Here is a 57671-nt window from a genome sequence, read left to right on the forward strand (position 1 = left end):
GCGCGGGCGGCGCTCGGTCGCACCAGCAACACAAAAATCACGTCGTACTCTAGCGTTCCCTCAGGGCCTCCCTGGCCCGGTTCAGTGGCTTGATCAGGTAATCCAGAATTGTCTTCTCCCCGGTGCGGATATCCACCGTGGCCACCATCCCCGGTACAATTGCAAAGTGCTTGCCGGCCTTGTTCTGCAAGCTGTCCTGCTCGGTACGGATGAACACCCGGTAGTAGTAGATCTCGGGCTTCACTTCATCCTGCAAGGTGTCCGGCGAAATGCCCACCACCTTGCCATCCAGCCCGCCGTACACCGAATAGTCATAGGCACTGATCTTGACCTTGGCCGCCTGGTCCGGGTGAATGAAGGCAATGTCACGCGGGGCAATGCGGGTTTCGATCAGCAGGCGTTCGTCCATCGGCACGATCTTCATCACCTGGCCCCCGGGCTGCACCACGCCACCCAGGGTGTTGACCTCGATGTCCTTGACGATGCCGCGTACTGGCGAACGCAAGGTCAGGCGGGTAAGCGAGTCGCTGCGCCCGCGCACCACTTCCGACAGGCTGTCGGCCTCGGCGCTGGCCTTGGCCAGTTCTTCCCGGGCCCGCACCAAGTAGTCGGAGCGGGCTTCGTTGGCTTTCAGTTCAAGCTCTGAACGCTGACGGTTAAGGCGGATCACTTCGACCCGGCTGGAAGCGCCCATCTTGGCCAGGTTTTCGGTGATCTTCAGTTCGCTGCGCACCAGTTGCAGTGAGTCCTGGATGCCTGCCAGGGTTTGCTCCAGGCCGCGACGGCGGGTCTGGTACAGCGCGGTTTCCGCGTCGATCAGCTCGGGCGAGTCGCGCAGGCTGTCGGGGAAGGTCAGCGGCTTGCCGGTCACCTCCGCCTGCAGGCGGGCCTGGCTAGCCTTGGCGGCGCGGTACTTGGCTTCACTTTCGCCAACGCTGGAGGCGGTCTTGGTCGGGTCGAGCTGGGCCAGTACCTGGCCGCGCTCGACCAAGTCGCCCTCGGCCACGCTCATCTGCGCCACGATGCCACCCTCGAACGACTGGATCACCTGCTCCCGCGAACTGGGGATCACTTTGCCAGTGCCGGTGGATACCTCGGTTACCTCGAACCAGGCGGCCCAGGCCAGGAACGCGGCCAGCATCAATGCACAAATCGTGATGATACGTCCGGCGCGGAATACCGCCTGGTCGTCCTGCCCATCCAGGTAGGAGGCCGGGAGTTCATGGTTGCTCATGCCTGGGCTCCTTGCAGTTTGGCCAGCGCGGCATCGCGCGTGTCGTCGATGACAATGCGTCCGCCGTCGAGCACGAGGATGCGGTCGACCCGTTGCAGCACGCTCAGGCGGTGCGTGGCGATCACCAGGGTGCGGCCCTGGCAGAAGCGTTCGAGGTTATCCAGCAGCTTGCGCTCGGTCATGTCGTCCAGCGAGGCGGTGGGTTCGTCCAGCAGCAAAACCTGTGGCTGGCGCACCAGCAGGCGCGACAGCACCAGGGCCTGGCGCTGGCCGCCCGACAAACCCAGGCCACCTTCCAGAATCAGGTGGTCCATGCCCTTGGGCAGGCGGCGCACGAAGTCCAGTGCGCCGGTGGCCGCCAGCGCGGCCACCAGTTCCTGGTCGCTGGCCTGGCCGGCACCGAGGGTGAGGTTTTCCCGCAGCGTGCCGTGGAACAGGCGCGCGTATTGCGGCAGTAGACCCACGTCACGGCGCAGGTCGGCGGGGTCGAGGTGGGCCAGCGCGATGCCGTCCAGGCTGACGTCGCCTTGCACCAGGTCCATGGCCCCGCCCAGGGCTTGCAGCAGGGTCGACTTGCCGGCGCCATTGCGCCCTAGCACGGCAATGCGCTCGCCCGGTTGAATGTCCAGTTGGCCGATATTCAGTACCGGCGGCGATTCTTCGCTGTAGCGGAAGTTGGCCTGGCGCAGGCGATACTCGCCACGAATGGCTGGCAAGTGTACGCGGGCCTCACCTTCGGGGTGGTCGACCGGCGACTGCATCAGCTTGTCCAGCCCTTGCAGGGCCACCTTGGCCTGCTGCCAGCGGGTCAGTACATGGGTCAGTTGCGCCAGCGGTGCCATCATCCGCGACGACAGCATCGACGCTGCCACCAGGCTACTGGTGGTGAGGTCGCCGGCGATCACCATGGGCGCGCCGATCACGATGACCACGGCAAACACGGCGCCCTGAACGTTCTGCGTCCAGGTCACCAGGCCATTGGTGAGGGTGCGCAGGCGCAGGTTGGTGTGGGCACAGGCCGCGTTGTACTGGTTCCATTGCCGCTCGAAGCGCGCTTCGGCTTGCAGTGCCTTGATTTCGTCCAGGCCCTGGATGCTTTCCACCAGCATGGCGTTGCGCAGCGCTGACTCGCGCATGGAGGCGTTGGCCAGCCGCGCCAGGCGCCGCTGTGCCAGCACCCCGGGCACTACCATGGCCAGCAGTGCGACCAGCGGGATGAACACCAGCACGCCGCCGATCAGCCAGAACACCAGCAGGAACAGCAGGAAGAATGGCAGGTCGGCCAATACCGTGGCCGTGCTGGAGGTGATGAGGTCGCGGATCGATTCCAGCTCGCGCAGTTGCGAGATGAACGACCCGGTGGACTTCGGCCTCACCGAGTTGCGCAGGCGCAAGGCATGCCCGTAGACCAGGTCGCTCACCCGCAGGTCGGCGCGCTTGCCGAGCAGGTCGGTTACCTTTAGCCGCAGCAGGCGCATGCTGAAGTCGAACACCAGCGCCAGCACCACGCCGCCAAACAGCACGTACAGGGTGGGCAGCGATTCGGCCGGGATTACCCGGTCATACACCTGCATCGAGAACAGCACCCCCGCAAGGGCCAGGATGTTAGCCACCAGTGAGGCGACCATCACTTGCCCATACGGGCGCAGGTCGCGCAGCACGATGCGGGCGAACCAGTGGCGGTCGTAGGGCGCGGTGTAGTCGTCGGTGCGCACGTCGCGCAGCGGCCGTGCCGGGCGCAGCAGGGCGACGCGGTTGATGCGGCCTTTGAGGCTGTCACGCGGCAGGCGTGAGGTCAGGCCCTGGTCGCCGGCAAATACCACCGCCAGGTCGTCTTCTTCAGTGACTGACTCGACCACGGCCAACTGGCCGTCATCCAGCTCCAGCACCAACGGGGTGCGCCACTGCCGCAAGCCCTTGGCATCGAAGCGCACGAAGCGCAGGGCCAGCCCAGCCTGGCGCGCCATGTGGCGGAGGATTTCGTCCAGCGGGCGGGCGTCCTCGACGGCGGCCAGGCGGATGCGTTGTGGCGACACGTCCAGGCGGTAGTGATGCGCTACTTGCAGCATCACCTCCAGCCATGGCCCAAGGTCTGGTCGGTGAGCCGCTTCGGGCGCAGCAGCGGGCGCCTGGTTGGGCAGGGTTACATTGATGGAATCGGTCATGGCTGGATCTCCACCCCTTGCAGGTTGCGCCCCTCAAGGCCAAAGGCCGTGCGCAGGGCGCCGGTGTTGTACAGGCAGTCGACATCCAGGCGCAGCAGGTCGGAGCGGGTGCCGGCGAGTTCGAAGCGTGACTGGTAGATCTCCTGCTCGGCGTTGAGCAGGTCGAGCAGGGGCCGCGTGCCCAGGTCCAGGTACTGTCGGCCGTACAGCATGCGCGCTTCCTGGATGCTCGCCTGGCGCGCCTCCAGCGACGTCAGCCGCCGGCCCAGCCCGGAGGTTTGCGCCATGGCCTCGGCCAGGCCGCGACGGGCCTGCAGGCGTGCCGCATCCTCGGCGGAGTCGGCGGCGGTCAGCGCGTGGCCGGCAGCGCGGGTGCGGGCGCTGATGGCGCCGCCCTGGTAGATGGGCACCTCGACGTTCAGGTAGATGCCGGCCTGGGTGCGGTCCAGGCGCGCGTTGTCGCGGTTGTAGTCGTCGTCCAGGTAGTGGTTGACCTGGGGTTGCAACGACAGGGTCGGGTAGGCCTCGGCCTTGGCCTGGGCGAGTTCGGCCTGGCCTTGGGCGCGCTGTGCCAGGGCCATCAGCACGGCGGGCAGGCGGTCATCGCCCTGCGAGGGCCGCTTGCAGGCCTGGTTCAGCTCGGGCGGTGCCTGCTCGGTCAGCGCTGGTGGGGTAACGCGCCCCATCAGCGCCGCCAGGGTGGAACGCCAGCGTTCATACTGCGACTGGTATTCCTCCAGCGTGGCGCGTGCGCTTTCCACGCGGGACTCGGCTTGCACCACGTCGGAGCGGGTGCTGGCGCCCATGTCGCTGCGCTGACGGGCCATGCCGGCAATGTCGCCGACCCCGCGAATCTGGTCGCGGGCGATGGTCATCAGTTGTTCGTAGCGGCGGGTTTCGATCCAGGCGTAGGCCGTGTCGCGGGCCAGCTCGTCGACCACCAGCAGGATGTTGGCCTGGGCGCGGGCGGCGGCGGCCTGGGCCGCGCTGACGGCACTGTCGACCTTGCCGAAGTCGTAGAGCATCTGCTTGAGCGACAGGTTCAGTGCCTGGCTGTTGCGGTCACCGCCGTAACCGGTGTCATAACCGGTGCGGATACCGCCGGAAATCTGCGGGTAATACCCCGCACGGGCGACGTTGATGCCTTCACCCTGCTTGTACAGGTTGCCGATGGCCTCGGCGATGCTGGGGTGCCATTGCGCGGCTTGCAGCACTGCGTCGGTCAGCCCCAGGCGCTCGCCACTGGCCACCGGGGCCATGCCGATAGCGGGGCGGGCGGGCACCGCTTCGGGCGCATCGCGTAGCAGCGATGGCCCGATCTGGCGCAGTTGTGGGTCGATGTCGTCGGCTGCCTGGGCGGCCGGGTGGAAGTTCAGCACCAGGAGCCCGAAGGCGCCCAGCAACAGCGGTGACAGCGGACTGCTTCGCTTCACATAGTTCCCTTACTGCTGGTCGTCCATGCCGCCGGGCGCGTGCCCGGCGGGTTTGCAGCGGCCTCAGACCACATGGATACCGTTCTGCACCCACAGGTGATGGCTCGGATCCTCCTGGGCCGTATATTGGTTATAGTCGATGCCGTCGGCAGTCTGGGTGCCAGCCAGCGTCCAGTTGTCTGTCATGTGAACCGTGTCTTTGTCGTCCCCCTTGATGATCAGTGTGTCGTTGCCGATTTCGGTGATGGCCACCACGTCTGCCAGGTTGAGGGTAAGAGCCACCGCGCTGGTGTCGTTGAGGTCGATGACTTCGATGTCATGCACCCGATCGGCCAGGTTGCCCAGGTCGATGCTGGCATCGCCGCCGCCCCACAGCAGGGTGTCGGTCCCTGTGCCGCCCTCGACGCTGGCGAAGTTCTGGTCAACCACCACCAGGGTGTCGTCCCCTGCGCCACCCTGCAGGGTGATATGGCCACCCTGGCTGCCATCGAGGTGGTCATTGCCGTCGGTGCCGGCGATCACCTCTGTGGAAGCCGATGCGGCCACACTGGCCAGTGCTACCCCTTCGTCACCGGTATCGGAGAGCAGCGACATCGTGCTGGTGAGACCAGCGGCGTTGTCCAGGTTGATGGTGAGCGTTGCGGTGTCGGTGGTGCCGTTGGGGTGGGTCAGCTCGTAGGTGAAGGTGTCTTGCTGGCCGACGGCTGTCGACGTGAGCCCTGAGTTGAGGGTGTAGGTGTAGCTGCCGTCGGCATGCACCAGCAGCGTGCCGTAGGTGCCCGCCACGCTCACCCCGTTATAGCCCGGGATGGTGTAGGTGTTGGCCGCCGTCAGCACGCTCAGCACGGTCAAGGCCGAACCCACGGTGTCATCCGCGAGCAGGTTGCCGGTTGCCGTGGTCGCGCTGCTGACCACGAACTCGGTGAGGTGCGTGGTGGTGGCGTTCACGCTGGTGGTGATGGAACTGAGCAAGCCGATGCCGCCCGCTGTAACGCGTATGTGGTAGGTACCCGTCCCCTGGTTCTGGAAGGTATAAGCCGCACCGCCCCCCAGCAGGCTGACCAATGAGCTGCCAGGCACCGACTGCACCAGCACATACTGGCCGGTGGCCGGATTGAGCTTGAGCAACTCGATGGTGGTGCCGTTGAGCAGGCTCAACAGGTTGGTGGAGTTGACCACCACTTGCAGGTTGGCCGTGGTATCGGCGGCAACCGCGGTGGTGTAGGTGGCCTGGCGCGTGCCAATTACCGGCAGGCTCAGCGTGCCCAGCGAGCTGCTGCTGGTGTCTACACGGTTGACCAGGGTCAAGTGGCTGAAGCCGACGTCGTTGACGGCATCCACCACCGTGGCCGGCGCACCGTAGTTGATGTCGCTCCACACCTCCGTGGCCTGCGGGCTGTCGATACGCACATACAGGTTGGCGGAATCGGACAGACCGTTCGCATGCACCAGCTGGTAGCTGAACACATCGACCTTGCCGACACTGCTCGGGCTGCCGTTTGGCGTGTAGGTGTAGCTGCCGTCCGCGCGGATCACCAGGGTGCCGTACAGGCCTTGTACCGTGGTGGCGCTGCCGGCCGCGACATAACTGCCGTCCTTGAACACCTGGAGCACGGCGGCGCTGTCCGGGCCATGTGCATCGACAGTGCCATCGGTGCCCACATCGGTGATGACGTTGCCGGTGGTGGCGGTGCCTGTCCCGGTGAACTCGGTCAGGCTGGTGGCTGTGATGTCCAGCGAAGTGGTCACGTTGGTGATCAGGCCAATACCGCCACTGCCCACGGTCAGGCGGTAGTCACCGGCTTGCAGGGTACCGATATCGACCTGCAGGCCGAGTGGTAGCACGATCAGGTCGAGCAGGCCCTGGGTGTTGCCGGTGGCAAGCGTCACCCAGGCGCCCGTAGCGTCTTTCACTTGCAGGGTGAACGTGGAGTTGTTGAGCAGCGCCAGTACGCTGTTGGTAGTCAGTGTGAGGATCGGGTCGGCCGTGGTGCCGGCCGCTACGGTCCAGGTGTAGGTCTTGGTGAAGCCCGACAGCAGGGTGGTGAAGCTGTCGGTGTAGGTCTTGGTTGCAGTGACCGGTACCAGGCTGACCGTTGCCGTTGCCAGGTTGTCGCTGGCGATGACCGGGGCGTTGGCATCCACATCGGGCGCGGTGATGGTGACGTTGCCCGACACGTTGCCACGCGGGTCGGTGAGGCCGACCGAAAGGACCTGGCCGTTGTCCTGAGGTGGGCTCAGGGTCACGGTGAAGCTGCCGTTCGGTTGTACGGTCGCGGTTTGCAGCACGGTACCGCTGGCGCTGCGCACAGTGACGGTGGCGCCTGCTTCGCCGGTGCCGGTGAGGGTACTGCCGTCGGCACTGATCTGCAGGTTTCCGGCCACTGCAGGCGGGGTCAGGTCCGGTGCAGTCAGGGCGGTGCCGGTAGACACGTTGCCGGCACTGTCGGTGAGGGTGACGCTGAGCGCCTGGTTGTCGATTTGAGCGGCAGCCAAGCTGACTACGAACAGGCCGTTGGTGCCCACCGTTGCGGTGCCCAGGACGGTGCCAGCATTGTTGCGCACGGTGACGGTGCTGCCGACCTGGCCAGAGCCGCTGACCAAGGTGCCGTTGGCGTTGATGACCGCCACCGGGGCTGCGGGCGGCGTCGTGTCCGGTGCGGTCAAACTGGTGCTGGCGGACAGGTTGCCGGCTGCATCGGTCTGGCGCACTACCAGCAATTGCCCGTCGTTCTGTGGCGAGGTCAGGGTGATGCTGAAGGTGCCGTTGGCTTGCACCACGCCGGTACCCACCTGGCCATTCGGGCCTTGCACGGTGACGGTAGCGCCTGCTTCGCCGTTACCGGTCAGTACCGTGCCTGTGCCGTTGATGGCCACGTTGGTCGGCACGGCTGGCGGCTGGACATCGACTGCCGTGTAGCTGGTGCTGCCAGACGCGTTGCCTGCGGCGTCGGTCTGGCTCACACCCAGTACCTGGCCGTTGAGCTGCGCCGCGTTGAGGTTGACGGTGAACACGCCACCGCCATTCACCAACGCCGTTCCAAGCACGTTGTTGCTGGCATCACGCACGGTCACCGTGGCACCGGCCTCACCGGTACCGGTAAGCACCAGGCCATTGGCCGACAGGCTGGTAACCACCGGGTTGGCCGGTGGGGTGATGTCGGCCGCTTGCAGGAAGACCGGCTGCGATTCGCCGCCCAGCAGGGAGACTGCCGTCACCGAGATGTGCTGGCCGTTGAGTTGAGCCGCGTTCAGCGTGATGCTGAAGCTACCCGTTCCGATGTTGGCGGAGCCTGAACCGATCAGGTTGCCGGCAGCATCGTAGACGCGAATGCTTGCACCGGCTGCGGCCGTACCGGTCAAGGTCAGGCCGTCGCTGCCCAGTATCGCATTGGTTGGTGGTTCGGGTGGCGGCACCAGAGGGGTGGTGTACGTCACGGCGCCAGAGGTATTGGTACCGTCGGACTGGCTCACGGAGAGGAGTGCGGCTGAGCCCGGCGTCGGCGAAAGGTTTATCTGGAAGTTGCCAGCGGCGTCCACCAGACCGGTCCCTATCACGGTGCCGGTGGGGCCACCGATTCTGACGGTGACCGTGGCATTGGCTTCGCCCCTGCCGGTCAACGAGCTATAGGTATTGTCGATCGCCAGGTTGGTCACCACGGCGGGTGGCGAGGTGTCGTTGGTCTGGTAGCTGGCGGGTATCGAGGCATTGCCGGCAGCATCCGTGGACACCACGGTCAGCAGTTGGCCGTTGTTCTGAGCCGGGTTGATGGCAACGGTGAACTCGCCATTGCCACCCACCACCACCGTACCCACGAGGCTGTTGTCAGGGCCACGAACAGTGATGGTGGAGCCGGCTTCCGCCGTACCGGTCATCGACGTGCCTGCCGGGTTGAGCAGCAGGTTGCCTGGCTGCACCGGCGCTGTCAGGTCTGGCGCGGTTACCTGCAAGGGCGCCGACGGGTTGCCGGTGGCGTCCTGGGCGATCACCGTCAGTACCTGGCCATTGATTTGCGGGTTGTTCAGGTCGAGCACAAAGGTGCCGTCCGGGTCGACTGTCACCTGGCCCAGCAGGTCGCCGTTGTTGTTGACCACGGTGACGCGGGTGCCGGCTTCGGCGGTACCGATCAGTTGGGTGCCGCTGTCGTTGAGGCTGGCGATCACGGTGGCCGGCGGGGTGATGTCCAGCGCCGTGACCGTGCTGACCGTCGATACGTTGCCGCTGCTGTCGGTCAGGGTGACCTGCAGCAGTTGGCCATTCAGTTGCGGGGTATCCAGCTCGACCACGAAGGTGCCATTGGCAGCCACCACGGCAGTGCCGATCTGTGTGGTGCCGACATACACGCGCACGGTAGCGTCCGCTTCGCCGACACCGCCCAGTTCATCGCCTGCCACACTGAGCTGCAGCCCGGTTGCGGCGGCGGGGGGCGTATAGTCCGGTGCTTGAACGGTGACCGGCAAGCTGATGTTGCCGGGTGGGTCGGCCTGCTGCACCGACAGCACCTGGTGATTGATTTGCGCGGGCGACAGCTCGACGCGGAAGGTGCCGTCTGCCAGTACTGTGCCGGTACCCAGCACGGTGCCGGCGGCATTGCTGACAGTGACCGTCGCGCCTGCTTCGCCCAGGCCGCTGACCACACTGCCGTCGGCGTTGATCACCACGGCGGTAAGGGGAGCTGGCGGTGTGAAGTCCGGGGTTTGCAGGGTGGCCACGGCCGACACGTTGCCGGTGGCATCGGCCTGGGTGAAGCTGAGCAGTTCGGCGTTGCCCAACGCCGGGCTGAGGGTGATGGTGAAGTAGCCGCTGGCATCGACGGTGGCGCTGCCGATTGGCTGGCCTGCCGGGTTGGTGACGGTGACCAGCGCGCCCACTTCGCCGCGGCCGGTGATGGTCACGCCATCGCTGGATATTGCCAGCGCGGTGGGTGCTGCGGGTGCCGTGGTGTCCGGTGCAGTGATGGCACTGGCGGCGGACTGGTTGCCGGCGGCATCGGTCAGCACCACCTGCACCTGTTGGCCGTTGGCCTGAGGCGAGGCGAGGTTGACCTGGAAGGTGCCGTCGGCGCGTACCGTTGCGTTGCCCAGCACCGTGCCGTCGGCGGCCAGCACGCGAACAGCAGCCCCCGTTTCACCGGTACCGTTGAGCAGGCTGCCACCGCCATCGAAGGCCAGGTTGCCAGCCGCATCCGGCGCCACGCGGTCCGGGGCGGTCAGGCTGACGCTGTTGGACTCGTTGCCGGCCACATCGGACTGGCTGGCGCTGAGCTGTTCACCGTTGATCTGCGCGGCGCTGAGGTTGACGCTGAAGTTGCCGCTGGCATCGACCACGGCGGTGCCCAGGTCGATCCCCCCTTCGCCGATCACGGTGACGGTGGCACCTGGCTCACCGCGCCCAGTGAGTATCAGGCCGTCGTTGGACAGCACCAGGTTGGTCAGTGGTTGCGGTGCCGTGGTGTCCGGTGCCTGCAGGGTCGCCGGCAGCGAGACTGCGCCGTCGCTGCCGGTGGCGCTTACCTCCAACCGTTCGCCGTTGGCCTGGGCGCTGCTGAGGTTGACGGTGAAGGTACCGTCGTTGGCTACCGGGCTGCTGCCCAGCAATACGCCGTTGGGGCCATACACCTTGACCGTGCTGCCCACCGTCGCGGTACCGGTCACCGACAGGCCGTCGGCGGCCAGTACCAGGTTGTCCGGTGTCGCCGGTGCCAGAAGGCCCGGCGCGGTGACGTTTTGTGCAGGGGAGACGTTCTGTGCGGCGTCGGCCTGGACCACGCTCAGGCTTTCACCGGTGATCGCGGCTGGCGACAGGGTGACGCTGAAGTGGCCGTCGGCGCCGACCGTGGCGGTGCCCAGCACGGTGTTGTCGGGTGCCCGTACGGTGACGGTCGCACCGGCTTCGCCATTGCCTGTCAGGGTGGTGCCACTGGCAGACACCGCCAGGTTGGTAACGGCCGCTGGCGGTGTGGTATCGGCTGCGGTGTAAGGCGCGGCCGGTGAAACGTTGCCGGCCGCGTCGGTAGCCGTTACCTGCAGGGTCTGCCCGTTGGTCTGGGCGCTGTTCAGGGTGAGCTGGAAGGTGCCGTTGCTGCCGGTTGTCGCCGTGCCCAGCACGTTGCCGCTGGCATCGCGCACGGTCACGGTGCTGCCGGCTTCGGCGTTACCGGACAGTTGCAGCCCGGTGGCGGCGAGGGCCAGTGCAGTCGGTGCAGCGGGTGGGGTGAAGTCCGGCGCGGTAACGGCCACGGCGGCAGAGGTGTTGTTGCCTGCGTCGGTCTGCGTAACGCTCAGGTGCTGGGCGTTGAGCTGGGCGCTGTTCAGGGTGAGGGTGAAGCTGCCGTTGGCGGCCACCAGTCCAGTGCCGATGATGGTACCGTCCGGGCCGCGCACGGTGACTGTGGCACCCGCTTCGCCCAAGCCGGTCAGGGTCAGACCGTTGTTGTTCAGCACCACGTTGGTGAGTGGGGCCGGTGGGGTCAGGTCCGGGGTGGCCACATTGACGGCTGGCGAGGTGTTGCCGGCGGCATCCACTTGCGTCACGCCGATGGCCTGGCCGGTGGCTTGCGGGGTGTCGAAGGTCACGGTGAAGCGACCGTCGGCGCCCACCGTGGCCGTGCCCAGCAACGCACCGGCGGCGTTGCGCACCTGCACGGTAGCCCCCACTTCGCCACTGCCGGACAGCTGCCGGCCGTCCTGGCTCAGCTCCGGATTGGTGATGGCGGCAGGCGGCATGCGGTCTGGCGTCGTCAGGCTGGCCGGGCCGGAAATGTTACCGGCGGCATCGCTGAGGGTGACTTGCAACGCGCTGCCGCTGGTTTGCGCGCTGGGCAGTGTGATCTGGAACTGCCCACTCTGGTTGACGGTGCCGGTGGCCAGGATGGCACCACTGGCATCGCGTACGGTCACGGTGGCGCCGGCTTCGCCCTGGCCGCTGAGCACGGTGGCCGCGCTGTTGAGGCTGAGGTTGCTGGCGGCCAGCGGTGCCTGCAGGTCAGGGGCTTGCAGGGTGGCCGCGAGCGAGACGTTACCCGCCGCGTCGGCCTGGGTCACGATCAGGTTCTGGCCGTTGGCGACAGCGGGTGAGAAATCGATGCTGAACAGGCCGTTGCTGCCGACGGGCGCGGTTCCCAGGAGATTGCCCTGCGCATCGGTCACGCGCACGGTAGCACCCACTTCGCCTTGGCCTGTCAGCGTGCTGCCGGTGGCGTTGAGGACGACTTGGGTCGGTGCGTTTGGCGCCGTGGTGTCGTTGGCCACGACAATGGCTGGCACCGAAGGCTGGCCATCGACGGTAGCCTTGGCGCTGACCTGCAAGATCTGGGCGTTGAGCTGGGCGTTCTGGAAGAACACCCGGAAGGTGCCATCGCTGCCGACCGTGGCGGTGCCCAGGGTGGTGCCACCGGAGGTCACGGTAATCAGCGAGCCGACCGTACCTAGGCCGGTCAGCAGGAAGCCGTCGGCACTGATGGACAGGGCCGAAGGTGTGGCCACCTCGGTGCCGGTCGGGCCGGCAAGTGGCACTTCGGAGGATTCATTGCCGGCAGGGTCGATCACCACCACATCGACGGTTTCGCCGGTGGCCAGTGGCGGGGCGACGTCAACCACGAAGGTGCCGTCTGGCCCGACGGTTATCGTGCCGCGCACGCCGCTACCATCCTGATTGCGGATTTCCACTGTGCTGCCAGGTTCCGCGCTACCCCCTACCGTGCTGCCATCCGGGCTCACGGTCAGGCCGGTGGCCGCATCCGGGTCGGTTGTATCCGGGGCGTTGACGGAGACCGGAGCAGAGTCGTTACCGGCTGCATCGGTCACCACCACGGTCACCGTCTGGCCATTGGTCAGCGGGGTATCCAGCGGTACGCTGAAACTGCCATCCGGATTGACGGCCACCACGACCACATTGCCATTCCCGTCGTCCACGGACACTGAGTTGGCGCCAGGCGCATTGCCGGTGACGGTGCTGCCGTCCGGACTGACCAGCACGCCCGTGGGCACTGCCGGTGGCGTGATGTCCGGCGCATTGATCTGGCCGGGAAGGGACACATTGCCGGCAGTATCGGTCAGGGTCACGTTGAGTGACTGGCCGTCCAGTTGGGCGGGCGAGAGTGGCACGGTGAAGCTGCCACCTGCCGGCACGACGATGGTACCCACCAGGGTGCCGTCGGTAAGCCGCACTTCCACCGTGGACCCTGTTTCACCAGTACCCTGGATGGCGTTGCCGCCTGGGGTGATGGTGAGGCTGCCCGGCGCTGTTGGCGCGCTGCTGTCATCGGCGGTGAAGCTGGCAGACGGTGAGGCATTGCCATCGCCATCGATCAACACCACCGACAATACTTCGCCGTTGGTCTGGGCGGGGGCGAGTGGTACTTCGAACGTGCCGTCGGGCTCCACCTGAATGGTACCCAGCAGGTCGCCTGCCGCGTTGCGAACTTCTACGGTGGTGCCTGCCTCGCCCTGGCCGCTGAGCAGTGTGCCGGTCGGATCCAGGCCCAGGCCTTGCGCTGGCAGCGGGGCCTCCAAGTCAGGCGCGGTCACGGTGCCGGCGGGCGAGTCGTTGCCGGCACTGTCCGCCTGGGTCACAGACAGCGTCTGGCCATTGAGCTGGGGCGGGTCGATGCTCACCAGGAAGCTGCCGTCTGGCTGAACCGTGGCGGTGCCCAGCACGGTACCTGCTGTATTGGTAACACTCACCTGCGCACCTGGCTCGCCACTGCCGGTGATGGTCCTGCCATCGCCAGACAGGGTCAGGCCGGTCGGGGTCGCCGGCAACTCGGTGTCCGGTGCCGGCAGGTCGGCCGCCGCCGACAGGTTGCCGGTTGGGTCACGCTGCTCCACGGTCAGCGCCTGGCCGTTGGTCTGTGGTGGAGTGAGGATGATTTCGAATGCACCGTTCGGGCCTGCCACGGCACTGCCCAGCACGCTGCCATCCGGCCCACGCACGGTCACGGTGGCGCCAGGTTCGCCGCTGCCGGTGACCGTGGTGCCTGTGCCATCGATGGTCGGGTTGGTGACCGCCTGCGGCGGCGTGGAGTCGGGTGCGGTGAAACTCACCGGGCCGGCGCTGTTGCCCAGGTTGTCGGTGGCCTCGACGCTCAGGCTCTCACCATTGCGCTGTGGCGCATTGAGGGTGACGTCGAACTTCCCGTCTGCACCCACTATGGCGGTGCCCAGCACGTTGCCGTTGGCATCGCGCACGGTGACGATGGAGCCGCTTTGGCCCTGGCCGGTCAGGTGAATGCCTGCGGTATCGATGGCCATCCCCGAGGGTTGCAGCGGGCCATCCAGATCGGGGGCAATGACGGTGGCGGTCGAGGTATTGCCGGCCGCGTCGCGCAGCACCACGTCCAGTTCCTGGCCGTCGGTTTGCGGCGGGTTGAGCACCACGCTGATCACGCCGTCGGCGCCGACCTGGGCGTTGCCCAGCACGACACCCTGGGCGCTGATGACCTGCACGGTGGTGCCCGGCTCGCCGCGGCCAGTGAGCAGGCTGCCATCGGCGCTCAGTTGCAGCTGGCTGGCTTCATTGGGTGGAGTGATGTCAGGGGCGGTGACCTGGGTCGGCAGTGACGCGTTGCCGGCACCATCCACAGCCACCACATCCAGGGTTTCGCCGTTGGCTTGTGCTGGGGTCAGGCCGATGGTGAAGCTGCCGTCCGGGCCTGCCTGTGCGCTGCCCAGCACATTGCCCTGCGCGTCACGCACCTGCACCTGCGTGCCCGTCGGTGCGGTACCGGAAACGCTGGCGCCATCTGCGCTCACCACGACACCGCTGGGGCTCTCGGGCAGCGGTGCATCGGCAACCGTCACGCTAAGCCCTACCGAGGTATTGCCGGCGGCATCGGTCTGCACCAGCACCAGGGTTTCGCCCGCCGCCAACGGCGTTTCGAGGTCGACCACGAAGGTGCCATTTGGCGCGACGGTGCCGGTGCCGAGCACCGTACCCTGCGCATCACGCACTTCCACCGTGGCACCGGGTTCGCCACGGCCAGACACGGCCAGGCTGCCATCGGCGGCCACCACGTCAGTGACGAGTGTCGGTGCCGTGATGTCCGGGGCCACATAGCTCAGCGGTACAGAGGTGTTACCTGTCGCATCGGTCACGGTAATGGACAGTGTTTCGCCATTGGCCTGTGGCGGGTTCAGGGTCAGGCTGAAGCTGCCATCCGGCTGGGCGATGGCGCTGCCGATCAGGTTGCCCAAGCCGTCTTTCACCTCTACCCGGGCACCGCCTTCGGCAGTACCGGTCAGGGTGTCGCCATTGGTCAACACCAAGCCCGTTGGTTGCAGGGGGGCCACAAGGTCTGGCGCGGTCAGTGGGCCAGGTGTGGAGACGTTGCCGGCGGCATCGGTCAGGGTCACCTGCAGGGAGGAGCCATCCACCACTGGGGTTGGCAACTGCACGTTGAAGCTGCCATCGGGTTGAACGGTGCCGCTCACCAGCACTTGGCCCTGGTCGTCGAGCACTTTGACGGTGGCACCCACTTCGCCGCGGCCTGAAACCGTACGGCCGTCGGCGCTGATCACCAGGTTGGTGGCTGGCGCCGGCGGCGTGGTATCGCCGCCGTTATCGATGACCGGCGCGGTAACGGTACCGGCTGTGGAGGCATTACCTGCGGCATCGGTGGCGGTTACCTGCAACTGTTCGCCTGCCACTTGCGGCGGGGTGAGGCCAATGCTGAAGGCCCCGCTGGCGCCCACCACGACACTGCCCAGCAGGGTAGTGCCGTCGGCGGCCAGCACGCGTACGGTGCTGCCGGCTTCGGCGCGCCCGGTCACTGCGCTGCCATCGGCGCTGACGGCTAGTTCACTTGGCGCGGCTGGGGCGGTGATGTCCGGCGCAGTCACTTGTGTCGGCAGTGACGAGGCCCCGTTGGTGTCGATGGCGATCACATCCAGCAGCTGGCCGTTGGCCTGGGCTGGGGTGAGCACAACGGTGAAGGTGCCCCCGGCACCCACTACGATGCTGCCAACCAGGTTCCCATTGGCATCGTGCACTTCCACACGGCTGCCGACTGGCGCCGAACCGCTGATGCTGGTGCCGTCCGCCGCGAACACCAGGTCGCTCGGGCTGGCCGGCGTGGTCACCAACGGTACGTCGAAGGTCAAAGCTTGGGAAGCGTTGCCGCTGGGGTCGGTCTGCACCAGGCTCAGGCGTTCGCCCGGCAGCGCGGCCGGGTCGAGGTCGAGCACGAAGGTGCCGTTAACGGTCACCGTACCTGTGCCGATCAGTGTGCCATTGGTGTCCCGCACCTCAACGGTGGCACCGGCCTCACCGCGACCGCTCAGGGTCAGGCCATCGGCACCGACCACGATATTGCTGACCTGCGCAGGTGGGGTGATGTCCGGGGCGTTGAATTGCAGCGGCGTCGAGGTATTGCCGGCGGCGTCCACCAGGCGGATGTCGAGGACTTCGCCATTGGCCTGGGCGGGGGACAGGGTAACGCTGAAACTGCCGTTCGGGTTGACCACACCGGTACCGATCACGGTGCCTGAGGTGTCGCGTACTTGCACAGTGGCGCCAGGTTCACCGCTACCGGTCAAGGTAACGCCGCTGGCCAGGTCGAGGCCGGTGGGCTGAGCAGGGGACTGCAGGTCTGGGGAGGCCACCGTGCCTGGAGTGGAGGCATTGCCGGCGGCATCGGTCAGCACCACTTGCAGGGTGCTGCCATCGTTGACGGGTGGTGTCAGGGCGATCTGGAAGGTGCCGTCCGGGTTGACCGTGCCGCTGGCCAGCACGTTGCCTTGGGCATCGCGCACCAGCACGGTGGCACCCGTCTCGCCACGGCCGCTCAGCTGGCCACCGGCCAGGCCAATGACCAGGTTGGTCGGCGCCAGGGGTGGCGTTGTATCGACACCGTCGATGTCGGGGGCTGTGACGCCAGCGGCGCCGGAGGCATTGCCGGCGGCGTCGGTGGCGGTGACTTGCAGCACTTCACCGTCCACTTGTGCCGGGGTGAGGGTGATGCTGAAACTACCGGTCGCACCCACCACCGCCGTGCCCAGCACCGTAGTGCCGTCGGCAGCCAGAACGCGCACGGTGCTGCCCACTTCGGCACGGCCGGTGACAACGGTACCGTTGGCATTGATCGCGAGTTCGCTTGGCGCGGCTGGCGCGGTGATGTCTGGCGCGCTGACCTGCACCGGCAGCGACGATGCCCCTGTGCCGTCGATGGCCACTACATCCAGCAGTTCGCCGTTGGCCTGGGCCGGGTTGAGGATGACGGTGAAGGTGCCATCGCCGCCCACCACCACGCTGCCGACCAGGATGCCGTTGCCATCACGCACTTCCACACGGCTGCCCACCGGGGCAGAACCGGTGAGGCTGGTGCCATCGGCGGCAACCACCAGGCCGCTTGGGCTATCGGGGGCAGTGGTCAGTGGTACTTCATACTGCAAGGCTTCGGACGCGTTGCCGCTCGGGTCGGTCTGTACCAGGCTCAGCACGGCGCCTGGCTGGGCTGCCGGGTCGAGATTGACCGTGAAGGTGCCGTTGGCTCCGACCGTGGCGGTGCCGATGACGGTACCGCCCGCATCACGCACTTCGACGGTTGCACCCGCTTCGCCGCGACCGCTGAGCACCAGGCCACTGGCACCGACCACGACATTGCTGACGACAGCAGGCGGGGTGATGTCGGGGGCGTCGAACTGCAGTGGCGCCGAGCTGTTGCCGGCGGCATCCACCACCCGCACATCCAGCGCCTCGCCATTGGCCTGGGCGGGGAACAAGGTGACGCTGAAGGTGCCGTCTGCGTTGACCAGGCCGGTGCCGATCACAGTGCCGGCGCTATTGCGCACCTGCACGGTGGCACCGGGTTCGCCGCGGCCGGTGAAGGTGACACCCTCGGCCAGGGCCAGGTCAGTAGGTTGCGCAGGGGCCTGCAAGTCCGGCGAAGTGACTGAACCGGGTTGCGAGACGTTGCCAGCGGCATCGGTGAGGGTGACTTGCAAGGTGCTGCCGTTGTTCACGGCAGGAGCCAAGGTCACCGCAAATGTGCCGTCGGGGCTGACCGTACCGGTTGCCAGCACAGTACCTGCGGCGTCACGCACCTGCACGGTGGTGCCGGCTTCGCCACGCCCGCTCAGCTGGCTGCCGGCCAGGCCGACCACCAGATTGGTTGGTGCGTCGGGTGGCGTGATGTCGCCACCGTCGATGTCTGGCGCGGTGACTGAACCTGCCGTCGAGGTGTTGCCTGCCGCATCGGTGGCGGTGACTTGCAGCACTTCGCCGTCCACTTGTGGCGGGCTGAGGGTGATGCTGAAGCTGCCGGTAGCGCCAACCACGACGCTACCCAGCACGGTAGTGCCATCGGCGGCCAGTACCCGCACGGTGCTGCCCGGTTCGGCACGGCCGGTGAGCACGGTGCCGTCGGCGCTGACAGCCAGTTCGCTCGGGGCGACCGGCGCGGTAATGTCTGGCGCGGTGATTTGCGTTGGTAGTGACGATACACCCGCATCATCGACGGCCACGACGTCCAGCAGTTCGCCATTAGCCTGGGCGGGGGCCAGAACGACAGTGAAGCTGCCATCAGGGCCGGCCACGATACTGCCGATCAGCGTGCCGTTGGCATCGTGCACTTCCACGCGGGTGCCGGCCGGCGCCGTGCCGCTGATGCTGGTGCCGTCCTCGGCGAACACCAGATCGCTGGGGCTGGCCGGGGCGGTGGTTACCGGAACTTCGAACTGCAGCGCTTCGGAGGCGTTTCCGCTGGGGTCGGTCTGCACCAGGCTCAGTTGTTCGCCGGGCTGCGCGGCCGGGTCAAGGTCGATCAGGAAGGTGCCGTTGGCACCCACTACGCCTGTGCCGATTACCGTGCCGTTGGCATCACGCACTTCGACGGTGGCGCCGGCTTCGCCACGCCCGCTCAGGGCCTGGCCGCCGTTGCCGACCACGATGTTGCTGACCGCCGCGGGCGGGGTGATATCCGGGGCATCGAACTGCAGCGGTGCAGAAGTATTGCCGGCCGCGTCCACCAAACGAACGTCCAGCGCTTCGCCATTGGCCTGGGCTGGGTTAAGGGTGACGCTGAACAGGCCATCGGCGCCCACTACCCCCGTACCAATGATGGTGCCAGCGGCATCACGCACCTGCACGGTGGCGCCCGGCTCGCCGCGACCGGTGAAGGTCACGCCATCGGCCAGGGCCAGGTCGGTGGGTTGAGCCGGAGGCAGCAGGTCGGCGGAGGTCACCGAGCCCGGCTGCGACACGTTGCCGGCAGCATCGGTCAGGGTGACTTGCAGAGTGCTGCCGTCGATCACGGCAGGGCTCAAGGACACCACAAAGGTACCATCCGGCCCAACGGTGCCAGTCGCCAACAGGTTGCCGGCGGCATCACGGACCTGCACGGTGGTGCCCGCTTCGCCACGCCCGCTCAGTTGGCTACCGGCCACGCCGATCACCAGGTCGGTTGGTACTGCGGGTGGCGTGGTATCGACGCCGTCGATATCCGGTGCGGTGACCGAGCTGGCTGTGGATGTGTTGCCGGCCGCATCGGTGGCAGTGGCTTGCAGCACTTCGCCGTCCATTTGCGGCGGGTTGAGGTTGATGCTGAACACACCGGTCGGGCCGACCACGGCGGTGCCCAGTTCGGTACCGTCAGCGGCGACGATGCGCACGGTGCTGCCCGGTTCGGCACGGCCAGTGAGCACGGTGCCGTCGGCGCTGACAGCCAGTTCGCTCGGGGCGACCGGCGCGGTAATGTCTGGCGCGGTGATTTGTGCGGGCAGCGACGAGATGCCGCTGTCATCGATGGCGACGACATCCAGCAGTTCGCCGTTGGCCTGAGCGGGGTTGAGCTCAATGCTGAAGGTCCCATCGGCATTGGCAATGGCGCTGCCGATCAGCGTGCCGTTGGCGTCATGGACCTCTACGCGGGTGCCCGCCGGGGCGGAACCGGTGAGGGTAGTGCCGTCGGCATCGATGACCAGGTTGCTCGGGCTGTCTGGCGCGGTGGTGAGTGGCACATCGTATTCGAGGGCAACGGAGGCGTTGCCGCTGGGGTCTGTCTGCACCAGGCCCAGCTGGTCACCCGGCTGTACCGCAGGATCAAGGTTGATGAGGAAGGTGCCATTGGCCCCGACCACTCCGGTGCCGATCACGGTGCCGTTGGCATCACGAACTTCGACGGTGGCACCCGGTTCGCCTCGGCCGCTCAGCGCCAGGCCGCCGCTAGCGACTGCGATGTTGCTGACCGCGGCAGGCGGTGTGATATCCGGGGCATCGAACTGCAGCGGGGCAGAAGTGTTGCCGGCCGCGTCCACCAACCGAACGTCCAGCGCTTCGCCGTTGGCCTGGGCTGGGTTAAGGGTGACGCTGAACAGGCCATCGGCGCCCACCACACCCGTACCAATGATGGTCCCAGCGGCATCACGCACCTGCACGGTGGCGCCTGGCTCGCCGCGACCGGTGAAGGTCACGCCATCGGCCAGGGCCAGGTCGGTGGGTTGAGCCGGAGGCAGCAGGTCGGCGGAGGTCACCGAGCCCGGCTGCGACACGTTGCCGGCAGCATCGGTCAGGGTGACTTGCAGAGTGCTGCCGTCGATCACGGCAGGGCTCAAGGACACCACAAAGGTACCATCCGGCCCAACGGTGCCAGTCGCCAGCAGGTTGCCCGCAGCGTCACGGACCTGCACGGTGGTGCCCGCTTCGCCACGCCCGCTCAGTTGGCTACCGGCCACGCCGATCACCAGGTCGGTTGGTACTGCGGGTGGCGTGGTATCGACGCCGTCGATATCCGGTGCGGTGACCGAGCTGGCTGTGGATGTGTTGCCGGCCGCATCGGTGGCAGTGGCTTGCAGCACTTCGCCATCGACCTGTGGCGGGTTGAGGTTGATGCTGAGCACACCGGTCGGGCCGACCACGGCGGTGCCCAATTCGGTGCCGTCTGCGGCGACGATGCGCACGGTGCTGTCCGGTTCGGCACGGCCGGTGAGCACGGTGCCGTCGGCGCTGACAGCCAGTTCAGTCGGCGCGGCAGGCGCGGTAATGTCTGGCGCGGTGATTTGTGCGGGCAGCGAAGAGACGCCGCTGTCATCGATGGCGACGACATCCAGCAGTTCGCCGTTGGCTTGTGGCGGGTTCAGTTCGATGCTGAAGGTGCCATCGGCATTGGCGATGGCGCTGCCGATCAACGTACCGTTGGCATCGTGCACTTCTACGCGGGTGCCCGCCGGGGCGGAACCGGTGAGGGTAGTGCCGTCGGCATCGATGACCAGGTTGCTCGGGCTGTCTGGCGCGGTGGTGAGTGGCACATCGTATTCGAGGGCAACGGAGGCGTTGCCGCTGGGGTCGGTCTGCACCAGGCTCAGCTGGTCACCCGGCTGTACCGCAGGATCAAGGTCAATCAGGAAGGTGCCATTGGCCCCGACCACCCCGGTGCCGATCACGGTGCCGTTGGCATCACGAACTTCGACGGTGGCCCCGGGTTCACCTCGGCCGCTCAGCGCCAGGCCGCCGCTGCCGACTGCGATGTTGCTGACAGCGGCAGGCGGTGTGATATCCGGGGCATCGAACTGCAGCGGTGCAGAAGTATTGCCGGCCGCGTCCACCAAACGAACGTCCAGCGCTTCGCCATTGGCCTGGGCTGGGTTAAGGGTGACGCTGAACAGGCCATCGGCGCCCACCACACCCGTACCAATGATGGTGCCAGCGGCATCACGCACCTGCACGGTGGCGCCCGGCTCGCCGCGACCGGTGAAGGTCACGCCATCGGCCAGGGCCAGGTCGGTGGGTTGAGCCGGAGGCAGCAGGTCGGCGGAGGTTACCGCGCCCGACGGCGACACGTTGCCGGCGGCATCGGTCAGGGTGACTTGCAGGGTGCTGCCGTCGATCACGGCAGGGCTCAAGGACACCACAAAGGTACCATCCGGCCCAACGGTGCCAGTCGCCAACAGGTTGCCGGCGGCATCACGGACCTGCACGGTGGTGCCCGCTTCGCCACGCCCGCTCAGTTGGCTACCGGCCACGCCGATCACCAGGTCGGTTGGTACTGCGGGTGGCGTGGTATCGACGCCGTCGATATCCGGTGCGGTGACCGAGCTGGCTGTGGATGTGTTGCCGGCCGCATCGGTGGCAGTGGCTTGCAGCACTTCGCCGTCTATTTGCGGCGGGTTGAGGTTGATGCTGAACACACCGGTCGGGCCGACCACGGCGGTGCCCAGTTCGGTACCGTCAGCGGCAACGATCCGCACGGTGCTGCCCGGTTCGGCACGGCCGGTGACGACAGTGCCATCGGCGTTAACGGCCAGTTCGCTCGGGGCGACCGGCGCGGTAATGTCTGGCGCGGTGATTTGTGCGGGCAGCGACGAGATGCCGCTGTCATCGATGGCGACGACATCCAGCAGTTCGCCGTTGGCCTGAGCGGGGTTGAGCTCAATGCTGAAGGTCCCATCGGCATTGGCAATGGCGCTGCCGATCAGCGTGCCGTTGGCGTCATGGACCTCTACGCGGGTGCCCGCCGGGGCGGTACCGGTGAGGGTAGTGCCGTCGGCATCGATGACCAGGTTGCTCGGGCTGTCTGGCGCGGTGGTGAGTGGCACATCGTATTCGAGGGCAACGGAGGTGTTGCCGCTGGGGTCGGTCTGCACCAGGCTCAGCTGGTCACCCGGCTGTACCGCAGGATCAAGGTTGATGAGGAAGGTGCCATTGGCCCCGACCACCCCGGTGCCGATCACGGTGCCGTTGGCATCACGAACTTCGACGGTGGCCCCGGGTTCACCTCGGCCACTCAGCGCCAGGCCGCCACTGCCGACTGCAATGTCGCTGACTGCACTTGGCCGGGTGATGTCGGGAGCTGTGAATTCAAGCGGGATCGAGCTGTTGCCGGCAGCATCCACCAGGCGTATGTCCAGTGCTTCGCCGTTGGCCTGGGCGGGCGACAGGGTGACGCTGAATAGCCCGTCGGCACCGACCAAGCCTGTACCAATGATGTTGCCGGCCGCATCACGCACCTGCACGGTGGCCCCTGGTTCACCGCGGCCAGTGAGGGTTACGCCGCTGGCAAGGGCGAGGTTGGTGGGCTGGTCTGGGGCGGTCGTATCAGGTGTCTCGACGTCTGGTGCTGCAATACTGGCCGAAGGCGAGGTGTTGCCGGCTGCGTCCTTGGTGCTGACCTCCAAAGCCTGGCCTTCGGTCTGTGGCGGTTGCAGGGTGATGCTGAACTGGCCGTCTGCACCGGCCACGGCTGAGCCCAGCAGCACCCCGTCGGCACCCCGCACCGAAACCGTAGAGCCTGGTTCTGCACGGCCGGTGAGGGTGGTGCCCTGTTCATTGATGGCAAGGTCGGTAGGTGCCAGCGGCGCAGTCACATCCGGGGCGGTGACTGTGCCAGGCGTGGAGACGTTGCCGGCGCCATCGGTCAGAGTGACTTCAAGGTTTTCGCTGTTGATTTGCGGCGGGTTCAACGTCACGTCGAAGGTGCCGTCGGCACCCACGGTGCCGCTGCCGATCAGGTTGCCGGCAGCATCACGGATGCTCACTGTAGTGCCTGCTTCACCACGGCCGGTCAGGCGCAGGCCATCCGGTGACACCAGCAGGTCGATGGGCGTGGCCGGTGCGGTGGTATCGGGGTCCGAACCGCCACCGCTGCTACCGCCGCCTCCGTTGTCGGCTGCCGCCGCAGCGCCACCGATGCCAAGCAGGCTGAGCCCGGCAATCGCCCAGGTCGGCATGGCGCTACCGGCAGTGCCGATACCCGCGACCAGTTCGTCCAGCGAGTTCACATCCTCGAAGGTGAAACCGGTGAACGCCGTAGCGTCGTACTGCGCGTGCCACAGGGTGCCGTCTTCACCGACGAAGACAATGTCGCTGCCGACCCCTGCCTGGTCCACGGCGAAGAAGTTGCCGATGGTGACCTTTTCACCCGATTTCAGGGTGATGATCAGGTCTTGCCCACGTTGGGTAACAGTGGCGACCTTGTCGGGGGCCACCGGCATCTGCACTACGCCTGGCCCTTTCAGGTTGATATTGCCCCAGGCGCTCTGAGTGGCGACTTCGGTTTGCTTATCGGCGACGACGATGTTGTCCATGAACGCTCCCTGCTGGTATCCGGATCCCCCGGCCCGAACCGTTCGGGCCACAACCTGCGTCACGGAGCCCTTGCGGGGGCGTTACACGCAGTCTCGACCAGGCAGTCGAAATTCGGGTGGTTAGGGAGATATAGCAGCCAGGCGGGAAGCAACCAGATGGCTTTCTGGGTTAATCCTTTTGTACTGAACCTCAGCGAAGCCCCAGCCGGCGGGCCAGCCGGCTCAGGTTTGCGCGGTCCAGGCCCAGCTCGCGGGCCGCTGCCGCCCAATTATCCTGGTGCCGTTGCAGGCAGGCTTCGATCACTTGGCGCTGGTAGAGGTCGACCGCTTCGCGCAGGCCGCCTTCAGGCAATGTTGTCAGTGGGGCAGGGGCTGCGGGGGAGGGGAGTGCGTCTGGGGTTACGCGCACCGCGCGCAGGTCCAGGTCGACGGCTTCAAGCGTGAGAATGCGTGGCCGATCGGGGTGCTGGCCCAGTGCTTTTAGGGCCGAGCGGCCGATCAGGTGTTCCAGTTCGCGCACATTGCCTGGCCACTCATAGGCCAGTAGCGCGGCCTGGGCTTCGCTACTCAGGCGCAGGCTGTTCAGGCCCAGGCGTGAACGGTTCTGTTCGAGGAAGTAGCCAGCTAATAACAATACATCTCGCCCACGTTCGCGTAAGGGCGGTACGTGCAACGGGTACACGCTGAGGCGGTGATAGAAGTCGGCGCGGAAGTTGCCATTGCGTACTTCTGCGGCCAGGTCACGGTTGGTGGCGGCGATCAGGCGCACGTCCACACGGTGCTCGCGGTCCGAGCCCAGGCGTTGCAGTTGGCCGCTTTGCAGCACACGCAACAGTTTGGCTTGCACCGTTAGCGGCAGTTCGCCCACTTCGTCGAGGAATAACGTGCCGCCGTTGGCCAGCTCGAACTTGCCCCGGCGCTCGCCGTGCGCGCCAGTGAAGGCACCGCGTACATGGCCGAAGAGTTCGCTTTCCACCAAGGTATCGGGCAGGGCGGCGCAGTTGAGGCTGACCAGTGGCTTGTCGGCCCGGTTGCTGGCCTGGTGCAGCGCCTGGGCCACCAGTTCCTTGCCAACGCCCGTTTCGCCAGTGATCAGAACAGTCAGGTCGCTGCCCCCGACCAGGCGGATTTCCTCCACCAAGCGCTTATGCGCCGGGCTCTGGCCAATCAGTTCTTTATCCTGGCCGCTGGCTTGGCGGTAGATTTCGGCCCGCAGGTGTTCGTCTTCGGCGCGCAAAGCCAGGTGCTCAATGCGTTCGGCCACGGTAACAGTAGCGGCGGCCAGGCTGGCGAAGGCTTGCAGGGCATCCAGCTCCAGGCTCTGGAACTGCCCGGGGGTGAGGGCATCGAGGGTGACCAGGCCCCAGGGGCGCTCATCAACCATCAACGGGCAACCCATGCAGTCGTGCACTTGCAGGTCGGCATCGGGGGCGTTGACCAGGCCATCGTAAGGGTCGGGCAGTTCGGAGTCGCTGGCGAAACGAGTGGGCTCCGGGCGGCTGAGCAGTATCTGGAAGCGCGGGTGCTCGCTGACCCGAAAGCGCCGGCCCAAGGTGTCAGGGCTCAGGCCATCCACCGCCAGCGGCACCAGCCATTCACCATCCAGGCGCAGCAGTGCGGCGGCATCGCACGGCAGTAGCCCGCGCATGGCTTGCAGCAAGCGGCGGTAGCGCTCCTGGTCGGGCAAGTCGCGGGAGAGGTCGCTGACCAGGGGCAGCAGGGTGGTGAGCAAGGGCTTTGCGGTCATAAAGACTCCTATGGGTCGATATGACTATACGACGAGGTGGGTCGTTTTGACATGATTGGCGTCAACCCCCTGATTTTACTGGCGATAAAAGTTGGCACGATTGCTGAAATACCCAAGGCAGTCATTTGAAGCCACAGGCTCAGGAGTTGTCGCAATGCTCAATGCCGAACAACGTGCAATCATCAAGGCCACTGTACCCCTGCTGGAAAGCGGCGGCGAAGCGCTGACCACCCACTTTTACAAGATGATGCTCAGCGAGTACCCCGAGGTACGCCCACTGTTCAACCAGGCACACCAAGCCAGTGGCGACCAGCCTCGTGCGTTGGCCAACGGCGTGCTGATGTATGCGCGCCACATTGACCAACTGGAGCAGCTGGGGGGGCTGGTAGGGCAGATCATCAACAAGCACGTTGCCTTGCAGATTCTGCCGGAGCACTACCCGATCGTCGGCAGCTGCCTGCTGCGCGCCATCGAGGAAGTACTGGGTAAGGAAATCGCTACCCCTGCGGTGATCGATGCCTGGGGCGCGGCCTATGGCCAGCTGGCCGACATCCTGATTGGCGCTGAAGAAAGCCTCTATAAACAGAAGGAAGAAGCCGAGGGCGGCTGGCGTGGTACCCGCGAATTCCGCCTGGTACGCCGCGAGCAGGAAAGCAGCGAGATCGTTTCGTTCTACTTTGCCCCGGTGGATGGTAAACCGGTGCTCAAGGCCGAGCCTGGCCAGTACATCGGCCTGAAGCTGGGCATCGACGGTGCCGAGCAGCGCCGCAACTACTCGCTGTCGGCGCTGTGCGATGGCAGGGAGTACCGCATCAGCGTCAAGCGCGAGGTGGGCGGCAAGGTGTCCAACTACCTGCACGATGAGCTGGTGGTGGGCGATACCTTGCAACTGTTCCCGCCAGCGGGCGACTTCACCCTGGCGGCCAGTGACAAGCCGCTGGTGCTGATAAGCGGGGGCGTGGGTATTACCCCGACGCTGGCCATGTTGCAGGCGGCGCTGCAAACCCAGCGCGAGGTGCATTTCATTCACTGTGCGCGTAACGGCGCGGTGCATGCCTTCCGTGAATGGGTCGATGGCCTGGCGGCGCGTCATCCGCAGCTCAAGCGCTTTTACTGCTATGCCGAGCCGGAGGGGGGCGCTGCGGCTGATGCCGTCGGCCTGCTGAATGAGGACCTGCTGGCCGAGTGGTTGCCGCAGGCGCGAGATGTGGATGCCTACTTCCTTGGGCCCAAGGGCTTCATGGCGACGGTGAAGCGCCAATTGAAGGGGCTGGGTGTGCCCGAGCAGCAGAGCCGCTACGAGTTCTTCGGGCCGGCGGCTGCCCTGGAGTGATGTAGCGCCTGTACCAGCCTCTTCGCGGGCTTGCCCGCGAAAAGGCCGGTACAGGCAGTACACCTTCCTGCCTATATATAAGGAAAGATGAAACCGGGCTCGCCGCTTTCATCATTAATCCTCCGTTAATCACGGTATCCTTCACTCCCGGGTGTCGAGGGGCTTGCCCCTGCGCGGTACCCGGGCAGCCGCTTTTTTGCCGCCCGGCGTTGAACCGACGTCGTTGCGGTCGGTCTCAGCCTCACCGGATAGCCCCGCGCAGTGCTACCGCGCCGCTCCCTCGGCATGCTCACAGGCCATGCCCAGCGTGTAGACTTGCGCCCAGGCAGGCGAACCACGCTGCCACTATCCATCGAAGGAACCGGCAATGAACGAACAAACATCGCGCCTGAATCGGGAACGGCGCTTTCTGGTGCTGTTGGGCCTGATCTGCCTCTCGCTGATCGGCGGCGCCCTCTATATGCAAGTGGTACTGGGCGAGGCGCCGTGCCCGCTGTGCATCCTGCAGCGTTACGCGTTGCTGTTCATTGCCGTGTTCGCGTTCATCGCTGCCGCGATGCCCGGGCGCCGTAGCCTGATCTTCTTCGAGGTGCTGGTGGTGCTCAGTGCCATTGGCGGAATCATTGCGGCGGGCAACCATGTGTATATACTCGCCAACCCCATGGTCAGTTGTGGCATCGACACCCTGCAACCGATCGTGGACGACCTGCCACTGGCCAAGCTCTGGCCGCTGGCGTTCCAGGTCGACGGCTTCTGCAGCACGCCGTACCCGCCGATCCTCGGTTTGTCTTTGGCGCAGTGGGCACTGGTAGCGTTCGTGCTGACCGCCATTCTGGTTCCGCTCGGTATCTACCGCAACCGACGCCAGGCTTAGACAAAAGTCCCGAATTGCATGGGGTCTTTTACGCCGCATGAGAAGAGGGAAAAGTTGCTCGCCGCTTGACCTGGATCAATCCCGAAGCCTTGCAGAATGCGGCTTTGAGGCCTGGCAAGCGGGGTGCGACAAACTGTCGCGAAGTTGAATAATTGAGTGCTATTGTTGCAGATTCTGTAAAAGACTGTTGCTCAATAAGTCATAGTCAAGGGTTGGCGACCTCACTACAATCGCCCCCAATTTCCGTTCGGCACTGCTTGCGAGTCGCAGGATTGAAGGAAGCCCCAGCGCTCCTTTTTGCTGACTTCGTCAAGTTTCGCCCAACGGCGATACCGGGCGGACCCCCCTCCGCGTTTTCCCGCACCAAATGGACTTGGTCTGAAGTACAGGCCTGTTGCCTACGAAACCATAAGCACCGCTAACACGCTCGAAGCCAAGGTCCTGCAGTCGGACCCCAGGCAGGAGCGAGTACGGGCGCGAAATGCCTCACTTGGCAGGACGAAGTGTTGGCTACCAAAACACAAATTGCATTGAAGCAAGCTGATCTAGAGGTCGTGAGATGAGTAAAAAGCGTTACCCCAGACTGTTTGGCATATTGCCCTTTTTAGGCATGCTTTTACTCAGTGGGTGCAACTGGACCCTGCTCGACCCGAAGGGCCAGGTCGGCATTGAGCAAAAGAACCTGATCCTGATCGCTACCGGCCTGATGCTGCTGGTGGTAATCCCTGTCATCATCATGACCCTGGCGTTCGCCTGGAAGTACCGTGCTTCCAACAAGGCAGCCACCTACACCCCTGACTGGTCGCACTCGACCAAGATCGAGGCCGCGGTGTGGATCATCCCGATCCTGATCATCATCGCCCTGGGTTACGTCACCTACCACTCCACCCACAAGCTGGACCCATACCGTCCACTGGATTCCGATGTGAAGCCGGTGCAGATCGACGTGGTCGCGCTGGACTGGAAGTGGCTGTTCATCTACCCGGAGCAGGGCATTGCCACGGTCAACAAGATCGTCTTCCCGGCTAACACCCCGGTCAACTTCCGCGTCACTTCCGACGCCGTGATGAACTCGTTCTTCATCCCGGGCCTGGGCGGCCAGATCTACGCCATGGCCGGCATGACCACCAAGCTGCACCTGATCGCCAACGAAAACGGCGAGTTCGACGGTATCAGCGCCAACTATAGCGGTGCTGGCTTCACCGGCATGAAATTCAAGGCTACTGCCACCTCCCAGGAAGACTTCGACAAGTGGGTCGCCGAGGTCAAGCAGTCGCCGAAGAAGCTGGACAAGGCCGAATACGACGCCTTGGCCAAACCAAGCGAAAACAACCCAGTCGCGCTGTACAGCGAGGCTTCGCCTGAGCAGTTCCAGCTGATCGTCGACAAGTACGAAGGCATGAACCGCGGTCGTAGCCACGAAGAAGCAGGCAGCAAAGACCTGGCCACAACCAAGGGTGTGGAATCGAGTATGCAACCAGCTGCCGGTGCAGAGGAGTAAGAGATGTTCGGTAAATTAAGCCTGGAGGCGATACCCTATCACGAGCCGATAGTCATGGTGACGCTTGCCATGATCGCGCTCGGCGGTATCGCTGTCGTCGGTCTTATCACCTATTTCCGCAAGTGGACCTACTTGTGGAGCGAGTGGCTGACTACTGTCGACCACAAAAAGATCGGCGTGATGTACATCATCGTCGCGATGATCATGCTGCTGCGCGGCTTTGCCGACGCCATCATGATGCGTACCCAGCTGGCTGCCGCAACCGGTGGCTCCGAAGGCTACCTGCCGCCTGAACACTATGACCAGATCTTCACCGCTCACGGTGTGATCATGATCATCTTCATGGCGATGCCGTTCTTCACCGGCCTGATGAACCTGGCGGTTCCTCTGCAGATCGGTGCACGTGACGTTGCCTTCCCGTTCCTGAACTCCCTGAGCTTCTACCTGCTGCTGGCAGGCGTGCTGCTGGTCAACATCTCGCTGGGCGTTGGTGAATTCGCCAAGACCGGCTGGGTTGCCTATCCGCCGCTCGCGGGCATTCAGTACAGCCCTGGGGTGGGCGTTGACTACTACATCTGGGCGCTACAGCTATCCGGATTGGGTACGACGCTTACCGGCGTGAACTTCCTCGTCACCGTGATGAAGATGCGCGCACCTGGCATGAAACTGATGGACATGCCGATCTTCACCTGGACCTGCACCTGGGCCAACGTACTGATCGTTGCTTCGTTCCCGATCCTGACTGCTGCACTCGCGCTGCTGACTGTTGACCGTTATCTGGACTTCCACATTTTCACCAACGAGCTTGGTGGGAACCCGATGATGTACGTCAACCTGTTCTGGGCGTGGGGTCACCCTGAGGTTTACATCCTGATCCTGCCGGCCTTCGGCGTGTTCTCGGAAGTGACTTCGACGTTCTCTGGCAAACGCCTGTTCGGCCACCACTCGATGATCTACGCATCGGGCGCGATCGCCATCCTGGGCTTTGCGGTATGGCTGCACCACTTCTTCACCATGGGTGCCGGCGCCAGCGTCAACACCTTCTTCGGCCTGGCGACGATGCTGATCTCCATTCCGACCGGTGTGAAGCTGTTCAACTGGCTGTTCACCATGTACCAAGGCCGTGTGCGCTTCACCGCACCGATGCTCTGGACCCTGGGCTTCATGGTCACCTTCTCCATCGGTGGCATGACCGGCGTACTGCTGGCCGTTCCAGGTGCTGACTTCGTCCTGCACAACAGCCTGTTCGTAATTGCGCACTTCCACAACGTGATCATCGGTGGCGCGGTATTCGGCTACATCGCCGGCTTCGCCTTCTGGTTCCCGAAAGCCTTCGGCTTCACCCTGAACGAGAAGTGGGGCAAAGCTGCCTTCTGGTTCTGGCTGTCGGGCTTCTACGTTGCGTTCATGCCGCTGTACGCCCTGGGCTTCATGGGCATGACCCGTCGTCTGAACCACTCCGACAACCCACTGTGGGAACCCTACCTGTACGTAGCCGTTGTCGGCGCCGTGCTGATCCTGTTCGGTATCGCTTGCCAGCTGATCCAGCTGTACGTATCGGTTCGCGACCGCAACCAGAACCTGGACGTGACCGGCGACCCATGGGGCGGCCGTACTCTGGAATGGTCCACTTCGTCGCCACCTCCGTTCTACAACTTCGCTCACATGCCTGAGCAGGTTGGCCTGGACGCATGGCACGAAACCAAGGAAAGCGGCAAGGCTTACAAGCCAGCGACCAAGTTCGACGCTATCCACATGCCGAGCAACACCTCCACCGGTTTGTTCATGGGCCTGTTCCTGACCGTCTTCGGCTTTGCCTTCATCTGGCACATCTGGTGGCTGGTTGGCGCAAGCCTGGTTGCAACCATCGCTGTCTTCGTTCGCCACGCTGCCCGTGACGACCAGGGCTACATGGTTCCAGCCGAAGAAGTGGCGCGCATCGAAGGCGAGCGTATGAAAGCGCTGGCCAAAGCAGGTGCTCTGCCTGCCGGCGCACGTGTCGAATCGTTTGAGCGGGTGTAATCAATGTCCAGTCAAGTAATGCACGGCGGCGCTGCTCATGGTCACGACCATGGGCATGACGACCACCACCACGACTCGGGCCAGATGACCGTACTGGGCTTCTGGCTGTACCTGATGACCGACTGCATCCTATTTGCGTCGCTCTTCGCTACCTACGCGGTGCTGTCCGGCAGTTTTGCCGGCGGCCCGTCGGGTCATGACATCTTCCAGCTCGATTTCGTAGCTGTTGAAACGCTGTTCCTGCTGCTGTCCTCGATCACCTTCGGCTTCGCCATGCTGAAGATGTTCGATGGCAAGAAAGCAGGCGTACTGGGCTGGTTGGCTGTGACCTTCCTGTTCGGTGCAGGCTTCATCGCGATGGAAATCTATGAATTCCATCACCTGATCAGCGAAGGCTTCGGCCCGCAGCGCAGTGGCTTCCTGTCGGGCTTCTTCGCCCTGGTAGGTACCCACGGCCTGCACGTGACTGCTGGTCTGATCTGGATGGCAATCATGATGTACCAGATCAACAAGCACGGCATCACGCCGACCGCCAAGACCCGCATGAGCTGCCTGAGCCTGTTCTGGCACTTCCTGGACGTGGTCTGGATCTGCGTATTCACCGTCGTTTACCTGCTGGGAGTTCTGTAATGGCTAACGCACACGACACTCATCACGAAGGTAATCACGGCAGCGTCAAGTCGTACATGATCGGCTTTGTACTGTCGATCATCCTGACCGCGATCCCGTTCGGCCTGGCCATGACCGCCAGCCTGCCGAAGAACCTGACCGTTCTGATCATTGTTGCCATGGCCGTGATCCAGGTAGTTGTTCACCTGGTTTACTTCCTGCACATGGACCGCTCGAAAGAGCAACGCAACAACGTATCGACGTTCCTGTTCACCACCCTGGTGATCGCTCTGCTTGTCGGCCTGTCGCTGTGGATCATGTTCAGCATCCACTTCGAAATGTTGGCCAAGTGAGGTAAGACTGCATGTCCGTTAAGCACTTTATCCAAATCACCAAACCGGGGATCATTTTCGGTAACGTGCTTTCCGTGGCAGGCGGTTTCTTCCTTGCCTCGAAGGGCCATGTGGATTTCGCCCTGTTCCTGGCGGTGGTGATCGGTACTTCGCTGGTGGTGGCGTCCGGATGCGTGTTCAACAACTGCATCGACCGTGACATTGACCACAAGATGGAGCGCACCAAGAACCGCGTCATGGTGCAGGGCGGCATGTCGCTGCCCCTCGCGCTGATCTACGCCACCCTGCTAGGGGTGGCGGGTTTCAGCCTCCTGTATGTCCAGGCCAACCCGCTGTCGGCGTTCTGTGCGCTGATCGGCTTCATCGTCTACGTCGGTTTCTACAGCCTGTGGCTGAAGCGTAAATCGGTGCACGGCACCTTGGTCGGCAGCCTGTCTGGTGCCATGCCTCCGGTGATCGGCTACTGCGCCGTGAGCAACAGCTTCGACCTGGCTGCAGTGACCCTGCTGGTGATGTTCAGCCTGTGGCAGATGCCGCACAGCTTTGCCATCGCCATCTTCCGCTTCAAGGATTACAGCGCTGCCAACATTCCGGTCCTGCCGGTGGCACGTGGCGTCCTGGCGGCGAAGAAGCAGATCGTGCTGTACGTGCTGGCCTTCGTGCTCGCCACCTTGATGCTTACCCTCGGCGGTTACGCCGGCCTCGGCTACCTGGCCGTGGCAGCTGCCATGGGCCTTTACTGGCTGTACATGGCATGGGGCGGCTACAAAGCCGAGGACGACAGCAAGTGGGCCCGTAAAGTGTTCGGCTTCTCCATCCTCACTGTCACCGCTCTGAGCGTGATGATGGGTGTGGACAGCCAGACTGCTGCGGACGTGCTGATGACCTACGCACGCTGAAACTGCTGCCTGTTTCACGAAAACCCCGGCCATTGTGCCGGGGTTTTTTTATGGGTGTTTTTCCTGTGCCCGAGAAGGGCCGGTTATGAAAACATAAAATTCAAATTTTCAAAAAATACATCTGAAAAAATATAACAAAACAGGAAATTATCCTTTACAGACATCCTGTTTCGGCACTATCTTCTGATCCAGGCCGCCACATCGGCCAACGTCGCTCGGACGGTTCCGGGCGCTTACGTATTCAGAGGAAGCCATGGCCAACCCAGGTTCGCCGCGCCGCTTTGCGCGCATCGATCGTCTCCCCCCTTACGTCTTCAACATCACTGCCGAACTCAAGATGGCTGCCCGCCGCCGTGGCGAGGACATCATCGACCTGAGCATGGGCAACCCCGATGGCGCCACCCCGCCGCACATCGTCGAGAAGCTGGTGCAGGTTGCCCAGCGTGAAGATACCCACGGCTATTCCACCTCTCGCGGTATCCCGCGCCTGCGCCGGGCCATTTCCAACTGGTACAAGGAACGCTACGAGGTCGACATCGACCCGGAAAGCGAAGCCATCGTCACCATCGGTTCTAAAGAGGGCCTGGCGCACCTGATGCTGGCCACCCTCGACCAGGGCGACACGGTACTGGTGCCCAACCCCAGCTACCCGATCCATATCTACGGTGCGGTCATTGCCGGTGCCCAGGTGCGTTCGGTGCCGCTGGTGCCGGGTGTGGACTTCTTCAACGAGCTGGAGCGGGCGATTCGCGAGTCGATTCCCAAGCCGAAGATGATGATCCTCGGTTTCCCGTCCAACCCTACTGCCCAGTGCGTGGAGCTGGACTTCTTCGAGCGCGTGGTGGCGTTGGCCAAGCAGTACAACGTGCTGGTGGTGCACGACCTGGCCTACGCCGACATCGTATACGATGGCTGGAAAGCCCCCTCGATCATGCAGGTGCCCGGCGCCAAGGACATTGCGGTGGAGTTCTTCACCCTGTCCAAAAGCTACAACATGGCGGGCTGGCGGATCGGCTTCATGGTCGGTAACCCCGAGCTGGTCAGTGCCTTGGCGCGGATCAAGAGCTATCACGACTACGGCACTTTCACCCCGCTGCAGGTCGCGGCCATCGCTGCGCTGGAAGGTGACCAGCAGTGCGTGCGCGACATCGCCGAGCAATACCGCCAGCGTCGCAACCTGCTGGTGAAGGGGCTGCACGAACTGGGCTGGATGGTCGAGAACCCCAAGGCGTCGATGTACGTGTGGGCGAAGATCCCGGAGCAATATGCGCACCTGGGGTCGCTGGAGTTTTCCAAGAAGCTGCTGGCCGAGGCCAAGGTATGCGTGTCGCCGGGGATCGGCTTTGGTGATTATGGTGATGACCATGTGCGCTTTGCCCTGATCGAGAATCAGGACCGTATTCGCCAGGCCATTCGCGGGATCCGGCAGATGTTCCGCGCTGATGGGTTGAGCAACAAGTAAGCATCAGGGGGCCGCGTTGCGGCCCCCATTGCTTCAGGTGAGCGCTTTCCGCCTGCATTTCACCGTTCTGCCTACCTATCTTCAGCACTCATTTCTCATCACAGAGATCCACAAATGAGTGTCTTCACCGCCTATTTCTGCGGCACCGGCTCCCACCGCTTCGACGACGCCAACCCCAACTTCTGGAACGGCGAACTGGTATCGACCCTGGCCAGCAACGACCAGGGCCGCGAATTCGCGCACTGGATAGCCGTCGACGGCCCCGGTAGTGGCAACCTTCAGGACGACAACCTGTTCGTCGAGCCCGGAGGTTATTTCAACTGGACTGGCCAACTGTTCGGCCGCGGCTGGGAAGAGAACGTCAACCATGTGCTGCAGGTGATCAAAGGCGAAAGCAGCTGGCACCGCACCAAATTGAGCGAGGAAGAGTACGAGCGGCTGAAGAACGCCGGTGTACCTGTTCCGGATGCTTCTTCCACGGCCTCCTGGTTCTGGCGTACCTACGATTACGGTGACCGCCATCCGACTCCGCAGGAACTGCAAGAGCGCATCATCAGCATGTTTCGCAAACCACGCATTCCGACCCAGGTGAACCTGGTGGGCTGGAGCCGGGGCGGTATCAGCTGCCACATGTTGGCCAACGCCATGGCACAAGACCCGGTACTGCGGGACATACCGGTGAACATCTTTGCAATCGACCCTGTGCCCGGCGTGGGCAATGTGCAAGCCGAACGCATCACGCTGGCGGCAAACGTGCGTGAATATGTCGGCTTCTATTCGCGTGATGAGCGTTCCAAAGGCTTTGCCTGCGTGATCCCGTCAGTGGCCAGTGGTACGCAGATCTGCATTTATCCGATGCCGGGGCGTCATGCCACGCTGGTGGGCAACGCGTCGGTCGATGGTGCGAGCGGCGGCGAGGTGCTCAAGGAACCCGGGCTGGTCGTTCGTCATTTTGCCGAAGTCTGCCTTGCCCGCTGGGGTGTTGAGCTGGGCAAGCGACTGGCCTTGAGCGATAGGCAGCTCATGGAGTATCACCGGGCTATGAGCGCTGCTGAAAGGCAGTACCACGCCATGCGCAGCGAGTCTTACACGGTGCTGACCGAGGGTGAGCGAGATAATCGGTTGGTGCATTGCGGCGAGGTTTGTACGCACTTCAGCAAGGTGTGCGGTGATGACTATGACCCGACCGAAGGCCTGGCGTTGACGCGTTGGGACGCGACTACCTACAAGGCGCTGCGGTAGCGGATGCGGGCGGCCGGATCAGCGGCAAAATATTTTGCATGGCCCCTCTATCCAGCCGCCCCGGGTTCGAATGAAAATGGCGCCGCGGGCCAGCCCCGATAACAACAACCTTCCCTCCGTGGCATCATGTCTGAATATAACCCTTGCCTTGACTGCGGCGCCTGCTGCGGGTACTTCCGTGTGTCCTTCTTCTGGGGCGAATGCCAGTCTGCCGGGGGCCTTGTGCCAGACGACCTGGTGGTGCAGATCAACCCCACCCGCGTTGCCATGATCGGCACCGACGCCAAGCCATGCCGCTGCGTCAGCCTTGAGGGCGAGATCGGTAAAGAGGTGGCTTGTACCATTTATGCCAACCGTTCCAGTCCTTGTCGCGAGTTCGAGGCGTCGTGGGAGGGGGGGGTGCACAACCCCAGCTGTGACGATGCGCGGGCGGCGTATGGGCTGCCGCCGCTGACCCCGCCGGGGGCCAATGAGCCACATTGGCCGGATGATGGGGCTGAGGTGGCCTGATTGCACTGGGTTAGGCTGATGGCCTTATCGCGGGCAATTCCGCTCTTACAGGTATTGCGCCGCAACCTGTAAGAGCGGCCTTGTGTCGCGATGGGCCGCAACGCAGCCCCGGGATGCCCGAACTCTGCGCTTGACGTTAAACTGTCATCTCCCCAGCAATGGACAGGAGATCCGGCGTGACCCCACCCCGCAGTTTCCCCAGTGACCTCTGCCTCGACAGCCCGCGTCTGCACTTGCGCCCCATGCGCCATGCCGATGCCGCGCAATGGCTGGCGATCATGGCCGACCCCGAGGTCATGCGTTATTGGCACCATGCCCCCTGGCAAGACCTGGCCGAAGCCGAAAGTGCCCTGGCCGCCGACCGCGAAGCCTATGCCAATGGTGACCAGCTCAAGCTCGGCATGTACCGCCGCGACAATGGCGAACTCATCGGCATGGTCCAGTTGTTCAACATCGACGATGTCTCCCGCCGTGGGGAGATTGGCTATTGCCTGGCCAGCGCGGTGCAGGGCAGGGGTTATATGGACGAGGCATTGACCTGCTTCATCGACTACCTGGCCCACACCCTGCACATGCGCCGCCTTGAAGGCGAAATCGACCCGCGCAACCAGGGCTCGGCACGCACCCTGGAGCGTCAGGGCTTCGTGCTCGAAGGCACACTGCGAGCGCGCTGGTGCGTGGCCGGCGAGTTGTCCGACTCGGGTCTCTACGGCCTGCTGCTGGAGCCGCCTGTTGCATAGTCTTGCGGCGAATTTCGCGGTAACCCTGCGCGGGACTCGCTGAGGGTTTGGAGGCGGGGCAGGGCCTGGGTTAAGGTCGTAGGCTGTCCCGTTTCCACCAGGTGTGTCCCTTGCCCGTTTTCTACCTGAGCATCAGCTTGCTGCTGTATTTGCTCGCCCTGTTCTTCGATGGCGTGCTGATGAGCGGCAACCATCACATGCCGGCCCTGCAGATGTTGCTGTACGGGCCTTGGGGCGTGCCATTCGGATTGTATCAGTGGTTTGCCAATCCGCTGTTGGCCTTGGCGATTCTTGCCCATCGACGTTTCCGCCGGCTGGCCCTGCTTTTCGGCCTTGGCGCGCTTTACCTGGCGGCCAGTAGTTTCGGCATCGAGCGCTTGCCAGATAACCAGAGCTACGAGTTCCACGACTTTGCAGGTTTTGGCGCTGGTTTTTACCTGTGGCTGGTTGCGATGCTGGTGTTCTGCCTGGGCCAGGCATGGCATTGCTGGAAGGCACGCAGCACCGACGACATGCCGGGTTGGACCTGGCTTGATGTTGCGCTGATCGCCGCATTGGGTGTGGCAATGTATTCGGCAACGCAGATGCCATCGTTGCACTTCGAACCGGCCAACGTACTGATGCCGCCAGAGCAGCCGCAGACGCTTTGATCTCAAGGAGGGTGTTACATATGACCAAGCATTACCTCACGGGCCTGGCACTGACTTGCGTGGTGCCGCTGGCAGTGGCGGACGACTACACGGCGGCCTACGGGCAGTGCATGGACAAGGCTTCCAGCACCGTGGCCATGAGCGCGTGCATCCAGGCTGAAACGCAGGTGCAGGACCAGCGTTTGAACCGGGTGTACAAGCAGTTGATGGGCAAGCTGGAGGCCGGGCAGCAGAAAAGCTTGCGCGATGTGCAGCGCAAGTGGATGGCCTACCGCGATGGCAATTGCCAGTTCCATGTGCAGGCCAGTGGCGGGACCCTGGCGCAGTTGGAAGGTGGGACATGTGTAATGGACATGACCCGTGACCGGGCAGCGGAGCTGGAACGGGTGCTCAGCCCTGGGCAGTGATGTTGCCTGTACCGCCTTCTTCGCGGGCTCGCCCGCGAAGAAGGCGACTCGGTTTATGACACCGGCTGTGCCGGTGCTAATGATGAGGCTTGCGCAGCGCCCGGGCCTTGAGGTACTCGCGCACTTCCACGGCATCTCCGGCAAACTCGATACGCTCAGCCTTCGCCGCACGCTGGTAGGCATACATCGGGTCGTAATACTCGTTCAACAAGCCTTCGATCCAGCCCCGGTGCAGCTCCACCGCGCCGCTGCGCTGCTGCGCTTCCAGCGCCTGGCCCAGCAGCGCCGACAACCGCTGATAACGCTCGCCGCCCAAACGCTTGTAGATGTTGGCCATGCTTTGCAGCATACGCTCGGCAAACAACCGGCGGCCTTCCTCCTCGCCATGCACAGCGGCGAACTCGGCACTCAGGTTGACCACGTAATCACGCAGGATGCGTTCAACGCGGTTGGCAAAACTGTCTTCCAGCCACACCAGTGGGTATTGCTGCATGCCCTGGTACAGCTCCAGCGGCACGGTGCAACTGCCGACGATGCGGCCTTCATCTTCCAGTACGAACTGTTCAACGCCTCGGTCGCGTTTCTTCAGTACGTCGATGGCCAGCTGGTTCTCGAAGTCGATTTGCGCCGGCTGCGCGGTGGCGCGTTTGCCGAAGCTGGAGCCGCGATGGTTGGCATGGCCTTCCAGGTCCAGCACGTTATCCAGCTGATGCAGCACGTCGGTCTTGCCAGTACCGGTAAGGCCGCCCAGCAGCACAAAATCGCACTGCGCCACCGCCTGTTGGGTGGTTTCCAGCAAGAAGGTCCGCATGGCCTTGTAGCCGCCCTTGACGCGCGGGTACTGGATGCCCGCTTCATCACGCAACCAGCCCTGCACGATCTGCGAACGCAGGCCGCCACGGAAGCAGTACAGGTAGCCTTCGGGGTGGGCCTGGGTAAACGCCACCCAGGCGTCCAGCCGAGCCTGCTTGGTGGTGCCGCTGACCAGCTGGTGGCCCAGGGCGATGGCAGCTGCCTGGCCCTGCTGCTTGAAGCAGGTGCCGACCTTCTGCCGCTCCTGGTCATTCATCAGCGGCAGGTTGACCACGCCAGGAAAGGCGCCTTTGGCGAATTCGACGGGGGCGCGCATGTCCATCATCGGCACGTCGTCGAGGAACAGCCGGCGGAAATCGGTGCAGTCGGGGCGCATCAGATCACCTCGACCGCGTGGCTCTGTCGTTCGACCAGCTTGCCGATTGGCGACAGTTGCAGGCCCAGTTCGGCAGCGACTGCCAGGAACGCGTCTTCACCTTCAGGGCTGACCGCCACCAGCAGGCCGCCGCTGGTTTGCGGGTCGCACAGCAGGTGTTTCTGCTCGTCGCTGAGTGCGCCGAGCTTGTGGCCGTAGCTTTCGAAGTTACGCAACGTGCCGCCGGGGATGCAGCCTTCGGCCAGGTAATGCTCGACGCTGGGCAGGCGCGGTACGGCGGCGTAGTCCAAGTGCGCGGTAAGGCCGCTGCCTTCGGCCAGCTCCACCAGGTGGCCGAGCAGGCCAAAGCCGGTGACGTCGGTCATGGCCTTTACACCGTCGAGTTTGCCGAAGCGGCTGCCGGGGGTATTGAGGGTGCACATCCAGTCGCGGGCCAGGCCTTGGTCTTGTGCGCGCAGCTTGGCCTTTTTCTCGGCGGTGGTAAGGATGCCGATGCCCAACGGTTTGGTCAGGTACAGCCGGCAGCCGGCAGTGGCGGTATCGTTGCGCTTGAGGTGGCGCTTGCTGACCACACCCGTGACGGCGAGGCCGAAGATTGGCTCGGGGGCGTCGATGGAGTGGCCGCCGGCCAGCGGAATGCCTGCTTCGGCGCACACCGCACGGCCACCACGAATCACTTCGCGGGCCACTTCCGGTGGCAGCACATTGACCGGCCAGCCCAAAATGGCGATCGCCATCAGCGGGTCGCCACCCATGGCGTAGATGTCGCTGATGGCGTTGGTGGCGGCGATGCGGCCGAAGTCGTACGGGTCATCGACAATCGGCATGAAAAAGTCGGTGGTCGAGACCACGCCGCGCTCGTCGTCCAGCGCGTACACCGCAGCGTCGTCGCGCGAGGCGTTGCCAACCCACAGCTTCGGGTCCAGGGCCTGGGTGCCGCTTTCGGCAAGGATCACATCCAGCACCTTGGGGGAAATCTTGCAGCCACAGCCGGCACCATGGCTGTACTGGGTCAGGCGAATCGGCTCGCTCATATGCACCTCGACAGGTCAAATTGTTGCGCGATTGTAGCAAAGCTGGCCTTTGGGCCTTGGCCTCTTATAATCCTCGGTGTCGACGGATTTGTCGGCATTTCCCCGCTATTGAACCGGAGAACACCCATGCTCAAACGCCCCTTGGCGCTCGCCGCCGGCCTTGTGCTGTCTTGCTGTGCCGTTGTCGTCCAAGCTGCTGAAGTGTTGCGGGTCAGCGCCATCCCCGACGAAGCGCCAACCGAACTGCAGCGCAAGTTCAAGCCGTTGGGCGAGTACCTGGCCAAGCAACTGGGTATGGAAGTGAAGTTCGTACCGGTGGCCGATTACCCGGCTGTGGTCGAGTCGCTGGCCGCCAACCGGCTGGACCTGGCCTGGCTGGGTGGCTTCACGTTCGTTCAGGTACACCTGAAGGACCCGACCGCCACGCCATTGGTGCAGCGTGAGCAGGACGCGCAGTTCACCTCCAAGTTCATCACCGCCAACCCCGACGTGAAGAGCCTGGCCGACCTCAAGGGCAAGTCGTTCGCCTTCGGCTCTATCTCGTCTACTTCGGGCAGCCTGATGCCGCGTTACTTCATGCTCAAGCAGGACAACATCAAGCCTGAAGAGTACTTCGGCCGTGTGGCCTACTCTGGCGCCCATGACGCCACCGTGGCCTGGGTGCAGGCGGGTAAGGTCGATGGCGGCGTGCTCAATGCCAGTGTGTGGCAGAAACTGGTGGATGCCGGCAAGGTCGATACCGCCAAGGTGAAAGTGTTCGCCACTACCCCGACCTACTTTGACTACAACTGGACCGTGCGCGGCAACATGGCGCCGGCGTTGAAAGAAAAGATCAAAAAAGCGTTCCTCGACCTCGACCCGTCCAATCCGGAGCACAAGGCTATCCTCGACCTCCAGGCCGCCAGCCGCTTCATCGAGACCAAGCCTGAAAACTATGTAGGCACCGAGCAAGCTGCGCGTGAGGCTGGCCTGCTCAAGTGACTGCTTCGAACGTGGCAATCCACCTGCATGGTGCCGGCCTGCGCCATGTCCAGGTACGCGCGCTTGACGCGATCAACCTGAGCATCGAGCAGGGCGAGCGTGTCGCGATCATTGGGCCGTCGGGGGCGGGCAAGTCGAGCTTGCTGCACCTGATGGCTACGGCCATCCAGCCCAGCAGCGGGCGCGTGGAGTTGCTGGGTGAGCAGCCCTGGGCGTTATCCGCCAGGGCACGCCAGCGCCTGCGGGCGCGGGTCGGCCTGGTGCATCAGGCACCGCCCTTGCCACCGCGCCAACGGGTGGTGACGGCAGTACTGGCCGGCCGGCTGGGGCAGTGGGGGTTAACGCGTGGCTTGCTCAACCTGCTGTACCCCAGCGATGTGCCGGGGGCGCGCCAGGTGCTGGCAGAGCTGGGCCTGGCCGACAAGCTGTTCGTGCAGTGCGGGCAGTTGTCGGGTGGTCAGTTGCAGCGGGTGGGTATTGCCCGGGCCCTTTACCAGCGGCCACAGGTGCTGCTGACCGACGAGCCGGTGTCGGCCATGGACCCGGTGCTGGCCGACCACAGCCTGGCCTTGCTAAACCGCCATGCCCAGGCCAATGGCGTGACGCTGGTGGCGAGCCTGCATGCGGTGGAGTTGGCGCTGGCGCATTTCCCCCGGGTGGTTGGTATCCGCGAGGGCCAGGTAGTGTTTGATTGCCCGGCAGAAGCGGTCACCGAACACATGCTGGAGGCGCTGTACGCGAATGAACAACTGGCTTCGCCGCCAACCCAGGGGCCGATTCTGAAGGTGCAGATCCCACGATGCTGAGGGCCGACACCCGCGACCCGGCCCTGCTGCCACGGCTGCTGCTGGCCTTGCTGGGCGTGGCGATACTGTGGCCGGGTATCAAGTTGAGCGAACTGAACCCCGGAGTGCTGTTGCAGGCGGAGAACCGACAGCAGATCGCCCGTTTCACCAGCGCCTTCTGGCCACCCGCGCACGATGCCGATTTTCTCGTGTTGCTGTATGAAGCCACGCTACAGACCTTGGCCGTGGCCACCGCTGGCATGGCGTTGGCGTTGCTGCTAGCCGTTCCGGCGGGGCTGATGGCCAGTCGCGCCTTGTCGTTGCGTGCCGCCTCCCGTGGTGGGCGTGCAGGGCTTTGGTCGCGCCTTCTGCGCCTGCCGGTGCGCGGGTTGCTGATCTTCCTGCGCAGCGTGCCGGAAATTGTCTGGGCGCTGTTGTTCGTGCGGGCCGTGGGGCTGGGGCCGACGGCGGGTGTATTGGCCATCGCCATTACCTATAGCGGTATGCTGGGCAAGGTCTACGCCGAAATCTTCGAATCGGTCGACCAGCGCCCGGCCCATGCCTTGTTGCAGGCGGGCAGTGGCCGGCTGATGGCGTTTCTCTACGGCATTCTGCCCAATGCGGCGTCCGAGGTGGTGTCCTACACCGTGTACCGCTGGGAGTGCGCGGTGCGGGCCTCGGTGGTGATGGGGTTTGTGGGGGCGGGCGGGCTGGGGCAGCAGATTGACCTGTCGATGCGGATGTTTGCCGGGGCGGAAGTGGCCAGCATGTTGCTCACCTTCCTGCTGCTGGTGATGCTGGCCGACTTGCTCAGCCGCCTGCTGCGCTGGAGGCTGGCATGAACCGGGTCATCAACTTGTTGTTGCTGGGCGCCATCGTGTTGGCGGTGTTGGCCTCGTTCGCTTACCTGGAGCTGGACCTGCAAGCGCTGGTCGGTAACGGCGGGTTGGGGCAGATGGGCGAGTACGCAGGGCGCTTCCTGCATCCGGACCTGTCTACCGGGCACTTGAAGGCTGTGTGGCGCGGGGCGCTGGAGACGCTGGCCATGTCGGGTCTGGGCACCTTGTTGGCGATGGTCATGGGGATGTTGCTGGCACTGCCGGCGGCAGGGCGATTCGGTTGGCCATTACAGGGCGTAGCGCGGTTGCTGCTGAATGCTCTGCGCGCCATTCCGGAACTGGTGTGGGCTGCGCTGACAGTCCTGGCGGCCGGTCTTGGGCCCAATGCCGGCACCCTCGCGTTGGCGCTGCACACCGCCGGTGTTCTGGGACGCTTGTTTGCCGAGGCGTTGGAGAATGCGCCGCCGGAGCCTGCGGCAGCGATTCGCTTGCAGGGCGGCAGCCAGGTGGCCGCATTCTGTTTTGGTACCTTGCCCAATGTGTGGCCGCAGTTGCTGGCCTACAGTTTGTACCGCTGGGAAAACAATATCCGTATGGCCAGCGTGCTCGGCTTTGTCGGGGCAGGGGGCTTGGGGCAGATGCTGTACACCACGTTGAGCCTGTTCCAGGAGGCCCAGGCCAGTACGGTGATCCTGGGCATGCTGGTGCTGGTGTTGCTGGTGGATACGTTGAGTGATGTGTTGCGCCAGCGCTATGTGCGGGCCTAAGCGAGTTCCCCACACTGCGCTTCCCGTTGCATCGACTCCAGGTTCCGCTCGATCGTCTCGCAAATGGTGTCCATCTGGATCTGGTGCTCACTGAACTTGAATGGGCTCTGCAAATCCGTGCCGATTCGCTCGATGGCCAGCAACATGAACCCCACCACTGTCGAAGCCAGCGGCGTGAACCAGCCCAGCGACTCCACCAGCCCTATTGGCACGATCAGGCAGAACAGGGTGATGAACAGTCGCGGAAAATACACGTAAGGGTAGGGCAGCGGTGTATTGGCAATGCGCTCCATACCGCCTTGGGCATTGGACAGGTCCACCAGCGTCGATTCCAGCCGCGCCAGACGGATGCTGTCCAGCCGGCCGGCCTGGTATTCCCGCGCCAGCAAGGCCGCCGAGCCACCGAGAATGTCATTGGCAAAGTTGTTCGAGCGGTTGCGCCGTTCGAATTCAGCCGGCGGGATGAAGGCCATCAGTTCATCCGGGCAGCTCTCCCCCTTCAAGTGTGCAGCCAGGCAGTTCACATAGGCGATGTGCCGGCGCAGCAGGGTGGCCTTGACCGGGTTCAGGCCATCAGCCGGGTCATCGATCAGGTTTAGCGTCTGCCTTGCGAAGCTGCGCGAACTGTTCACCAGCGCCCCCCACAACGTGCGAGCTTCCCACCAACGGTTGTAGGCGCTGCTGTTGCGAAAACTCACCAGCACTACCAGCGCCGAGCCCAGCAAAGTCAGCGGGATCAGCGGCAGGGTGAACTTGCTGTTGAAGAACAGCATGAAATCGATGGTGACCAGCACATCCCAGATCAGCAGCCAGAACAGCGACCAGCCGATGTAGCCGATGGTCTTCACGACCAGGCGGTACTTGCGGGTGATGATGTCTTTCACGCGGGGGCCTCGAAACGCGGGGGATGCAGAATCGGACGTCGAGGGGAGAGCATGGTTCGGTGCGGTTCGTCTGGGTGTATTACCAGACGTGTTCAGTGCCAGGCTTTGTAGGAATTGGACTGCAGTGTTTTAGGACCACAGTGAAATAGCCCGAGCCAATATCTACGTTGAAAAAGCCCGGGCAAGAAACGAACGGGTCACTCCCACAGGCACTGCACAAGTCTCAAAAGCGGGTTCACCCGCGAAGAGGCCATCAGCCTCACATCACAAGCCGCTTATCATTCGCAAACGCGCTCCGGAACCTGACTCAAGGCTTGGCAGCAACCGCCACATAGCCTTTGATCGAAGCCGGTGCCTGAGGCTTGCCCTTGTGCGCCGTCAGGTACTTAAAGCGCCGCCATTCCTTGTCGATCTCGTTGAACGACATGAACACGCTGATCCGCGCCTTGCCAGCCAGGTCCGGGCGCTTGCCGGCATCAATCTCGCTGGTGGGGATAATGGCCACATTGATGCCGACCACCTTGCCGTCATCGGCGAACACAGGCCCGCCCGACATGCCCTTGGTGATCGGGCCGTCGTGTACTGAATAGAAAACGCTGCCTGGCGTGCCTTCAAGCCGCACCAGCGACGCCAGCGCATGGCCCTTGCCCTGCATCGGCATCATGAAACTGTTGAAACCCACCGCCGTCACGGCTTCGCCAGGCACATACTGGCGCCAATCCGGCACGTTGCTGGCCTTGTGTTTGAAGAACACCACATCACCGAGGCCCTCGTGGACCACGTTGCGCAGGAAGGGGGTGTGTTTGGCAGTTACGGCGTAATCCTCGTTCCACTGGATGGCGCTGGCCATCAGCAACATGGGCAGCGGGGCACCGGAGGTGACCACGAAAGCCTGGCTGTAGACGGGATCGGAAACGTACGAGGTTGGCACTCCATTGCACCCACTGAGCAGCATCATTGCCGCCATGCAGGGCGCGATTGTTTTCATGGGTCACACGGTGCGTGGTGAAAAGGGAGCGCAAATATGGCGAAGTGCCATTATGCTGACAATACTTTCGGAATATATCCGACGAGTGACAGGTTAAGCGCTAGCGCATATCGTGGCCAATAGGCTTCATGCATGGCTGGAGGCCTTGAAGTCATTGAGGCGGCGTCAAATTGACAAGGGGCTTTGGGCCTTCCGCGTTGTCTTCGTTTGGGGAATTGAAAGGACTCAAGAATGGTTGAAACGAATGCGCTCGTGCCTGAACTCATTGTCAGTGATATCGAACGCAGCCTTTCTTTCCACAGTGGCCGTGCAAGTTGCGATCTGTACGAGAGATCAAAATTCAGGCGAAAAAAAACCGACCATAAGGTCGGTTTTTTCCGGATCTTGGTGCCCCGAGGGAGACTCGAACTCCCACTCCTTTCGAAAACGGATTTTGAATCCGCCGCGTCTACCAATTCCGCCATCAGGGCAGTGGCGCGCAGTATAGAGAGCTGCCGCTGGTCGGTCAATCGGCTTTCATGGTCAATTTTCACACATTGGGCTAAACTTCCCGGCCCTGCCGAACCGAACATCATCATGCGCGTCGCCGATTTCTCCTTCGAACTCCCTGATTCCCTGATCGCCCGCCACCCGTTGGCCGAGCGCCATGGCAGCCGTCTGCTGGTGCTCGATGGGCCGACCGGCGCGCTGTCGCACCGGCAATTCCCCGACTTGCTCGACTACCTGCGCCCCGGCGACCTGATGGTGTTCAACAACACCCGGGTGATTCCGGCGCGGTTGTTTGGCCAGAAAGCCTCCGGCGGCAAGCTGGAAGTGCTGGTGGAGCGTGTGCTCGACAGCCACCGGGTGCTGGCCCATGTGCGTGCCAGCAAGGCGCCGAAAGAAGGCGCGGTCATCCTCATCGATGGCGGTGGCGAGGCCGAAATGGTCGCGCGTCACGACACGCTGTTCGAGCTGCGGTTCACCGAAGAGGTGCTGCCACTGCTCGACCGCGTCGGCCACATGCCGCTGCCGCCTTACATCGACCGCCCGGACGAGGGCGCCGACCGTGAGCGTTACCAGACCGTGTACGCCCAGCGTGCCGGTGCGGTTGCAGCGCCCACAGCGGGCCTGCACTTCGACGAGGCGCTGCTGGAAAAGATCGCCGCCAAGGGCGTGGAGCGGGCCTTCGTGACCCTGCACGTGGGGGCGGGCACCTTCCAGCCGGTGCGGGTCGACAAGATCGAAGACCACCACATGCATAAAGAGTGGCTCGAAGTGAGCCAGGATGTGGTCGATGCCATCGAAGCCTGCCGCGCACGCGGCGGCCGGGTGATCGCGGTTGGCACCACCAGTGTGCGTTCGCTGGAAAGCGCGGCACGTGATGGCGTGCTCAAGGCCTTCAGCGGCGACACCGACATCTTTATTTACCCAGGCCGGCCGTTCCATGTGGTCGACGCCCTGGTCACCAACTTCCACCTGCCGGAGTCCACGCTGCTGATGCTGGTCTCGGCCTTCGCCGGCTACCCCGAGACCATGGCCGCCTACGCGGCGGCGGTCGAGAACGGGTACCGCTTCTTCAGTTACGGTGATGCCATGTTCATCACCCGCAATCCGGCGCCACGCGGCCCCGAGGATCAAGCATGAGTCGCACCTGTCGAATGTCCTTCGAACTGCTGGCCACCGACGGCAAGGCCCGTCGTGGTCGCATCACCTTCCCTCGTGGCACCGTGGAAACCCCGGCGTTCATGCCGGTGGGCACCTACGGCACGGTCAAGGGCATGCTGCCACGCGATATCGAGGCCATTGGCGCCGAGATGATCCTGGGCAACACCTTCCACCTGTGGCTGCGCCCAGGCACCGAGGTGATCAAGAAGCACAACGGCCTGCACGACTTCATGCAGTGGAAAGGCCCGATCCTCACTGACTCGGGTGGCTTCCAGGTGTTCAGCCTGGGTGCCATGCGCAAGATCAAGGAAGAGGGCGTGACCTTTGCCTCGCCAGTCGATGGCTCGAAAGTGTTCATGGGCCCGGAAGAGTCGATGCAGGTGCAGCGTGACCTGGGCTCGGACGTGGTGATGATCTTCGACGAGTGCACCCCGTACCCGGCCGAGCATGACGTGGCGCGCACCTCCATGGAGCTGTCGCTGCGCTGGGCCCAGCGCTCGAAGAACGCCCACGCCGACAACACCGCAGCACTGTTCGGTATCGTCCAGGGCGGGATGTACCAGGACCTGCGCATGCGCTCGCTGGAAGGCCTGGAAAACATCGGCTTCGACGGCCTGGCCATCGGCGGCCTGTCGGTGGGCGAACCCAAGCACGAAATGATCAAGGTGCTGGATTACCTGCCGGGCCAGATGCCTGCTGACAAACCTCGTTACCTTATGGGGGTAGGCAAACCGGAAGATCTCGTTGAGGGTGTGCGCCGCGGCGTCGACATGTTCGACTGCGTGATGCCGACGCGTAATGCGCGCAACGGCCATCTGTTCGTCGATACAGGGGTGATCAAGATCCGCAACGCGTTCCATCGCCACGATGAGTCGCCGCTGGATCCGACCTGTGACTGCTACACCTGCACCAACTTCTCCCGCGCCTATCTGCATCACCTGGACAAGTGCGGCGAAATGCTGAGCAGCATGCTGAATACCATCCACAACTTGCGCCATTACCAGCGCTTGATGGCCGGTTTACGCGAGGCTATTCAACAGGGTAAATTGGCCGCCTTTGTCGACGCCTTCTACGCCAAGCGCGGGCTGCCTGTGCCGCCTTTGGACTGACTATTCGCACACATTATTAGAAAATTTACATTAGGAGTGCCCAATGAGCTTCTTGATCCCCGCCGCCTACGCGGACGCAGCAGCACCCGCCGCCGGCCCAGCCGGTACTGGCTTCGAGTGGATTTTCCTGGTCGGTTTCCTGGTCATCTTCTACCTGATGATCTGGCGCCCGCAGGCCAAACGCGCCAAAGAGCAGAAGAACCTGCTGAGCAACTTGCAGAAAGGTGACGAAGTTGTCACCAACGGCGGCATCGCCGGCAAGATTATCAAGGTTTCCGATGACTTCGTGGTACTGGAAGTGTCCGACAACGTCGAACTGAAGTTCCAGAAGGGTGCCATTGCGGCCACCCTGCCAAAAGGTACGCTCAAGGCTATCTGAGTTACCGTTTTTTCTTTCCAGTCGGGGCGCGCAACGCGCCCCGCGTCTTGAACGGGCGGCGTGATGCTGAACAAATACCCTCTGTGGAAATATGCACTGATCGTGCTGGTACTGGTGGTCGGTTTCATTTATTCCGCTCCCAACCTCTACCCGGATGACCCTGCGGTGCAGATCAGCGGTGCCAGCTCGGCGCTGCAGGTGAACCAGGCCGACCTCGATCGCGTCAGCAAGGCGCTGGTCGATGCCAAGATCGCCGTCAAGGGCGCAAGCCTGGGCGAGAAGGGCAGCGGGCTGATCCGCCTGACCAACCAGGAAGACCAACTGCCAGCCAAGGATGTCGTGCGCAAGGCGCTGGGCGATGATTACGTCGTGGCCCTGAACCTGGCCCAGACTACCCCGCAATGGTTGCGCAATCTGGGTGCAAGCCCGATGAAGCTGGGCCTGGACCTGTCCGGTGGTGTGCACTTCCTGCTGGAAGTGGACATGGACAAGGCCATGACGGCCCGCATGAAAGTCTACGAAGGCGAGGTCAAGACCTTGCTGCGCAAAGAGCGCGTCCGCTACCGCAGCCTGCCTCAGCAGGATGGCGGCATCATGCTGGGCTTCGCTGACGATGCTACCCGCGAACAGGCGCGTGCCCTGATCCGCAAGAATTTCAATGACTTCGACCTGACCACCACCGAGCGCAACGAGCTTGCGGTGCTGCGTCTGGCGCTGACCCAGGCAAAAGTTGCCGAAATCCGCGAATACTCGATCAAGCAGAACCTCACCACCGTGCGCAACCGCGTGAACGAGCTGGGCGTGGCTGAGCCGCTGGTACAGCGCCAGGGCGCCAACCGTATCGTGGTCGAGCTGCCAGGTGTGCAGGACACTGCCGAAGCCAAGCGTATTCTCGGTAAAACGGCCAACCTGGAGTTCCGCTTCGGTGCCGAGCCAGGCGCGTCCAAGGCCACTGCCGAGGTGTTCGAGTTCCGCGAAGGCGGCCGCTCCGCCCCTGTAGAGCGTGGCCTGATCATCACCGGTGACCAGGTAACCGACGCGCAGGCGAGCTTTGACGAGCACGGCCGCCCACAGGTGAACATCCGCCTGGATGGCCACGGTGGCGAGCTGATGAGCCGCGCTACCCGCAGCAACGTGGGTCGCAGCATGGCGGTGATCTTCATCGAGCAGAAGCCGGTCACCCGCTACGTCAAGCAGACCGTCGACGGCGTCGAGAAGGACGTTGCCGTACAAAGCTTCGTGGAAGAGAAGAAAATCATCAGCCTGGCGACCATCCAGTCGCCGCTGGGTAGCCAGTTCCGCATCACTGGCCTGAACGGCCAGGGCGAATCGTCCGAACTGGCCCTGCTGCTGCGTGCCGGTGGTCTGGCTGCGCCAATGTACTTCGCTGAAGAACGTACCATTGGTCCAAGCCTGGGTGCCGACAACATCACCAAGGGTATCGATGCATCGCTGTGGGGCATGCTGTTCGTCTCGCTGTTCATCATCGCCATCTACCGCGGCTTCGGCGTGATCGCCACCATCGCCCTGGCGGGCAACATGGTGCTGCTGCTGGCACTGATGTCGCTGCTGGGCGCCACCCTGACTCTGCCGGGTATTGCCGGTATCGTGTTGACCATGGGTATGGCGGTAGACGCCAACGTACTGATCTTCTCGCGTATCCGCGAAGAGCTGAACGCCGGCATGTCGGTACAGCGCGCCATCCACGAAGGCTTCAACCGCGCCTACACCGCGATCATCGACGCCAACCTGACCAGCCTGCTGGTCGGCGGCATCCTGTTCGCCATGGGTACCGGCCCGGTCAAAGGCTTTGCGGTCACCATGTCCCTCGGGATTTTCACCTCGATGTTCACCGCCGTCATGGTGACCCGTGCAATGGTCAACCTGACCTGCGGCGGGCGTGACATCAAGAAGCTGTGGGTTTGAGGGAGCTGCGATGAAAACCATCAACTTCATGGGCGTGCGCAATGTCGCGTTCGCCATTACCGTGCTCCTCACCGTGCTGGCGCTGTTCAGCTGGTGGCAGAAAGGCCTGAACTTTGGCCTGGACTTCACCGGCGGTACGCTGATCGAGCTGACCTACGAGCGCCCGGCCGACCTCAAGGCGGTGCGTGCCGAGCTGGTCGATTCCGGCTTCCACGAAGCCGTGGTGCAGAGTTTCGGCGCTACGACCGACCTGCTGGTGCGTATGCCGGGCGATGACCCGCAGCTGGGTAACAAGGTAGCCGCTGCCCTGCAGAAGGCGGGCGGCGACAACCCGGCCACGCTCAAGCGTGTCGAGTTCGTCGGCCCGCAGGTGGGTGAAGAGCTACGCGACCAAGGCGGCATGGGCATGCTCCTGGCCTTGGGCGGCATCCTCATCTACCTGGCCTTCCGCTTCCAGTGGAAGTTCGCCGTGGGCGCGATCGTTTCGCTGATCCACGACGTGGTGGTCACCCTGGGTATCCTGTCGTTCTTCCAGATCACCTTCGACCTGACGGTGCTGGCAGCGGTGCTGGCGATCATCGGTTACTCGCTGAACGACACCATCGTGGTATTCGACCGGGTGCGTGAGAACTTCCGCGTCATGCGCAAGGCATCGTTGATCGAAAACATCAACGTTTCCACCACCCAGACCCTGCTGCGTACCATCGCCACCTCGGTTTCGACCTTGCTGGCCATTGCTGCGCTGCTGTTCTTCGGTGGCGATAACCTGTTCGGCTTCTCGCTGGCCCTGTTCATCGGCGTCATGGCCGGTACCTACTCGTCGATCTATATCGCCAACGTGGTGCTGATCTGGCTGAACCTGAACAGCGAAGACCTGATCCCGCCGGCCAAGGCGGAAGGTGTGGACGAGCGCCCATAAAGGCTTGTCTCACGCCGTTTGGCTGCCCGAAAGGCGCGAGTATTGAACTCGCGCCTTTTTTTTTGCTCCAAGGCTGGGAGAAGGCGGGCTAACCCCCGCGGGTATGATCAGGAGGTTCATGTGAACAAATCAATGCTGGTGGGTGCGGTACTGGGTGCTGTCGGTGTAACTGCCGGAGGTGCTGTGGCGACCTACAGCTTGGTCAACAAGGGGCCTGAGTATGCGCAGGTCACCGACGTGCAACCGATCAAACAACAGGTAAAAACCCCGCGCGAGGTCTGCAAGGACGTCGCCGTGACGCGTCAGGCACCGGTCAAGGACCAGCACCAGATTGCCGGTACTGTGGTGGGTGCAATCGCCGGTGGTTTGCTGGGTAACCAGATTGGCGGCGGCACCGGCAAGAAGATCGCCACCGTGGCCGGTGCGGTCGGTGGTGGTTATGCCGGTAACAAGGTGCAGGAAGGCATGCAGGAGCGTGACACCTACACCACCACGCAAACTCGCTGCAACACGGTGAATGACATCAGTGAGAAGGTGGTGGGCTACAACGTGACCTACACCCTTGGCGATCAGGTCGGCAAGGTGAAGATGGACCGTGAGCCGGGGTCGACCATTCCAGTGGACAAGAATGGCAAGCTGATCCTGAGCGAGGCAGGGCAGTGATCTTGTTGCCTGTGCCGGCGATGAGGTCGGTGCAGGCAATGCAAAGCTGTCAGGCAAAAAAAAGCACCCCGAGGGGTGCTTTTTGCTTTCCGGCGATCTGCGCTTAGCGCTTCATGCTCTCTGGCAGGTGCGGCTGGATGGCCGTCAGTACGGCCTTGAAGCACTTGATGTTGCCTGCAACGATGTGGCCCTTGTCGAGGAAGTCGTGGCCACCGTTGAAGTCGCTCACCAGGCCACCGGCTTCCTGGATCAGCAGCACGCCAGCTGCCATGTCCCACTCGGACAGGCCCGACTCCCAGAAGGCGTCGAAACGGCCAGCGGCCACGTAGGCCAGGTCCAGGCTGGCGGAACCGGCGCGGCGGATGCCGGCGGTCTGGCCAGTCAGGGCGCGGAACATGCCCAGGTAGTTGTCCATGTCAGCCATCTGGTTGTCACGGAACGGGAAGCCGGTACCCAACAGGGCACCTTCTAGGCTGGTGCGCGAGCTGACGCGCAGGCGACGGCCATTGAGTTGGGCGCCACGGCCACGGCTGGCGGTGAATTCTTCCTGGCGAACCGGGTCGACGATCACGGCGTGCTCAAGGCGGCCACGGTATTTGCAGGCGATGCTGACGGCGAAGTGCGGGATGCCACGCAGGAAGTTGGTGGTGCCGTCCAGCGGGTCGATGATCCACAGGTAATCCTTGCCTTCTTCGCCGCTACCCGCGTGCAGGCCGGTTTCCTCGCCCTGGATGGAGTGGTTCGGGTACGCCTTGCGCAGGGCGTTGACGATGCTCTGCTCGGCGGCGCGATCAACCTCGGAAACGTAGTCCTTAGCCTCTTTCTCGTCCACCTTGATGCTATCCAGGCGTTCGATGGAGCGGAAAATCAGTTCACTGGCGCTGCGAGCGGCGCGCAGGGCGATATTCAGCATAGGCTGCATGGGCGGGTCACCTGGAGATGTTAAAGAAGAAAGCCGATCATTCTAGCAGAAAACTTTGGCGGCAGAAGTGTCACATTTGCTTTCATGGCGTTACGTCTGTCGGTTCTGTAAGATCGAAGCCCCTGATTCCTGCATCTGTGAGCACAACACCTTGCTGCAAAATATTCGTGTTGTTCTGGTCAATACCAGCCACCCCGGCAACATCGGCGGCGCTGCGCGTGCCATGAAAAACATGGGCTTGTCGCGTTTGGTGCTGGTGCAGCCGAAAGAATTCCCCGCCGTGGATGCCAGTGCCCGTGCCTCGGGCGCCGACGATGTGCTGGATAGCGCCCAGGTGGTCGACAGCCTTGAACAGGCGCTGGTCGGCTGCAACCTGGTGATGGGCACCAGCGCCCGCGAGCGCAGCATTCCCTGGCCGTTGATCGGCCCGCGCGAGTGCGGTGCAAAGGCGGTGGAGCATGCCAATGGTGGCGAAGAAATCGCCCTGGTGTTCGGGCGCGAACACGCTGGCCTGACCAACGAAGAACTGCAGCGATGTCACTTCCACGTGCACATTCCCTCCAACCCCGACTTCAGTTCGCTGAACCTCGCCGCTGCCGTGCAGGTGCTCGCCTATGAGGTGCGCATGGCGTGGCTAGCTGGCGGTGCAGCGCCGGAAAAAGTCGAGAAGGTTGACGCCAGCGAGCTGGCGACCATGGACGAAATGGAGCTGTTCTACGACCACCTGGAAAAAACCCTGGTGGGCATCGGCTTCCTCGACCCGGAAAAACCCAAGCACCTGATGCCGCGCTTGCGCCGGCTGTATGGGCGGGTGGCGGTCGAGCGTTCGGAAATGAGCATTTTGCGCGGCATCCTTACCGAGACCCAGAAAGTGGTCCGGGGCGAGCCGCATAAACGGAAGGACTGACAGATGTTCGAACGCCTGCGTGAAGATATTCAAAGCGTATTCCACCGTGACCCGGCTGCGCGCAATGCCTTCGAGGTGCTCACCTGCTACCCCGGCATGCATGCCATCTGGCTGCACCGTCTGGGCAATGCCTTGTGGAAGCGTGATTTCAAGTGGCTAGCCCGGCTGGTGTCCAACTTCGGCCGCTGGCTGACCGGTATCGAGATCCACCCGGGCGCCACCATTGGCCGGCGCTTCTTCATTGACCATGGCATGGGTATCGTCATTGGCGAAACCGCCGAGATCGGCGACGACGTCACCCTTTATCAGGGCGTGACCCTGGGCGGCACCAGCTGGAACAAAGGCAAGCGCCACCCCACTCTGGAGAACGGCGTGGTGGTAGGGGCGGGGGCCAAAGTGCTGGGCCCGTTCACGGTCGGCGCGGGGGCCAAGATTGGTTCCAATGCAGTGGTGACCAAGGCGGTGCCAGCGGGCGCCACGGCGGTGGGCATCCCTGGGCGGATCATCGTCAAGAGCGAAGACAACGAAGTCGAGGCCAAGCGCAAGGCCATGGCCGAGAAGATCGGCTTCGATGCCTACGGCGTCAGTGGCGACATGCCTGACCCGGTGGCGCGTGCCATCGGCCAGATGCTCGACCACTTGCAAGCGGTCGACGAGCGGCTGGAGGGTATGTGTGGCGCCCTGACCAAGATGGGGAGCGATTACTGCGCCAAGGAACTGCCGGCCCTGCCGGAAGATGATTTTGCCGAGGAGGCCAAGGTGGCCCAGCGCGACACTCAGTCGCATTGATTGCGCCGCACTGAAATCATAGTGACATACGGGGCGTGTGCTCACGCCCCTCGTCTGCTACACTCGCGCCCGCCTCCCCGATGCAAACCCGACTAAAGCACTAGGTCTTATAGTTGACTTAAATGCTCGGGAATCGCATACTCGCACACATCCCGAAACTCCCGTGGTACCCAATAGCCATGCGACTGACTACCAAAGGCCGATACGCCGTGACCGCCATGCTCGACCTGGCGTTGCACGCGCAGCATGGGCCGGTGTCTTTGGCCGATATTTCCGAGCGCCAGGGCATTTCCCTCTCTTATCTGGAGCAGCTGTTCGCCAAGCTGCGCCGCAGCAGCCTGGTTTCCAGCGTGCGCGGTCCAGGCGGTGGCTACCAGCTGTCGCGGGGCATGGCAACCATCCAGGTGGCCCAGGTCATCGATGCGGTCAACGAATCGGTCGATGCTACCCGTTGCCAGGGCCTCGGGGACTGCCATGCCGGTGATACCTGCCTGACCCACCACCTGTGGTGTGACCTCAGCCAGCAGATCCATGAATTCCTCAGCGGCATCAGCCTGGCCGACCTCGTCATGCGCCGTGAGGTGCAGGAAGTCGCCCAGCGCCAGGACTTGCGACGTGTCGCAGGCCGAACCGCCCAGCTGGACAAGATTGAGACGTCCGCCGTCGATTGATCCCCCTGGGACGATGAGCGACGCCACCGCCTGATAGGAGAGACAAATGAAGTTGCCGATCTACCTCGATTACTCCGCGACCACTCCGGTCGACCCACGCGTGGCCCAGAAGATGGCCGACTGCCTGCTGGTCGACGGGAACTTCGGTAACCCGGCTTCGCGCTCCCACGTCTTCGGCTGGAAGGCCGAGGAAGCGGTCGAGAACGGTCGTCGCCAGGTTGCCGAGCTGATCAACGCCGATCCGCGCGAAATCGTCTGGACCAGCGGTGCCACCGAGTCCGACAACCTCGCGCTGAAAGGCGTCGCGCACTTCTATCAGACCAAGGGCAAGCACATCATCACCTCCAAGATCGAGCACAAGGCGGTCCTGGATACTGCTCGCCAGCTGGAGCGTGAAGGTTTCGAAGTCACCTACCTTGAGCCAGGCGAAGACGGCATCGTCACCCCGGCCATGGTAGAAGCGGTGCTGCGCGACGACACCATCCTGGTCTCGCTGATGCACGTGAACAACGAAGTCGGCTCGATCAACGACATCGCCGCCATCGGTGAACTGACCCGCTCGCGCGGCGTCCTGTTGCACGTCGATGCTGCCCAGTCGGCCGGCAAGGTCGAAATCGACCTGCAAAAAATGAAAGTCGACCTGATGTCGTTCTCGGCGCACAAGGTCTACGGCCCTAAAGGTATCGGCGCGCTGTACGTCAGCCGTAAGCCGCGTGTACGCCTGGAAGCCATCATTCACGGCGGTGGCCATGAGCGCGGCATGCGTTCGGGCACTCTGCCAACTCACCAGATTGTCGGCATGGGCGAAGCCTTCGCCATCGCCAAGCAGGAAATGGTCGCAGAGAACGCGCGCATCAAGGCCCTGAGCGACCGCTTCTTCAAGCAGGTTTCGGACCTTGAAGAGCTGTACGTAAACGGCAGCCAGACTGCCCGCGTACCGCACAACCTGAACCTGAGCTTCAACTACGTCGAAGGCGAATCGCTGCTGATGTCGCTGAAGGACATCGCCGTTTCGTCCGGTTCGGCCTGCACCTCCGCGTCGCTCGAACCTTCGTATGTACTGCGCGCCCTGGGCCGCAACGACGAGCTGGCGCACAGCTCGATCCGCTTCTCCTTCGGCCGTTTCACCACCGAAGAAGAAGTCGACTACGCCGCGCAGAAAGTCTGCGAGGCCGTCAACAAACTGCGTGAGCTGTCGCCGCTGTGGGACATGTATAAAGACGGCGTTGACATCTCCAAGATCGAGTGGGCCGCCCACTAAGCAGTCGCCGGCAAGAGCGGCTCCCTGATGAGGAAGGAATTGCACCATGGCATACAGTGAAAAGGTCATCGACCACTACGAAAACCCACGCAACGTCGGCAAGATGAATGCCGAAGACCCAGACGTTGGCACCGGCATGGTCGGCGCCCCGGCGTGCGGTGACGTAATGCGTCTGCAAATCAAGGTCAACGAGCAGGGCGTTATCGAAGACGCCAAGTTCAAGACCTACGGCTGCGGTTCGGCGATCGCTTCCAGCTCCCTCGCCACCGAGTGGATGAAGGGCAAGACCCTGGACGAAGCCGAGACCATCAAGAACACCCAGCTGGCCGAAGAACTGGCGTTGCCGCCGGTCAAGATCCACTGCTCGGTACTCGCCGAAGATGCCATCAAGGCAGCGGTACGCGATTACAAGCAGAAAAAAGGCTTGATCTAAGTCGCCTGTTGCGAGGTAAGGAGTCCTGATGGCTATCAGCATGACAGAAGCCGCCGCCAACCACATTCGCCGCTCCCTCGACGGGCGCGGCAAGGGTGAGGGCATTCGCCTGGGCGTGCGCACCACCGGTTGCTCGGGCCTGGCCTACGTGCTGGAGTTCGTTGACGAACTGGCGGACGAAGACCAGGTGTTCGAGAACCACGGCGTGAAGGTGATCATCGATCCCAAGAGCCTGGTCTACCTCGACGGCACCGAGCTGGATTTCGTCAAGGAAGGGTTGAACGAAGGCTTCAAGTTCAACAACCCCAACGTGCGCGGTGAGTGTGGCTGCGGCGAAAGCTTCAACGTTTGAGGCTGGCTGTGGGAACTCCTTGTCATTT

The 57671-nt window shown here is 63.6% G+C and carries 40 protein-coding genes and 1 tRNA gene (1 of these 41 running past the window's edge); 30 read left to right on the forward strand and 11 right to left on the reverse strand.

The genetic code is table 11. The annotated features are described in order from the left end of the window. Nucleotides 1-49: 49 nt before the first annotated feature. The 5 genes from PM2_RS00625 to norR all read right to left on the reverse strand — a co-directional run bounded on the left by PM2_RS00625 (nucleotide 50) and on the right by norR (nucleotide 25596). On the reverse strand, nucleotides 50-1234 hold the full coding sequence (locus PM2_RS00625; RefSeq protein WP_027609920.1) for an HlyD family type I secretion periplasmic adaptor subunit: 1185 nt from the start codon (nucleotides 1232-1234) through the stop codon (nucleotides 50-52). Then, nucleotides 1231-3399: a type I secretion system permease/ATPase gene (locus PM2_RS00630; protein ID WP_028699517.1), complete on the reverse strand. Its 2169-nt coding sequence runs from the start codon at nucleotides 3397-3399 to the stop codon at nucleotides 1231-1233. The genes PM2_RS00625 and PM2_RS00630 overlap by 4 nt, the downstream gene beginning before the upstream one ends. Next, nucleotides 3396-4832 (reverse strand): TolC family outer membrane protein, encoded by a 1437-nt coding sequence (locus PM2_RS00635; protein ID WP_025754800.1) that lies wholly within the window; start codon nucleotides 4830-4832, stop codon nucleotides 3396-3398. The genes PM2_RS00630 and PM2_RS00635 overlap by 4 nt, the downstream gene beginning before the upstream one ends. 63 nt (nucleotides 4833-4895) lie before the next feature. Next, entirely contained in the window at nucleotides 4896-23849 is an 18954-nt protein-coding gene (locus tag PM2_RS00640) for a BapA/Bap/LapF family large adhesin (protein WP_042131122.1), read from the reverse strand. Nucleotides 23850-24039: 190 nt separating this feature from the next. Continuing rightward, the gene (gene norR, locus PM2_RS00645; protein WP_028698919.1) at nucleotides 24040-25596 is read right to left on the reverse strand and encodes a nitric oxide reductase transcriptional regulator NorR; all 1557 of its coding nucleotides are present in this window, start codon (nucleotides 25594-25596) and stop codon (nucleotides 24040-24042) included. 154 nt (nucleotides 25597-25750) lie between these two features. Between norR and hmpA the strand changes: the two genes are divergently transcribed. The 13 genes from hmpA (at nucleotide 25751) to PM2_RS00710 (ending at nucleotide 38198) form a co-directional block, all read left to right on the forward strand. After that, the gene (gene hmpA, locus PM2_RS00650) at nucleotides 25751-26929 is read left to right on the forward strand and encodes an NO-inducible flavohemoprotein (RefSeq protein WP_016713240.1); all 1179 of its coding nucleotides are present in this window, start codon (nucleotides 25751-25753) and stop codon (nucleotides 26927-26929) included. 367 nt (nucleotides 26930-27296) lie between these two features. Continuing rightward, the gene (locus PM2_RS00655; RefSeq protein ID WP_028698920.1) at nucleotides 27297-27803 is read left to right on the forward strand and encodes a disulfide bond formation protein B; all 507 of its coding nucleotides are present in this window, start codon (nucleotides 27297-27299) and stop codon (nucleotides 27801-27803) included. A 559-nt stretch (nucleotides 27804-28362) separates the two neighbouring features. Continuing rightward, nucleotides 28363-29304, forward strand: a complete 942-nt coding sequence (cyoA, locus tag PM2_RS00660; RefSeq protein WP_012270558.1) for a ubiquinol oxidase subunit II — start codon at nucleotides 28363-28365, stop codon at nucleotides 29302-29304. A 3-nt stretch (nucleotides 29305-29307) separates the two neighbouring features. Continuing rightward, the gene (gene cyoB, locus PM2_RS00665; protein ID WP_016713238.1) at nucleotides 29308-31326 is read left to right on the forward strand and encodes a cytochrome o ubiquinol oxidase subunit I; all 2019 of its coding nucleotides are present in this window, start codon (nucleotides 29308-29310) and stop codon (nucleotides 31324-31326) included. A gap of 3 nt (nucleotides 31327-31329) precedes the next feature. After that, a complete protein-coding gene (gene cyoC, locus PM2_RS00670) occupies nucleotides 31330-31956 on the forward strand; it encodes a cytochrome o ubiquinol oxidase subunit III (RefSeq protein ID WP_012051225.1) in 627 nt (208 codons plus the stop codon). Beyond that, the gene (gene cyoD / locus PM2_RS00675; RefSeq protein ID WP_003248599.1) at nucleotides 31956-32288 is read left to right on the forward strand and encodes a cytochrome o ubiquinol oxidase subunit IV; all 333 of its coding nucleotides are present in this window, start codon (nucleotides 31956-31958) and stop codon (nucleotides 32286-32288) included. Before cyoC ends, cyoD begins: the two co-directional genes overlap by 1 nt. Nucleotides 32289-32299: 11 nt before the next feature. After that, nucleotides 32300-33187, forward strand: a complete 888-nt coding sequence (gene cyoE / locus PM2_RS00680; protein ID WP_012270561.1) for a heme o synthase — start codon at nucleotides 32300-32302, stop codon at nucleotides 33185-33187. Between the two features lie 253 nt (nucleotides 33188-33440). Continuing rightward, nucleotides 33441-34649 carry an alanine transaminase gene (gene alaC / locus PM2_RS00685; RefSeq protein ID WP_028698921.1) on the forward strand — a complete coding sequence of 403 codons (1209 nt, stop codon included), beginning with the start codon at nucleotides 33441-33443 and terminating at the stop codon, nucleotides 34647-34649. Between the two features lie 114 nt (nucleotides 34650-34763). Then, nucleotides 34764-35891, forward strand: a complete 1128-nt coding sequence (locus PM2_RS00690; protein WP_016713236.1) for a PH domain-containing protein — start codon at nucleotides 34764-34766, stop codon at nucleotides 35889-35891. A gap of 126 nt (nucleotides 35892-36017) precedes the next feature. Then, nucleotides 36018-36401, forward strand: coding sequence for a YkgJ family cysteine cluster protein (locus PM2_RS00695; protein ID WP_025753817.1), 384 nt, complete (start codon nucleotides 36018-36020; stop codon nucleotides 36399-36401). Nucleotides 36402-36577: 176 nt separating this feature from the next. Then, nucleotides 36578-37141, forward strand: coding sequence for a GNAT family N-acetyltransferase (locus PM2_RS00700; RefSeq protein WP_016713234.1), 564 nt, complete (start codon nucleotides 36578-36580; stop codon nucleotides 37139-37141). Nucleotides 37142-37251: 110 nt separating this feature from the next. Next, entirely contained in the window at nucleotides 37252-37791 is a 540-nt protein-coding gene (locus tag PM2_RS00705; protein WP_016713233.1) for a hypothetical protein, read from the forward strand. A gap of 20 nt (nucleotides 37792-37811) precedes the next feature. Further along, entirely contained in the window at nucleotides 37812-38198 is a 387-nt protein-coding gene (locus PM2_RS00710) for a lysozyme inhibitor LprI family protein (protein WP_016713232.1), read from the forward strand. Nucleotides 38199-38274: 76 nt separating this feature from the next. On the opposite strand, the gene mnmH is transcribed toward PM2_RS00710, so the two are convergent. Then, the gene (gene mnmH, locus PM2_RS00715) at nucleotides 38275-39387 is read right to left on the reverse strand and encodes a tRNA 2-selenouridine(34) synthase MnmH (protein ID WP_016713231.1); all 1113 of its coding nucleotides are present in this window, start codon (nucleotides 39385-39387) and stop codon (nucleotides 38275-38277) included. Then, nucleotides 39387-40421, reverse strand: coding sequence for a selenide, water dikinase SelD (gene selD, locus PM2_RS00720; RefSeq protein WP_016713230.1), 1035 nt, complete (start codon nucleotides 40419-40421; stop codon nucleotides 39387-39389). Before selD ends, mnmH begins: the two co-directional genes overlap by 1 nt. Before the next feature lie 126 nt (nucleotides 40422-40547). Here selD and PM2_RS00725 point away from each other — a divergent pair, with 126 nt between their 5' ends. Genes PM2_RS00725 through phnE form a run of 4 tightly spaced genes read left to right on the forward strand, consistent with a single transcriptional unit; the run spans nucleotide 40548 to nucleotide 43793 of the window. Then, nucleotides 40548-41402 (forward strand): putative selenate ABC transporter substrate-binding protein, encoded by an 855-nt coding sequence (locus PM2_RS00725; RefSeq protein WP_028698922.1) that lies wholly within the window; start codon nucleotides 40548-40550, stop codon nucleotides 41400-41402. Continuing rightward, nucleotides 41399-42208 (forward strand): phosphonate ABC transporter ATP-binding protein, encoded by an 810-nt coding sequence (locus PM2_RS00730; RefSeq protein WP_028698923.1) that lies wholly within the window; start codon nucleotides 41399-41401, stop codon nucleotides 42206-42208. The genes PM2_RS00725 and PM2_RS00730 overlap by 4 nt, the downstream gene beginning before the upstream one ends. Next, complete coding sequence (locus tag PM2_RS00735) at nucleotides 42202-43029, forward strand: PhnE/PtxC family ABC transporter permease (RefSeq protein WP_028698924.1); 828 nt, start codon at nucleotides 42202-42204, stop codon at nucleotides 43027-43029. Before PM2_RS00730 ends, PM2_RS00735 begins: the two co-directional genes overlap by 7 nt. Continuing rightward, nucleotides 43026-43793 carry a phosphonate ABC transporter, permease protein PhnE gene (gene phnE / locus PM2_RS00740; protein WP_016713226.1) on the forward strand — a complete coding sequence of 256 codons (768 nt, stop codon included), beginning with the start codon at nucleotides 43026-43028 and terminating at the stop codon, nucleotides 43791-43793. The genes PM2_RS00735 and phnE overlap by 4 nt, the downstream gene beginning before the upstream one ends. Here phnE and PM2_RS00745 read toward each other — a convergent pair. The 3 genes from PM2_RS00745 to PM2_RS00755 form a co-directional block, all read right to left on the reverse strand. Beyond that, nucleotides 43790-44677: a bestrophin family protein gene (locus tag PM2_RS00745; protein WP_016713225.1), complete on the reverse strand. Its 888-nt coding sequence runs from the start codon at nucleotides 44675-44677 to the stop codon at nucleotides 43790-43792. The two genes, phnE and PM2_RS00745, sit on opposite strands and share 4 nt — an antisense overlap. Before the next feature lie 307 nt (nucleotides 44678-44984). After that, nucleotides 44985-45632, reverse strand: a complete 648-nt coding sequence (locus tag PM2_RS00750; RefSeq protein WP_020371268.1) for a trypsin-like peptidase domain-containing protein — start codon at nucleotides 45630-45632, stop codon at nucleotides 44985-44987. A gap of 418 nt (nucleotides 45633-46050) precedes the next feature. Beyond that, nucleotides 46051-46135: transfer RNA gene (locus PM2_RS00755), tRNA-Leu, on the reverse strand. 106 nt (nucleotides 46136-46241) lie between these two features. Between PM2_RS00755 and queA the strand changes: the two genes are divergently transcribed. From queA to PM2_RS00785, 6 genes are all read left to right on the forward strand, one after another. Next, complete coding sequence (gene queA / locus PM2_RS00760; protein WP_016713217.1) at nucleotides 46242-47291, forward strand: tRNA preQ1(34) S-adenosylmethionine ribosyltransferase-isomerase QueA; 1050 nt, start codon at nucleotides 46242-46244, stop codon at nucleotides 47289-47291. A gap of 14 nt (nucleotides 47292-47305) precedes the next feature. Further along, nucleotides 47306-48421 carry a tRNA guanosine(34) transglycosylase Tgt gene (tgt, locus tag PM2_RS00765; RefSeq protein ID WP_014589748.1) on the forward strand — a complete coding sequence of 372 codons (1116 nt, stop codon included), beginning with the start codon at nucleotides 47306-47308 and terminating at the stop codon, nucleotides 48419-48421. 43 nt (nucleotides 48422-48464) lie between these two features. Further along, a complete protein-coding gene (gene yajC / locus PM2_RS00770; RefSeq protein WP_016713216.1) occupies nucleotides 48465-48800 on the forward strand; it encodes a preprotein translocase subunit YajC in 336 nt (111 codons plus the stop codon). A 63-nt stretch (nucleotides 48801-48863) separates the two neighbouring features. After that, nucleotides 48864-50726: a protein translocase subunit SecD gene (gene secD, locus PM2_RS00775; RefSeq protein ID WP_028698925.1), complete on the forward strand. Its 1863-nt coding sequence runs from the start codon at nucleotides 48864-48866 to the stop codon at nucleotides 50724-50726. Between the two features lie 10 nt (nucleotides 50727-50736). Next, on the forward strand, nucleotides 50737-51645 hold the full coding sequence (secF, locus tag PM2_RS00780; RefSeq protein ID WP_016713214.1) for a protein translocase subunit SecF: 909 nt from the start codon (nucleotides 50737-50739) through the stop codon (nucleotides 51643-51645). Between the two features lie 120 nt (nucleotides 51646-51765). After that, nucleotides 51766-52308, forward strand: coding sequence for a glycine zipper 2TM domain-containing protein (locus PM2_RS00785; RefSeq protein ID WP_025753813.1), 543 nt, complete (start codon nucleotides 51766-51768; stop codon nucleotides 52306-52308). Between the two features lie 103 nt (nucleotides 52309-52411). On the opposite strand, the gene suhB is transcribed toward PM2_RS00785, so the two are convergent. Further along, nucleotides 52412-53230 carry a type III secretion system regulator SuhB gene (gene suhB, locus PM2_RS00790; protein ID WP_016713212.1) on the reverse strand — a complete coding sequence of 273 codons (819 nt, stop codon included), beginning with the start codon at nucleotides 53228-53230 and terminating at the stop codon, nucleotides 52412-52414. Nucleotides 53231-53381: 151 nt separating this feature from the next. Here suhB and trmJ point away from each other — a divergent pair, with 151 nt between their 5' ends. The 7 genes from trmJ to hscB all read left to right on the forward strand — a co-directional run. Next, the gene (gene trmJ, locus PM2_RS00795) at nucleotides 53382-54137 is read left to right on the forward strand and encodes a tRNA (cytosine(32)/uridine(32)-2'-O)-methyltransferase TrmJ (protein ID WP_028698926.1); all 756 of its coding nucleotides are present in this window, start codon (nucleotides 53382-53384) and stop codon (nucleotides 54135-54137) included. 3 nt (nucleotides 54138-54140) lie between these two features. Next, nucleotides 54141-54926 carry a serine O-acetyltransferase gene (gene cysE, locus PM2_RS00800; protein WP_016713210.1) on the forward strand — a complete coding sequence of 262 codons (786 nt, stop codon included), beginning with the start codon at nucleotides 54141-54143 and terminating at the stop codon, nucleotides 54924-54926. Nucleotides 54927-55105: 179 nt separating this feature from the next. Further along, complete coding sequence (iscR, locus tag PM2_RS00805) at nucleotides 55106-55597, forward strand: Fe-S cluster assembly transcriptional regulator IscR (RefSeq protein ID WP_025753812.1); 492 nt, start codon at nucleotides 55106-55108, stop codon at nucleotides 55595-55597. Between the two features lie 46 nt (nucleotides 55598-55643). After that, entirely contained in the window at nucleotides 55644-56858 is a 1215-nt protein-coding gene (locus PM2_RS00810) for an IscS subfamily cysteine desulfurase (protein ID WP_028698927.1), read from the forward strand. Between the two features lie 46 nt (nucleotides 56859-56904). Further along, a complete protein-coding gene (gene iscU, locus PM2_RS00815; RefSeq protein ID WP_003248539.1) occupies nucleotides 56905-57291 on the forward strand; it encodes a Fe-S cluster assembly scaffold IscU in 387 nt (128 codons plus the stop codon). A gap of 28 nt (nucleotides 57292-57319) precedes the next feature. Continuing rightward, nucleotides 57320-57643, forward strand: coding sequence for an iron-sulfur cluster assembly protein IscA (gene iscA / locus PM2_RS00820; protein WP_003248536.1), 324 nt, complete (start codon nucleotides 57320-57322; stop codon nucleotides 57641-57643). Between the two features lie 8 nt (nucleotides 57644-57651). Continuing rightward, nucleotides 57652-57671: the beginning of a co-chaperone HscB gene (gene hscB, locus PM2_RS00825; RefSeq protein ID WP_016713207.1), read on the forward strand. Its footprint extends 502 nt past the window's final position; only the first 20 of its 522 coding nucleotides appear in the window; the start codon lies at nucleotides 57652-57654; the stop codon falls past the right edge of the window.

The organism is Pseudomonas monteilii NBRC 103158 = DSM 14164 (assembly GCF_000730605.1).
GTDB classification, from domain to species: domain Bacteria; phylum Pseudomonadota; class Gammaproteobacteria; order Pseudomonadales; family Pseudomonadaceae; genus Aquipseudomonas; species Aquipseudomonas monteilii.

Coding starts and splice junctions, on each gene's coding strand:
- PM2_RS00625 (WP_027609920.1), bottom strand. CDS start 1,234: ATGAGCAACCATGAACTCCCGGCCTCCTACCTGGATGGGCAGGACGAC.
- PM2_RS00630 (WP_028699517.1), bottom strand. CDS start 3,399: ATGACCGATTCCATCAATGTAACCCTGCCCAACCAGGCGCCCGCTGCT.
- PM2_RS00640 (WP_042131122.1), bottom strand. CDS start 23,849: ATGGACAACATCGTCGTCGCCGATAAGCAAACCGAAGTCGCCACTCAG.
- norR (WP_028698919.1), bottom strand. CDS start 25,596: ATGACCGCAAAGCCCTTGCTCACCACCCTGCTGCCCCTGGTCAGCGAC.
- hmpA (WP_016713240.1), top strand. CDS start 25,751: ATGCTCAATGCCGAACAACGTGCAATCATCAAGGCCACTGTACCCCTG.
- PM2_RS00655 (WP_028698920.1), top strand. CDS start 27,297: ATGAACGAACAAACATCGCGCCTGAATCGGGAACGGCGCTTTCTGGTG.
- cyoA (WP_012270558.1), top strand. CDS start 28,363: ATGAGTAAAAAGCGTTACCCCAGACTGTTTGGCATATTGCCCTTTTTA.
- cyoB (WP_016713238.1), top strand. CDS start 29,308: ATGTTCGGTAAATTAAGCCTGGAGGCGATACCCTATCACGAGCCGATA.
- cyoC (WP_012051225.1), top strand. CDS start 31,330: ATGTCCAGTCAAGTAATGCACGGCGGCGCTGCTCATGGTCACGACCAT.
- cyoD (WP_003248599.1), top strand. CDS start 31,956: ATGGCTAACGCACACGACACTCATCACGAAGGTAATCACGGCAGCGTC.
- cyoE (WP_012270561.1), top strand. CDS start 32,300: ATGTCCGTTAAGCACTTTATCCAAATCACCAAACCGGGGATCATTTTC.
- alaC (WP_028698921.1), top strand. CDS start 33,441: ATGGCCAACCCAGGTTCGCCGCGCCGCTTTGCGCGCATCGATCGTCTC.
- PM2_RS00690 (WP_016713236.1), top strand. CDS start 34,764: ATGAGTGTCTTCACCGCCTATTTCTGCGGCACCGGCTCCCACCGCTTC.
- PM2_RS00695 (WP_025753817.1), top strand. CDS start 36,018: ATGTCTGAATATAACCCTTGCCTTGACTGCGGCGCCTGCTGCGGGTAC.
- PM2_RS00710 (WP_016713232.1), top strand. CDS start 37,812: ATGACCAAGCATTACCTCACGGGCCTGGCACTGACTTGCGTGGTGCCG.
- mnmH (WP_016713231.1), bottom strand. CDS start 39,387: ATGCGCCCCGACTGCACCGATTTCCGCCGGCTGTTCCTCGACGACGTG.
- selD (WP_016713230.1), bottom strand. CDS start 40,421: ATGAGCGAGCCGATTCGCCTGACCCAGTACAGCCATGGTGCCGGCTGT.
- PM2_RS00725 (WP_028698922.1), top strand. CDS start 40,548: ATGCTCAAACGCCCCTTGGCGCTCGCCGCCGGCCTTGTGCTGTCTTGC.
- PM2_RS00735 (WP_028698924.1), top strand. CDS start 42,202: ATGCTGAGGGCCGACACCCGCGACCCGGCCCTGCTGCCACGGCTGCTG.
- phnE (WP_016713226.1), top strand. CDS start 43,026: ATGAACCGGGTCATCAACTTGTTGTTGCTGGGCGCCATCGTGTTGGCG.
- PM2_RS00750 (WP_020371268.1), bottom strand. CDS start 45,632: ATGCTGCTCAGTGGGTGCAATGGAGTGCCAACCTCGTACGTTTCCGAT.
- queA (WP_016713217.1), top strand. CDS start 46,242: ATGCGCGTCGCCGATTTCTCCTTCGAACTCCCTGATTCCCTGATCGCC.
- tgt (WP_014589748.1), top strand. CDS start 47,306: ATGTCCTTCGAACTGCTGGCCACCGACGGCAAGGCCCGTCGTGGTCGC.
- yajC (WP_016713216.1), top strand. CDS start 48,465: ATGAGCTTCTTGATCCCCGCCGCCTACGCGGACGCAGCAGCACCCGCC.
- secD (WP_028698925.1), top strand. CDS start 48,864: ATGCTGAACAAATACCCTCTGTGGAAATATGCACTGATCGTGCTGGTA.
- secF (WP_016713214.1), top strand. CDS start 50,737: ATGAAAACCATCAACTTCATGGGCGTGCGCAATGTCGCGTTCGCCATT.
- suhB (WP_016713212.1), bottom strand. CDS start 53,230: ATGCAGCCTATGCTGAATATCGCCCTGCGCGCCGCTCGCAGCGCCAGT.
- cysE (WP_016713210.1), top strand. CDS start 54,141: ATGTTCGAACGCCTGCGTGAAGATATTCAAAGCGTATTCCACCGTGAC.
- iscR (WP_025753812.1), top strand. CDS start 55,106: ATGCGACTGACTACCAAAGGCCGATACGCCGTGACCGCCATGCTCGAC.
- PM2_RS00810 (WP_028698927.1), top strand. CDS start 55,644: ATGAAGTTGCCGATCTACCTCGATTACTCCGCGACCACTCCGGTCGAC.
- iscU (WP_003248539.1), top strand. CDS start 56,905: ATGGCATACAGTGAAAAGGTCATCGACCACTACGAAAACCCACGCAAC.
- iscA (WP_003248536.1), top strand. CDS start 57,320: ATGGCTATCAGCATGACAGAAGCCGCCGCCAACCACATTCGCCGCTCC.